We start from the raw sequence: 56,109 nt of genomic DNA on the forward strand, positions 1-56,109 counted from the left end.
AGCAGCACGTCCTTGCGGTCGCCCGAGAGCACCTGGCCTTGAATGGCGGCGCCGACAGCCACGGCCTCGTCGGGGTTCACGTCCTTGCGCGGTTCCTTGCCGAAGAAGGCCTTTACCTTTTCCTGCACCTTGGGCATGCGGGTCATGCCGCCGACCAGGATCACGTCGTTGATGTCGCTGACGCTGATGCCGGCATCCTTGATGGCCAGGCGGCAGGGCGCAATGGTGCGCTCGACCAGCTCGTCGACCAGGCTCTCCAGCTTGGCGCGGGTGAGCTTGATGTTCAGGTGCTTCGGACCCGAGGCATCGGCCGTGATGTAGGGCAGGTTGATGTCGGTCTGCGCGCTGTTCGACAGCTCGATCTTGGCCTTTTCAGCGGCTTCCTTCAGGCGCTGCAGTGCCAGCACGTCCTTGCTCAGGTCGACGCCCTGTTCCTTTTTGAACTCGGCAATGATGTAGTCGATGATGCGCTGGTCGAAGTCTTCGCCGCCGAGGAAGGTGTCGCCGTTGGTCGACAGCACTTCGAACTGCTTCTCGCCGTCGACGTCCGCGATTTCGATGATCGACACGTCGAAGGTGCCGCCGCCCAGGTCATACACGGCGATCTTGCGGTCGGCCTTGTCCTGCTTGTCGAGGCCGAAGGCCAAGGCCGCAGCGGTGGGCTCGTTGATGATGCGCTTGACGTCCAGGCCCGCGATGCGGCCGGCGTCCTTGGTGGCCTGGCGCTGGGCGTCGTTGAAGTAGGCCGGCACCGTGATCACGGCTTCGGTGATGGTTTCGCCGAGATAGTCTTCGGCGGTCTTCTTCATCTTGCGCAGGATGTCGGCGCTGACCTGCTGCGGCGCCATCTTCTTGCCGCGCACTTCGACCCATGCGTCGCCGTTGTCGGCCTTGGCGATGGTGTAGGGCATCAGGTCGATGTCCTTCTGCACTTCCTTTTCCTCGAACTTGCGGCCGATCAGACGCTTGATCGCGTACAGCGTGTTCTTGGGGTTGGTCACGGCCTGGCGCTTGGCCGAGGCACCGACCAGGACTTCACCGTCCTCCTGGTACGCAACGATCGACGGCGTGGTGCGCGCACCTTCCGAGTTCTCGATCACACGCGTGGTGTTGCCTTCCATGATCGACACGCACGAGTTGGTGGTGCCGAGGTCGATACCGATGATCTTTGCCATGTTCTTTACTCCTGAAGCCTGAAAAATATGTTGTTATGAACTTGTGGATAACCCAGCTCGATTCAAGGGACGGAGCGGGGATTTCCTGTGGGAATCTTGTGTGTCGACGGATTACTTCGGTGCGCTGACCGTGACCAGCGCCGGGCGCAGCACGCGCTCGTTGATGGTGTAGCCCTTCTGGAGCACGCTCACCACGGTGTTGGGTTCCTGCTCGGGCGCGGGCACCACCGAGATCGCCTGGTGCTGGTGCGGATCGAACTTGGTGCCGGCGGCCGGGGCCACTTCGATCACCTTGTTGCGCTCGAGCGCACTCTTCAACTGACGCAGCGTGGCTTCGGCGCCTTCGCGGATCTGCTCGGGGGTGGCGTCCTTGATGGCGAGGCCGGCTTCGAGGCTGTCGGTCACCGGCAGCAGGCTTTCGGCAAAGGCCTCGACCGCGAACTTGCGGGCCTTGGTGATTTCGTCGTCGGCGCGGCGGCGGGCGTTTTGAACGTCGGCCTGGGCGCGCAGGTATTGGTCGGCCAGTTCGGCGTTCTTGGCCTGCAGCGTGGCGAGCTCGCCTTGGGCGGCCACCAGCGCATCGGCTTCGTTGGCGGCCTGCGCGGCCTCCAGTTCTTCGGGACTGGGCTCGCCTTGCAGCATTTGCGAATTCTGTGCGGATTGTTGCGGGTCAGACATTTTTCAAAGAACGGCGTGCGCCGGAAAACAAACGATAGCCAGCCACTTGGGGCTGGCCCGGGGCATTTCAAGCGAAAAAATGAGGAAAAAGGGGCCGTCGAGGCATGAAAAAGGCCCGAAATCGGGCCTGTGTGCCAAGTCTTGGCCAGCGAGCGATCAGTGCGCGTCGAGCAGTTCGACGTCGAACTTGAGGGTCGCGTTGGGGGGAATCACGCCACCGGCGCCGCGGGCGCCATAGCCCAGCGATGCGGGGATGATCAGCGTGCGCTTGCCGCCGATCTTCATGCCGGCCACGCCTTCGTCCCAGCCCTTGATGACCTGGCCGGCGCCCAGCGAGAACGCGAAAGCGTCGTTGCGGTCGCGGCTCGAATCGAACTTGGCGCCTTGCACGCCGTCGTTGTAGAGCCAGCCGGTGTAGTGCACATGCACGTGCTGGCCAGCCTTGGCTTCGGCGCCGGTGCCGACTTCGGTGTCTTCGTATTGGAGGCCGGAGGGGGTGGTAGGCATGGGAAAACGCTCCTTGCGTCGATGAGTGGTAAATCGGATCGAAGGCGCGAAGTTTACCGATGCCGGACGGGCCGCCGGTTCAGCCGGTCGTATCGGCGGGCGGCGCAGGGGGTGTGGCAGGCGGCGAGGAGGGGGCTGGAGGCGCGACGGGCGCCGCTGGCGCAGTGGCCGCGGGTGCCGCCGGGGCTGCGGCTTTCTTCAACTGGCCCAGCTGCCATTTGCCGGCAAAGGCCTGCAGGTCCGACAGGCGCTTGAGCAGGTCCTGCCCGCTGAGCGTGAGGCAATAACCGTCGCTGCCGTGGCTCACGATGCCGGCCTCGCGCAGTTCCTTGATGCGGGTGTTCAGGGTGTTGGGAGTGATGCCGCCCACGCTGTCCTGCAGCAGGCGGAAGGTCTGGGCATGGCCGTCGCGCAGGGCCCAGAGCACACGCAGCGCATAGCGGGCTTCGAGCAATGCGAGCAACTGGCTGACGGCTGCGTTTTCCTTGGTACTCATCGACATCATCTCCTCGAAGCTGGGCGGGCTGCGGGCCTGTGGCTGGCCGATGCCGCGCGCTCTTGTTTGTGATTGGTTATGGACCGTCCTGCGGGACGGCGACTATAGCGCAAACGATGACGATGCTACTAGTTTTATAGCTGTAAGGGTAAGCTGCATGCGGGTTGTGAGACAAAGCCTCACAAATTGGTGTAGTCGGCCATGGCTTCGCCCAGGCGGATCGCGCGGGTGGGCGACCAGTCGGGGTTGAACGCCAATGCAGGCGCCGGGAACAGCATGACGACGGTGGAGCCGAGCAAGAAACGGCCCATCTCGTCGCCCTTCTTGATGTCGATCTGCTGGTCGTTGTAGTGCCACTCGCGCAGCTCGCCGACGCGCGGCGGATTCACCACGCCATGCCACACGGTCGCCATGCTGCCGACGATGGTGGCGCCCACGAGCACCAGCACGAAGGGGCCGCGCGCCGACTCGAAGACGCAGACCACGCGTTCGTTGCGCGCAAAGAGGCCCGGCACGCCGCGCGCGGTGGTCGGGTTGACCGAGAACAGGTCGCCCGGCACATGGATCATGCGCACCAGGCGGCCGTCGCAGGGCATGTGGATGCGGTGGTAGTCCTTGGGGCTCAGGTACAGCGTGGCGAAGCTGCCGTGCGCGAACTTCGCGGCCAGCGCCGCGTCGCCGCCGACCAGCGCGGTGGTCGTGTAGTTGTGGCCCTTGGCCTGGAAGATCTGGTCGCCCTCGATCGCGCCGAACTGGCTGATGGCACCGTCCACGGGGCTGACCAGGTCGGCCTGCGCGAGCGGGCGCATGCCCGGCTTGAGGGCGCGCGTGAAGAACTGGTTAAAGCTTTTGTAGTGCTCGATGTCCGACTCGAGCGCCTCGCCCATGTCGACGCCGTACTTGGCGACGAAGCGGCGAATGATCCACGTCGTGACCGCACCGCGTTCCTTTCCCGCGACCCAGCCGGCGAAATTGGTCAGGGCCTGCTTGGGGAACAGGTATTGGGGCAGAACTGCTGAGCGGTCGGACACGTGTGGAGAGCTTCGGATGCGGATCGGAAAGGCATTCTATAAAGCGCTTTCGCCCGAAGGTGTAGGAAGCTTCCCTTGGGACGACGCCGGATCAATCCGCCTTGATGCCCGCAGCCTTGATCACGCCCGCCCACTTCTCGACTTCCGCCTTCTGGAACGCCGCGATCTGTGCGGTCGACAGGTCGGCCGGCTCCATGCCGAAGCCCTTGAGCTTGTCCTGCATCTCCGGCGTCGAGAGGATCTTGCGGATCTCGGTGTGCAGCCGGTCGACGACAGGCGCCGGCGTGCCCGCGGGCACGAAGATCGCCTGCCACGACACCACCTCGAAATCCTTCAGCCCCTGCACGCCCGATTCGGCCACCGTCGGCACGTCGGGCATCGAGGCCAGGCGCTTGGACGAGGTGACGGCGATGGCGCGCAGCTTGCCGCTCTGGATGTGCGGACCCGCGACCACGGTCGTGTCGAACATCATGTCGACCTGGCCGCCGATCACGTCCTGGATCGCCGGGCCGCTGCCCTTGTACGGAATGTGCGTGAACTTCACGCCCGACTTGAAGGCCAGCAGCTCCAGCGCCAGGTGCTGCGAAGTGCCTGTGCCGGCCGAGGCCGACGAGAGCCCGCCCGACTTCGACTTGCTCGCCTCCAGCACGTCCTTGAGCGTCTTGTAGGGGCTTGCCTGGTTCACCACCAGCACCACCGGGTTGGTGCCGATCAGCGTGACCGGCGCGAACGACTTCTGCGGGTCGTAGCCGATCTTGGGGTACAGGCTCACATTGATCGCGTGCGAGCTGATCGTGCCGCCCACCAGCGTGAAGCCGTCGGGCGCCGCGCGCGCGCCCACTTCCGAGCCCACGCTGCCGCCCGCGCCGCCCTTGTTGTCGATGATCACGCTCGTGCCCAGCACGGTGCCCAGCTTCTGCCCGATCAGCCGGGCCAGCACGTCGGTGGTGCCGCCTGCCGGAAAGGGCACGAGGTAGGTGATGGCCTTGCCCGTCGGCCAGTTGTTGCTGCTCTGCGCGAACGCGGGCAGGGCCGTGGCCAGCGAAGAGGCGAGGGCGGTTCGAATCAGTGTGCGGCGTTGCATGTCGTTGTCTCCAGTGTGTTGATGGGCGATGGGCGGACTTCAGCCGTTCAGGGCAGGTCCACGATCTCGATCCAGTTCGGGTTCTTGCCCACGGCCAGGCGCTCGGGCTTGCCGAGTGCGCCGGTCGCGGCGTCGATGGCGTAGAGCGAAATGCTGTGCGACTCCTGGCCCGCCGCGATCAGGTAGCGGCCGCTCGGATCGATCGCGAAGCCGCGCGGCGTTTTCTCGGTTGGCGTCTGGCCCAGCGGCTGCAGCTGGCCGGTGGTCGCATCGACCTTGAACGCCGACAGCGTGCTCGACGTGCGCTCCGACGCATACAGGTAGCGCCCGTCCGGCGTCAGGTGCAGGTCGGCGGCCCAGGGCTTGCCGCTGAAGCCTGCGGGCAGCGTGGTCGTGCTCTGTTCCAGCTTCAGCGTGCCGCGCGTGGCATCCCATGCGAACACGTGCAATGCGGCATCGAGTTCGTCGAGCAGGTAGACGTGGCGCTGTGCCTTGTCCCAGACGAAGTGGCGAGGCCCGGCTTTGGCGGCGGTGGTCGTCAGCGCCGGATCGTTCGGCGTCAGCTGGCCCTTCTCGGCATCGAAGCGCCAGCTCGAGACGTTGTCGCCGCCCAGGCTGGTCGCGAGCACAAAGCGATTGCTTGCGTCCGCATGGATCGCATGCGCGTTGGGACCGGTCTGCACCAGTTGCTGGATGGCACCCACCGTGCCGTCCTTGCCGATGGCATTCACCGAGATCTTTCCGCCCTGGTAGGAGGCCGCGAAGAGCCACTTGCCGCTCGCGTCGATGTCGATGTTGGCCATGCTGTCGGCCAGCGGCGCCTCGCCGAGTTTCTGCAGCTTGCCGGTGGCGGCGTCGATCGACATCGTCGCCACGCGGAAGGGCTGCGAGCGCAGCGCGGCGTACAGCAGGCGCTTGTCGTGGCTCATCACCATCGGCATCACGGTGCCGCCGACGGCGAGCGTCTGCACCGGCGTGAGCGTGCCCTTGTCGCGGTCCAGCGAGAGCACCGAGATTTCCTGGCTGTCCGCGTTCGACACATACACCCAGGTGGCGGCAGAGGCGTGGCCGGCAACGGCCAGCCACAGCAGCGATGAGATGGTTTTTTTCATGGGCCGGGCTCAGGGCTTGATGTTGAGCTTGGTGATCAGCTGCTTGAAGTAGACGTTGTCCTTGGCCAGCGTCTCCTTGAACACAGCGCCGTCGGTGTAGACATAGCCCAGGTTCTGCTTGTCCATCACCTCGTGCATCAGCGGCTCGGCCGCCGTCTTGGCGGTGATCTCGCGCAGCTTCGCCATCACTTCCGGCGGCGTGTTCTTCGGCGCGCCGATGCCGCGCCAGGTGCCGATCGACAGGTCGATGCCGCGCTCCTTGGCGGTCGGGACTTTCTCGAAGCCCTTCACGCGCTTGTCGGCCATCACCATCAGCACCTTGAGCTTGCCGCCCTGCACATGCGTCGTCACTTCGGCCGGGCTCACCGCCACCGCTTCGATGTGGCCGCCCAGGAGCGCGAGCACCGCGGGTGCCGCGCCCTGGAACGGGATGTGGCCGAACTTCGTGCCGGTCTTGTCTTCGAGCGCCGCGGCCGCCAGGTGCCAGATCGAGCCGTTGCCCGAGTTGCCCACGCGGATGCCTTCGGGCGATTTCTTCGCGGCGGCCAGGAACTCCTCGATGGTGTTCCACGGCGCATCGGCCTTCACGGTGATCGCGGCCGGGTCGGCGTTGAGCTGCGCAATCGGCTGGAAGTCGTCGTAGTTGAACTTGGCCAGGCCCAGGTGCGGCAGCGTGAGCAGCTCGACTGTGAGCACCGCGAGCTTGTAGCCGTCGGGCTTGGCGTTGATCACCTCGGTCCAGCCGATGGCGCCGCCCGCACCGGGGCGGTTGACGATCACGATGCTCTGCGAGATGTGCTTGCGGCTCGCTTCGGAGAACGCACGCGCCAGGCCGTCGGTGCCGCCGCCCGGCTGGTAGGGCACCAGCAGTTCGATCGAGCGGTTCGGGAAGTCGTTGGCCGCCTGCGCCGAGGCCGTCGAGGCCAGTCCGAGCGAGAGGGTGGCCGTGGCCGAGAGGGCTGCCAGGGCGCGCAGGAAGTTGCTTCTTCTCATGATGTTTCTTGTCTCCGTTGTTGATCTGATCCACTAACGCCCGCGAGGGCGTTTCCTCTGAGTGAACGCCCCGCGAGGGCGCTTCTCCAAAAAACTCAGGGCATGTACTGCCCGCCGTTCACCTCGATGACCTGTCCGGTGACGTAGCCCGAGAGCTGTTCCGAGGCGAGGTAAAGGAAAGCACCGACGCACTCCTCGGGCTCGCCGATGCGCCCCATCGGAATGCTCGCGCGGAAGTTCTCCAGCATCGCGGGCGTCGAGAAGCGGTCTTGAAAAGGCGTCTGGATCACGCCTGGCGCGACCGCGTTCACGCGGATCTTGTCGCCCACCAGTTCCTTGGCGAGGCCGTGCGTCGCCGTGCTCACGAAGCCCTTGGAGCCCGCGTACAGGTACGCGGCCGGCCCGCCGCCGGTGCGCGCCGCAACCGAGGTCACGTTGATGATGTTGCCGCCGCCCTGCGTGCGCATCAGCGGAACCACCTCGCGGCAGAACGCGAGCACCGAGCGCGCGTTGATGTGCATCACCTCGTCGAAGAGCGCGTCGTCGAACTCGGCGATGGGCACGCGCTTGACCAGGCTGCCGGCGTTGTTCACCAGCACGTCGATGCGGCCGAACTCTGCCTGGGTCTGCTTGACGCAGTCGCGGATCGCGCCGGTGTCGCGCACGTCGGCCTTCACCGCGAATGCGGTGCCGCCCGCGGTGCGGATCGTTTCGACGACCCGGTTGGCCGCATCGGCCGAGCTGTTGTAGTGCACCGCCACGCGCATGCCGCGCGCGGCGAAGGCAATGGCCACCGCGGCGCCGATGCCGGTGCTGGCGCCGGTGACGAGCGCGGTCTTGTCCTTGAGGTCTTCCATGGATGTTTCCTTTCGATGTCAGGTCACGGGTGCGGGGTTGAAGAGCACGAGCGCGTTGTGCAGCTTCCAGTGTTCCGCCCAGGTCTTCTTCTTGCCGCTGGCCACGTCGAGCATCAGCCGGAACAGCTCCCAGCCCACGTCTTCGATGGTGGCATCGCCGTCGGCGATGCGGCCCGCGTTCACGTCCATCAGGTCGTGCCAGCGGCGTGCGAGATCGCTGCGCGTGGCGACCTTGATGACCGGCACTTCGGCCAGCCCGTAGGGCGTGCCGCGGCCGGTCGTGAAGATGTGCAGGTTGATGCCCGCGGCCAGCTGCAGCGTGCCGCAGATGAAATCGCTCGCGGGCGTCGCCGCGTAGATCAGGCCCTTCTGCTTCACCTTCTCGCCCGGCGAGAGCACGCCCGAGATCGGCGCGGAGCCCGACTTCACGATCGAGCCCATGGCCTTCTCGACGATGTTGGAGAGCCCGCCCTTCTTGTTGCCGGGCGTGGTGTTGGCGCTGCGGTCGACGCGGCCCTTCTGCAGGTAGGCGTCGTACCAGGCCATCTCGCGGATCATGGCCTCGGCCACTTCGGGCGATGAGGCGCGCGAGGTGAGCTGGTCGATGCCGTCGCGCACCTCGGTGGTCTCCGAGAACATCACGGTGGCGCCCGCGCGCACCAGCAGGTCGGTGGCAAAGCCCACGGCCGGATTCGCAGTGACGCCCGAGAAGGCATCGCTGCCTCCGCACTGCACGCCCACCACGAGTTCGCTCGCAGGCACGGTCTCGCGCCGACGCGCGTTCAGGCGTTCGAGATGCACTTCGGCCTGGCGCATGACCGAGTCGATCATCGACATGAAGCCGACGTGCGCGTTGTCCTGCAGGCACACCACATCGAGCGCCACATCGGCAGCGTTTTCGCCGCGTTGGTCGGAGATGGGAATGGTGCCCGGCGGCAGCAGGCGCTCGGGCTGCAGCTTTTCGCAGCCCAGGCTCACCACCATCACTTCGCCGCCGAAGTTGGGGTTGAGGCTGATGTTGCGCAGCGTGCGGATCGGAATGATCGCGTCGGGCGCGTCGATGGCCACGCCGCAGCCGTAGCTGTGCTCCAGCGCCACCACGTCGTCGACGTTCGGAAATTTCGGCAGCAGCTCGGCCTTGATGCGCTGCACCGCGAATTCGGTGACGCCGGCCACGCACTGCACGGTCTGCGTGATGGCCAGGATGTTGCGCGAGCCCACCGAGCCGTCGGCATTGCGGTAGCCCTCGAAGGTGTAGCCCTCCAGCGGCGGCAGGGCAGGTGGCTTGACCGTCGCGATGGGCAGCCCTTCGAGCTCGGGTGCCGTGGGCATGCGCATCACGCGCTCGTGCACCCAGCTGCCGCGCGGCAGCGCCTTCTGCGCGTAGCCGATCACCACGTTGTAGCGGACGATGGCATCGCCTTCGGCCAAGTCGGCCAGTGCGACCTTGTGGCCTTGCGGCACGTTGTCCACCAGCACGAGGCCATCGGCGAACGTCGCGCCTGTCTTGAGGCCGCCGTCGTTCGCGACGATGGCGACGTTGTCGGCCGCGTGGATGCGGATGTAGAGCGGGGGGCGGGTGTTCGTCTCGGCCATCGTGGGGCCCTTTCTTTTCTTACTTCACCACCATGAAGAGGCTGGGCAGCCAGGTGGAGAACGCGGGGACAAAAGTGACCACGCCGAGCGCGAAGATCAGTGCGCCGTAGAACGGCCAGATGGTCTTCATCACCGTGCCCACCGAGACGCCGCCGATCGCGCAGCCCACGAATTGCGTGGTGCCCACGGGTGGCGTGTTCAGGCCGAGCGCGCAGTTGATCAGCATCACGACGCCGAACTGCACCGAGGTCATGCCGTAGTGCTGGGCGATCGGCAGGAAGATCGGCGTGCACAGCAGGATCGTCGCGGCCATGTCCAGGAAGGTGCCCAGCACGAACAGGATGATGTTGATGAGCAGGAAGATCATCCACGGCGTGGTGGTCACCTGCGACAGCATCTGGCCCGTGAGTTCGGCCACGCCGTACAGGCTGATGAGGTAGCCGAAGGTGCTGGAGATGCCGATCAGCAGCAGGATCACGCCGGTGGTGCGCACCGCCTTCGAGGCGGCCTTGATGAAGTGCTCCCACTTCAGCGTGCGGTACACGAAGATCGTGAGGCCGAGCGCATAGAGCACCGCCACCGCGGCCGACTCGGTCGCCGTGAAGATGCCCGACAGGATGCCGCCGAGGATCAGCACCACGATGAACAGGCCCGGCAGCGCGGCTGCGAACGAACGCGCCACGATGGCCCAGCCCGGGAAGCTGCCAGCCGGGTAGCCGCGCTTGACCGCCACCAGGTAGGCGGCCGCGAGGTTGCTGAGGGTGAGCACGGCTGCCGGCAGCAGCGCCGCCAGGATCAGCGCCGCGATCGACACCTTGCCGCCCGCCGCGAGCGAATAGATGATCAGGTTGTGGCTGGTCGGCATCAGCGCGCCGACCAGAGCCGCATGGGTCGTCACGTTGACTGCGTAGTCGGCGTGATAGCCCTCCTTCTTCATCATCGGGATCATCACGGCGCCCATGGCCGAGACGTCCGCCACGGGCGATCCCGAGACGCCGCCGAAGAGGGTACAGGCCACCACGTTCGACATGCCCAGGCCGCCGCGCACATGGCCGACCAGATTGCGCGCGAAGTTGACGATGCGGTCCGCGATGCCGCCGTAGAGCATCAGCTCGCCGGCGAAGATGAAGAACGGAATCGCAAGGAACGAGAAGATGCCCATGCCCGAGGTCATCTGCTGGAAGCCCACCGCGAGCGGCAGGCCTTCATACAGCAGCGTGGCCAGGGCCGACAGCCCGATCGAGAAAGCGACCGGCACGCCCAGCAGCAGGAACACCGTGAACGAGAGGCAAAGAATGAGAAGAGGGATCGTCATGATGCGGTTCAGCCCCAGGCGGGTTCGACTTCGCGGCCTTGGGCAAGCGCGATGATGTGTTCGATCGAGAACATCACGATGAGGACGCCGGCGATCGACGCGGGCACGTATTTCCAGCCTTCGGAGATCCAGAGGGTGGGCAGGCGGTAGTCCCAGACCGACTCGGCGAGCGAGGCGCAGTTCCAGGCCATGGCCAGACCGAAGGTCAGGATCAGCGCGTGAATGAGGTATTCCATCTTCAGGCGCAGCCAATCGGGCGCCAGCACCAGGAACGATTCGAGGCCGATGTGGCCTGCGTCGCGCACGCCGACGGCCACGCCGAACATGGTGACGTAGATCACCAGCAGCAGCGCAAGGCTTTCAGCCCAGGTGGGTGTGTTGTTTAGCACATAGCGGCCGAACACCTGCCAGCTCACGGCGCAGATCACCGCGACGAGACCGAGGATGCCCAACCACATGCAGGCACGGGCGAGGGTGCGGCAAAGTTTGGTGTACATAGATTTCTTTGCCCTTCCCCCCGGAGGGAGAAGGAAGGGGAGGAGCCAGGTCGGAGGGCGGACTTACTTCGTGTCCTGCACGCGCTTCACGAGATCCTTGAGCTTTGCGTCGGTGATGAACTTGTCGTACACCGGCTTCATCGCGGCCTGGAACGGGGCCTTGTCGACTTCGATGATCTCGGCGCCGCCGGCCTTCACCGTGGCCAGCGACTTGATCTCGCGCTCTTCCCACTGCTTGCGCATGTAGGGCACCGACTCCTTGGCGGCCTGGCGGATCCAGCCCTGCTCTTCAGCGGAGAGCTTGTCCCACACGCGCTTGGAGAACAGCAGCATCTCGGGGGCCATCGAGTGCTCGGTCTTGCTGTAGTACTTGGCCACTTCGAAGGCGCGGGCGCTTTCATAGGTGGGGTAGTTGTTTTCGGCGGCGTCGATCAGGCCGGTCTTCAGGCCCGTGTAGACCTCGCCCATGGGCATCGGCGTGGCGTTGGCGCCCATGGCTTCGAGCATCGACACCCACAGGTCCGACTGCTGCACGCGGACCTTCAGGCCCTTCATGTCGGCGAAGGTGCGCACCGGCTTCTTGGCGGTGAACATCGAGCGCGCGCCGCTGTCGTAGTAGGCCAGGCCGATGAAGCCCTGCTTCTCGCACGACTTCAGGATCTCTTCGCCGATCGGGCCGTCCAGCACCTTGTGCAGGTGGTCGACCGAGCGGAACAGGAAGGGCATGGTCGGCACCTGCGTCTCGGCGCAGATGTTGTTCATGGGGGCGATGTTCACGCGCACCATCTGCAGCGCACCGATCTTGGTCTGCTCGATGGTGTCTTTCTCGCTGCCGAGCGAGCTGTTGTTGAACACCTTGATGGTGTGCTTGCCACCCGACAAGGCCTTGAGCCGTTCGCTCATGAACTTGACTGCGGTCACGGTCGGGTAGTCGTCGGGGTGGATGTCGGCCGAGCGGAACTCGGTGGCACTGGCAGCCATGGTGGACAGCGCGGCTGCGGCGCCGACGGCAAGTGCGATCAGGGTCTTGTGTAGTTTCATTTGTCTCTTCCTCTGCGGGGTGGTTGTCGAAAAACGTTAAAAGAAAACGGGTCAGCCGAAGGCCGGTTCCGGCACGCCCGCCACGCCGGGGCGCAATGCGAACACGCCGCCGGCCAGCGGCTGGTCGTACAGGTCGATGCCTCCGGGGCGGATCGAGGTGACGAAGAGCGTGTCGAGCGCTGGGCCGCCGAAGGCGCACATCGCGGGCTTCTTCACCGGCACTTCGAGCGAGCGGTCCAGGCGGCCGTCGGGCGTGAAGCGGTGCACCAGGCCCGCGTCGTTGCCGCAGATCCAGTAGCAGCCGTCCACGTCCATCGCTGCGCCATCGGGGCGGCCGGGCAGGGGGTTCATGTCGACGAAGAGGCGGCGGTTGCTGGGCGTGCCGGAGTCGGTGTCGTAGTCGAAGGCCCAGATGGCCTGGACGGTCGGATGCGAATCCGAGAGGTACATCGTGCGGCCGTCGGGGCTGAAGGCCAAGCCGTTGGGCACGATGAGATCGTCCAGCTGCAGCGCGGCGCTGTCGCTGCCTTTGCCGTAGCTGTAGAGGCGGCCGACGCGGGCGCCTGCCGCCATGTCGAGCAGCATCGTGCCGGCCCAGAAGCGGCCCTGGCGGTCGCAGCGGCCGTCGTTGAAGCGCATGGCGGGTGCGGCGTGTTCAACGGGCGCGAGCGAGGTTGCCGCAAGCGTCCCGTCGGGCTGCGGCTGCAGTGAGAAAAGGCCGCTCTCCATGCCGGCGATCCATGCGCCGGGCACATCGGCGCGCGGCGCGATGCAGGCAATCATTTCGTCCGCCTGCCATTGCGCGTGGCCTTCGCTCGCATGCCAGCGGTTCAGCGCACGCGCGGGAATGTCGACCCAATAGAGCGCCTGCTCCGCGGCATGCCACACCGGGCTTTCGCCGGTGCCGTTGCGGGCGTCGAGGACGAGCTCAGCTTGCATCGCCGAACGGTCCTTGTGCGGTGAAGGCGCCGCCCTGGTAGATGGCATTGGGGTCAGTGGGCGCGACCGGCGGCTGCGCCTCGACCTTGTCGCGGAACACCTCGGAGCCGTCCTGCGGCACGAAGCCCAGGTGCGCCGCGGCGCTGTTGTCCCACCACACGTCGCGGTTGTTCGACATGCCGTAGACGATGGTGTGCTTCACGTCGGGCGTGAAGAGCGACTTCTCGATCAGCGTCGTCAGGTCGCGGTAGCTGAGCCAGGTGCTCATCATCCGGCGGTTGAGCGGTTCGGGGAACGAGGAGCCGATGCGGATGCTGACCGTCTCGATGCCCCAGCGGTCGAAGTAGAACTGCGCCATGTCTTCGCCGAACGACTTCGACAGGCCGTAGTAGCCGTCGGGCCGGCGTGCCGCATGGGCGTCGATGTGTTCGGTCTGCTTGTAGAAGCCGATCACGTGGTTGGAGCTCGCGAACACCACGCGCTTGACGCCGTGGCGGCGCGCGGCTTCGTAGACGTTGAAGATGCCCTTGATGTTGGCTTCGAGGATTTCCTCGAACGGCCGCTCGACCGATACGCCGCCCAGGTGCACGATGGCGTCGCAGCCTTCGAGCAGGGCGTGTACCGCGGCCTTGTCCGACAGGTCGCAGGGCACGACTTCTTCGCTCGCATCGGCGGCGGGCGCCAGCGATGCGATGTCCGAGAGGCGCAGCACCTTCGCATAGGGCTTGAGCCGCTCGCGCAGCACCTTGCCCAGGCCACCGGCCGCGCCGGTCAGCAGGAGGCGGTCGAGCTTGTTGTGGGAGGCTTGTTGGGACATCGACATGTGTTTCCGGGGTCTGGTGACTGGGGGTGACTGGGACGGCGCGTCAGGCACTGGCCGCAAGCCATCGGTACGATGCCGATCAGGCGGGTCGTGAATGCCTTGCAGGACAGCCCTTGAATCGATTTGAGTGGTGAGTTATCTGTTGTCGTACAACTATTAGGGGATTATCATCGTGGCCATGGTTCAGACGACTGCGGGTAATCCCTTGGTTTCAGATGCGTCGGCAGAAGCCGGCCCGGCAGGAGGCCCCGCGGCCTTCGTGGGGCGGCCGCGCCAGCGTGCCCGCGGCCTGGCGCACGGGCTGGTGGAAGACCTGGGCGAGAAGATCCGCAGCCAGTCGCTGCGCCCGGGCGACAAGCTGCCCACCGAGTCGGCCATCATGCAGGCCTACGGCGTGAGCCGCACTGTGGTGCGCGAGGCGCTGTCGAAGCTGCAGGCCGGCGGGCTGGTCGAAACGCTGCACGGCGTGGGCACCTTCGTCCTGCAGCCGCGGCCGGGTGGGGTGTTCCGCCTCGATCCGGGCGAGATCGCCGCCTCGGTCGATGTGCTCGCAGTGCTGGAGCTGCGCATCAGCCTGGAGACTGAATCCGCCGGGCTCGCCGCGAGCCGGCGCACCGAGGAGCAACTGGTCGCCATGCGCCAGGCGCTCGACGACTTCGAGCACAACGTGACGATCGCCGGCGACACCGTCGCGCCCGACTTCCGCTTTCACCTGCAGATCGCGCAGTCGACCGGCAACCCGTATTTCGCCGACATCATGCGGCATCTGGGCACGACCATCATTCCGCGCACACGCATCAGCGCCATCCGCATCCAGGATGGGGGCGCGTACCTGAGCCGCGTCAACCGCGAGCATGAAGAGATCTATGCGGCCATCGCGCGCCGCGATCCCGAGTCGGCGCGCGCCGCCATGCGCATCCACCTGACGAACAGCCGCGAGCGCCTGCGGATGGCGCAGGAGGCGGCGCAGCAGCAGAAGACGACGAGCGCCGATGGTGCGGGCGCAGGCAAGGGCAGCGGCGCGGGCGCCGCTTCATCCGACAACTGATCCTTTCGCCGAATTTTTTGGGTCCAAATCTGGACAAGTTGTTTTTGTGGTTGTACGATGACTGATCTCTCGTTCGAACATCCGGGCGAAGCCATGGCAATCATCGAATAACTGGAGGCATCCGCATGACCATCAACCGACGCGGCGCACTCGGCGCCGCCCTTGCCACGACCCTGGCCGCCAGCCTGCCGGTGCGCGCATTTGCGCAGGGCGGCGGCGGCAACTGGCCGTCCAAGCCGATCCGGCTCATCGTTCCGTACCCGCCGGGCGGCTCGTCCGACATCATTGCGCGCTCCATCAGCCAGCCGCTGTCCGATGCGCTGGGCCAGCCCGTGGTGATCGAGAACCGCGCGGGCGCCAACGGCAACCTGGGCGCCGACATGCTCGCCAAGGCTCCGGCCGACGGCCACACGCTCATGCTGTGCGACCTCGGCGCGCTGGCCATCAGCCCGTCGCTGTACCCCAAGCTGCCTTTCGATCCGACCAAGGACCTGCGCAGCGTGGCCATGCTGGCCTATTCGCCGCACTTGCTGGTGGTGCACCCGTCGGTGCAGGCCAATACGCTGAAGGAACTGGTCGAGCTGTCGAAGAAGAGCGACTTCAACTTCGCCGTCACCGCCAGCGGCAGCACCGCGCACCTGGCGGGCGTCGAGCTGCAGCGCAAGAGCGGCGCCAAGTGGGAATACGTGCCTTACAAGGGCGGCGTGCAGGCCGTGCTCGATACCGTGGCCGGCCAGACGCAGGTGCTGATGAACGGCATGCTCGCCACCTACCCGCACGTGCAGAGCGGCAAGCTCAAGCTGATCGCGGTGTCCAAGCCCACGCGCATGCCGCTGATCGGCAACGTGCCGACCATCTCGGAGCAGGGCGTTCCCGGCTACGAGTCGGGCACCTGGCAGGGCGTGGTCACGGCGCGCGGCACGCCCGACGCCGTGGTTGCGCGGCTCAACAAGGAACTGGTCCGCATCATCCGCACGCCGGACATCCGCGCCCGCCTCGCAGGCCAGGGCGCCGAAGTCGTGACCATGGCCGCGCCCGAGCAGGACCAGTTCTTCGCCAAGGAGCGTGCGCGCTGGGCGCAGGTGATCAAAGAGGCCAACGTCAAGCTCGACTGACCGGCCACCAACTCTTTCTCTTTTTCCTCATCCCCATCTTCACTGGACTTTTCCCCATGAACCCGCAAGAACTCAAGACCATCATGGGCTCCGGCCTGCTCTCGTTCCCGTTGACCGACTTCGACAGCAACGGCGACTTCAACAAGAAGGGCTACGTCGAGCGGCTCGAATGGCTGGCGCCCTATGGTGCGAGCGCGCTGTTCGCAGCGGGCGGCACGGGCGAATTCTTCTCGCTGACCGGCGACGAGTACCCCGGCATCATCCAGACGGCAGTGGACACCTGCCGCGGCGTGGTGCCGATCATTGCTGGCGCCGGCGGCCCGACGCGCTTTGCCATCCAGTGCGCGCAAGCCGCCGAGAAGGCCGGCGCGCACGGCATCCTGCTGCTGCCGCATTACCTCACCGAAGCCGGCCAGGAAGGCCTGGCCGCGCACGTCGAAGCCGTGTGCAAGAGCGTGAAGTTCGGCGTGATCGTCTACAACCGCGCCTCCAGCCGCCTGAAGCCCGACACGCTGGCCGGCCTGGCCGAGCGCAACCCGAACCTCGTCGGCTTCAAGGACGGCGTGGGCGACATCGAGGCGATGGTCGCGATCTACCAGAAGATGGGCGATCGCTTCGCCTACCTGGGCGGCCTGCCGACCGCCGAGGTCTATGCCGCGGCCTACAAGGCCATGGGCACGCCGGTGTATTCGTCGGCCGTCTTCAACTTCATCCCCAAGACGGCGATGGACTTCTATCACGCGGTCGCCAACGACGACATGGCCACGCAGCATCGCCTGCTGAAGAACTTCTTCATGCCCTACCTGGACCTTCGCAACCGCACGCCGGGCTACGCCGTGAGCATCGTGAAGGCCGGCGCCAAGATCGTCGGCCACGACGCAGGCCCGGTGCGCGCACCGCTCACCGACCTCAAGCCCGGCGAGATGGAAGAGCTCAAGGCGTTGATCGCCACGCTCGGCCCGCAGTAAGAAGTCTCGTTTTTTCGCAGTCGACAAACATCAACACAACAACGGAGTCAACGACATGCTCATCAAGAAACTATTCCTCATCGCCGCTTCTGCCGTCGTGTTCTCGGGTTGCGCAATGGCACCCGCCGGCGGCGGCGCATCGGAGCAGCCCGCGGTGGCCGCGGCCGCCGAGCGCCTGCGCATTGCGATGGTCGACCCGACCGCCGCCGCGCTCGGCGCGCTGGTGGCCGACGACCTGAGCTACGGCCACTCGGGCGGCAAGGTCGACACCAAGGCCAGCTTCATCAGCGACCTGCTCGACGGCAAGTCGGATTTCGTGACCATCACGATCACCGAACAGACCATCAAGGTGGTCGATGCCAACACTGCCATCGTGCGCCACACGCTCGCGGCCGACACCAACGATTCGGGCAAGCCCGGCAAGGTGGCGCTGAAGATCCTGGGTGTCTGGCAGAAGCAGGGCGGCAACTGGAAGCTGCTCGCGCGCCAGGCTGTTCGCGTCAACCCCTGACCAGGAGCACGGATGCAGAGACGAGAGCTTCTTGCGACGGGCCTCGCGCTCGCCGCCACCGCGATGTTGCCGCTCCACGCCTCGGCCCAGGCCGATGCCTGGCCGCAGCAGAAACCCGTGACCATCATCGTGCCGTTCCCCGCCGGCGGCTCCACCGACATGGTGGCGCGCGCGCTTGCGCTGCAACTGCAGACCCGACTCGGCGGCAGCTTCGTCGTCGACAACCGTCCCGGGGCCACGGGCACCATCGGCACCGGCTTCGTCAGGCGCGCACTGCCTGACGGCTACACGCTGCTGGTGTCCTCGCTCGGCGCCTTCGTCGTCACGCCGCACCTGCAGAAGAGCGTGCCGTACGACGCAACCAAGGACTTCGACTACATCAGCGTGCCGGTGCAGGCGCCCAACGTGCTGGTCGCCAACGTCGCGCGGCCCGAGCACACGGTGGCCGACGTGCTTGCGCTGCTGCGCAAGACGCCGGGCAAGGTCTCGTTCGCGAGTTCGGGCAACGGCTCGTCCGACCACCTGTCGGCCGAGCTCTTCTGGCAGCAGACCAAGACCGAAGGCGTGCACGTGCCCTACAAGGGCGGCGCACCTGCGGTGAACGACCTGCTGGGCAACCAGGTCGATTTCTCGTTCCAGAACGTGAATGCGGTGCTGCCGCACATCCGCGCGGGCAAGCTGCGCGCGATTGCCGTCACCGGCGACAAGCGCTCGCCCGTGCTGCCCGACGTGCCCACGCTGGCCGAAGCCGGCGTGAAAGGTGCGGAGGTCTACTCGTGGCAGGGCGTGGCTGCGCCGAAGGGCCTGCCGCCCGCACTGAAGAAGAAGCTGGGCGATGCAGTCATCGCCGCGATGCAGGACCCAGAGACGAAGAAGCGCATGCTCGACCAGGGGCTCGAAATCGTCGCCAGCACCCCTGAAGATTTCACCGCCTTCCAACTGCGCGAGTGGACGCGCTGGAAGACATTGATCGAAACCCGCCACATCACCGCAGACTGAGGCACCGAGCCCGAAGATGACAAGTCCTGAATCCCTTCCCAACGCCGTGCCCAACGTCGTGTCGGGCGCGCCCGTCGTCACCGGCATGCGCGTGGTCCCGGTCGCGGGCCACGACAGCATGCTCATGAATCTGAGCGGCGCGCATGGCCCGTTCTTCACGCGCAACCTGCTGATCCTGACCGACAGCGCCGGCCACACCGGTGTGGGCGAAGTGCCGGGCGGCGAGAAGATCCGCCAGACGCTCGAGGACGCACGCGACCTCATCGTGGGCCAGCCCATCGGCCGCCACAACGCGGTGCTCAACAGCCTGCGCAGCGCCTTCGCCGGCCGCGACAGCGGCGGCCGCGGCCAGCAGACCTTCGACCTGCGCGTGACCATTCATGCAGTGACGGCCGTCGAGGCTGCGCTGCTCGACCTGCTCGGCCAGTTCCTCGAAGTGCCCGTCGCGGCCCTGCTCGGTGAAGGCCAGCAGCGCGATGCGGTGCAGATGCTCGGCTACCTCTTCTACGTGGGCGACCGCAGGAAGACCGACCTGGCCTACGAGACCGACCCCGGCGCCGACAACGACTGGTTCCGCCTGCGCCACGAAGAAGCGATGACGCCTGAATCCATCGTGCGCCTGGCCGAGGCCACGCACGCACGCTACGGCTTCACCGACTTCAAGCTCAAGGGCGGCGTGCTGCGCGGCGAGGAAGAAGTCGAAGCGATCCGCGCGCTGCACGAGCGCTTTCCGAAGGCGCGCGTCACGCTCGACCCCAACGGCGGCTGGCTGCTGCAGGACGCGATCCGCCTGTGCCGCGACCTGCACGGCGTGATGGCCTATGCCGAAGACCCGTGCGGCGCCGAAGGCGTGTTCTCGGGCCGCGAGGTGATGGCCGAATTCCGCCGCGCCACTGGCCTGCCCACCGCCACCAACATGGTCGCCACCGACTGGCGCGAGATGGTGCACAGCCTCTCGCTGCAGTCGGTCGACATTCCGCTGGCCGATCCGCACTTCTGGACGATGCAAGGGTCGGTGCGCGTGGCGCAGCTGTGCCAGGCCTGGGGCCTGACCTGGGGATCGCATTCGAACAACCATTTCGACGTGTCGCTCGCGATGTTCACGCACGTGGCCGCCGCCGCACCCGGCAAGGTGACGGCCATCGACACGCACTGGATCTGGCAGGACGGCCAGCGCCTGACGAAGGCACCGCTGCAGATCGAAGGCGGCTTCGTGAAGGTGCCGACGCGCGGTGGCCTGGGCATCGAGCTCGACATGGACGAGGTCGAGAAGGCGCACCAGCTGTACCTGAAGCACGGCCTCGGCGCGCGCAACGATGCGCAGGCGATGCAATACCTGATTCCCGGTTGGACCTTCGATAACAAGCGGCCCTGCATGGTCCGCTGATCGGCAACAACCGTTCGGGCCGAGCTTGTCGAAGCCCCGCGCGGCGCTTCGACAAGTTCAGCGTGAACGGAATGGGCGCCGCAAGCACAGACATCGTCAAGGAGACTGCATGAACAACAACATGGATCGCCGCCGCCTGCTCCAGGCGGCTGCCGGCTCGGCACTCGGCGCAGTGGCCGCAGCCGCGGGCGCCCAATCGTTCCCCTACAAGCCGCAGCAGCGCTACCCCGACCCGGCCGTGCTGATCCTCGACCCGAGCTTCGCCAAGTACCGCCTCTACAGCAGCACGCTCGAGCAGGTCGGCACGGGCATGCGCTGGGCCGAAGGGCCGGTGTACCTGCCGCGCGAGGGCTACCTCGTGTGCAGCGACATCCCGAACAACCGGCTGATGCGCTACGAGGAAAAGACCGGCGAGTTCAAGGTCCACAAGTCGAACGTGAACCACTGCAACGGCAACACGCGCGACCGCCAGGGGCGCCTGGTGAGCTGCGAGCACTCGCTGACGCGGCGCGTGGTGCGCACCGAGCACGACGGGCGCATGACCGTGCTGGCCGACCGTTTCCAGGGCAAGCGGCTGAATTCACCGAACGACGTGGTGGTGAAGTCGGACGACACCGTCTGGTTCACCGATCCGCTTTTCGGCATCTCGGGCACCTGGGAAGGCGACAGGGCCACGCCCGAACAGCCGACGACCAACGTGTACCGCCTCACGCCCGACGGCCAGCTCTCGGCGGTGATCACCGACCTGGTGAACCCGAACGGCCTGGCCTTCTCGCCGGACGAGAAGAAGCTCTACGTCATCGAATGGAAGGGCACGCCCAACCGCAGCCTCTGGAGCTACGACGTGGCGGCCGACGGCAGCGTGTCGAACAAGGCCAAGCTGATCGACGGCGCGGGCGCGGCCGCGCTCGACGGCTTTCGTGTCGACCGGGACGGTAATATCTGGATGGGCTGGGGCTGGAACGGCGCGCTGGCTTCAGAGCCCACCGATGCCGGCAACGGCATGAAGGTCTATCAGCCGCTGGCGAAGTCAGAAGACCTCGATGGCGTCAAGATCTTCAATTCGCAGGGCAAGCCCATCGGTTTCATCCGCCTGCCCGAACGCTGCGCTAACCTCACGTTCGGCGGACCCAAGAACAATCGCCTCTACATGGCGGCCAGCCATTCGCTGTACGCCCTCTACGTGGAGTCCGAAGGCGCCACCTAGCCTTGATTCTCCAAACCTCATCACCGCAACAGGCAAACGAAGGACATCGACGATGACTGAATTCAACAACCTCATCAATGGCGAATGGCTGGCCGGCAAGAGCTACAGCCCCAACGTCAACCCCAGCAACCTGGCCGACGTGCTGGGCCAGTACACCCAGGGCGACGCGGCGCATGTCGATGCCGCCGTGGCTGCAGCCACTGCCGCCTTTCCCGCATGGGCCACGGGCAGCATCCAGGCGCGCTCCGACGCGCTCGACAAGATCGGCACCGAGATCCTCGCGCGCAAGGAAGAGCTCGGCACGCTGCTCGCACGCGAAGAGGGCAAGACCAAGGCCGAAGGCATCGGCGAGGCCACGCGCGCGGGCCAGATCTTCAAGTTCTTCGCGGGCGAATGCCTGCGCCTCTCGGGCGAGTTGCTGCCTTCGGTGCGCCCGAACATCGGGGTGGAGATCACGCGCGAGCCGGTCGGTGTCGTCGGCCTCATCACGCCGTGGAACTTCCCTATTGCCATTCCCGCGTGGAAGATCGCGCCCGCGCTCGCCTTCGGCAACTGCGTGGTCTTGAAGCCCGCGGACCTCGTGCCGGGCAGCGCCTGGGCGCTTTCTGAAATCATCAGCCGCTCGGGCATTCCGGCCGGCGTGTTCAACCTCGTGATGGGCCGCGGCAGCGTGATCGGCGAGGCGCTGGTCAACCACCCCGGCATCCATGCGATCAGCTTCACCGGCTCGGTGGGCGTGGGCCGCAACATCGCGATCCAGTGCGTCACCAACCACAAGAAGGTGCAGCTCGAAATGGGCGGCAAGAACCCGCAGGTCATCCTCGATGACGCCGACCTCGCGCAAGCCGTGGAACTCAGCGTGCAGAGCGCGTTCTACTCGACCGGCCAGCGCTGCACCGCCTCGAGCCGCCTCATCGTGACCGAAGGCATCTACCCGAAGTTCATCGAGGCGATGAAAACGCGCATGGCCAAGATCAAGGTCGGCGATGCGCTCGCGCAGGGCACCGACGTGGGCCCCGTCTCGTCCAAGTCGCAGCTCAACCAGGACATGGAATACATCGCCATCGGCAAGGGCGAAGGCGCCACGCTGGCCGCGGGCGGCGAACTGCTGAAGCTGGAGACGGACGGCTACTACATGTCGCCTGCGCTCTTCAGCGAATCGGCCGCGACGATGCGCATCAACAAGGAAGAAATCTTCGGCCCGGTGGCGAGCGTGATCCGCGTGAAGAACTACGAAGAAGCGCTGGCCACGGCCAACGACACCGAGTTCGGCCTCTCGGCCGGCATCGCCACCACCTCGCTGAAGTACGCGACGCACTTCAAGCGCCACAGCCAGGCCGGCATGGTGATGGTCAACCTGCCGACGGCCGGTGTCGACTATCACGTGCCGTTCGGCGGCCGCAAGGGCTCGAGCTACGGCCCGCGCGAGCAGGGCAAGTACGCGCAGGAGTTCTTCACCACGGTGAAGACGGCCTACACGCTGGCCTGATCTTCAGGCAGGCGCCTGCGAACTGGGCGGTGCGCGTCGGCGGCGGCGCATCGCCCACTCGATCAGCTCGAAGATCCCTTCGCTGACCAGCGCCATCGCCGCGGCCGGCAGCGCGCCGGCCAGCAGCAGTTCGCGGTCGTTCAAGGCCAGGCCTGTCACGATGCGCTCCCCGAATCCGCCCGCACCGATGAAGGCCGCAATCGTCGCCGTACCGATGGCGATCGCGGTGGCCGTGCGCACGCCCGCCAGCAGCGTGGGCAGCGCCAGCGGAAGCAACACCAACTGAAGGCTTTGCGGCGGCGTCATGCCGAGCGCGGTGCCGGCGAGCCGAAGCCCGTTCGGCACTTCGGCCAGGCCCGTCACCGTGTTGCGCATGATCGGCAGCAGCGAATAGAGCGTGAGCGCAATCAGCGCGGGCAGCGCACCGATCGCGCCGAGCATCGAGATCAGCACCGCCAGCAGCGCGAGCGACGGCACGGTCTGCATCAGGCTCGCGATGCCGAGCACCACGGCACGAAGCCGCACATGCGAGAACACGAGGATCGCGATCGGCACGCCGATCAGGATCGCGATGCCCACCGACACCGCCACCAGCAGCAGATGCTGGCGCGCGAGCTTCCAAAGGTCGGGGCCGAAGAGCTTGGCGGTGAAGCCGCGCCGGGCTTCCTGCGAGGGCGCTGCGCCCGTCTTGCCGGTGCTGGCGATGAAGTCGCGCGCGATCACGTCGAAGGGCACGCTCTGCAGCTCGGCGCGCGCATTCATCGCGATCATCGCGTGCTCGTCGATCCTTCCCTCGAGCGTCTGTAGCGCGGCCCAGGCCTTGGGCAGGCGCGTCGGCAGGTCGAGCTTGTAGAGCACCACCGCGTCGTAGCGCGGGAAGAACTTCCTGTCGTCCTCGAGCACGCGCAGGCCCAGGTGATCGATCTTCGCGTCGGTGGTGTAGATGTCGATCGCATCGATCTGCTTGGCGGCCAGTGCGTCGTAGGCCAGGCCGTGGTCGAGGCCGGTCGGCGTCTGCGTGAAGCCGTAGCGCGCGGCCAGGCCCCTCCAGCCATCGGCGCGGCCGAGGAATTCGTTCGAGAGGCCCAGCTTGAGCTCGGGGTGCCTGGCCAGGTCGCTCAAGGTGCGCAGCCCGAGCCGCTCTGCATCGGCCGCGCGCACCGCCAGTGCATAGCCGTCGTTGAAGCCCAGCGGTATGGCCACACCCAGGCCCATCGGCGCGAGCGCCGCGTTCATCGCCTCGCGCGTGTCGGCGGGCGAGCCCTTGAGGATTTCCAGCGCGATGGTGCCGGTGTACTCGGCATAGAGATCGATGGCGCCCGAGCGCAGCGCTTCGTAGACGATGGCCGTGTTGCCCAGGCCCTGTCGCACGACGGGTGGCGACGCGGTGTGCGGTGCGGCCGTCTGTGCGAGCAACTCGGCGAGGATGTACGACTCGGTGAAGCGCTTGGAGCCGACGCGCAGTGCGTCGTCCGCAGCCTGCGCGGGGCCGGAGACCGCGGCAAGCCAGGCCATCGAGAACAACAGGGCGGCGCGCCAGAGGGTGCGGAGCAGGTGCATCGCGGCCAGTGTATAGACAACGCTTCATTTGGCGTACCCGCCAATCTCCTACATGGCGTGGCGCGTGGAGCCGATGCAGGCGGGCGTCGGCGAGGCCCATAGTCGATCGCCATGAAGCCCAAGCTCTCGAAGAAGAAATCCACGCCTGCCCCCCAGAATGGCCTGCCAGGCCCCGAAGTTCACGGCCTGCGAGAACTCCCCGGCCTGCAGGTCGACGGCTACAGCCTGCAGCTGCGCGACAAGGACGGATTCGTCGGCGACCAGGCCAGCCAGACGGCGTTCAGGGAACTGCTCGAGCGCTGGCGCAAGCGCCGTCGCAAGGAAGGCCGGGACCCGCTGGGCCTGTCGCATTCGCGCAATCTCAGCAAGAAGGAACTCGACCACGCGTTGCAGGCGAAGCGAACGGCCGAAGCCGCCGACCTGGTGCATGGCGCCATCGAGGAATTCGCCGAGGAGCTGGCCTACGTGATCCAGCGCTTCACGCGCCAGCCCTCCTGGGCAAAGGTGCAGCGCATCGTGATCGGCGGCGGCTTTCCCGAGAGTGACGTCGGCGAGCGCGCGATCCTGCAGACGGGTGCCATCCTCGAGGAGATGGGCGTGCACGTGCAGCTCGGCCGGCTTTCGCACAACGTGGACGACGGCGGCCTGATCGGCTGGGTGCACCTCGCGCCGCCGGCCATGCTCAAGGGGCACGACGCCATTCTTGCGGTGGACATAGGCGGCACGAACATCCGTTGCGGCATCGTCAAGACCCGCCACCGCAAGGCGCCGGACTTCTCGCTCGCGAAGGTGGTGCGGCGTGTGAAGTGGCGCCATGCCGACGACGGCCCGAACCGCGGCAGCATCGTCGAGAACATCGCCCTGATGCTGGAGGAGATGGTGCTCTACAGCGAGCGCAAGAAGATCCGGCTCGCGCCCTTCATCGGCATCGGCTGCCCGGGGCTGATCCGCAAGGACGGCTCCATCTCGCGCGGCGCGCAGAACCTGCCGGGCGACTGGGAGAGCCATGCCTTCCACCTGCCGAGCGAAGTGTGGCGCCGCATGCCGATGATGGGCTCGGGCCCGACGCTGGTGCTGATGCACAACGACGCGGTGGTGCAGGGCCTGAGCGAACTGCCCTTCATGCGCGAAGTGAAGCACTGGGGTGTGCTGACCATCGGCACGGGGCTGGGCAACGCGAGCTTCACGAACCTGCGCTGAGTTCCTTTGGGGGCACGCCGCCCGCAAGGGCCTTGTAGACACCGACCAGGCTCACCGACAGCCTGCTCGCACTCTGCGCGTGATCGCGGCGGGCCTGCAGCAGCGCACGCCGCGCGTCGAGTTCGACGCCGAAATCGGTGAGCCCGTTCGCATAGCGCGCATGTGCCAGCGTGAGCGCATCGCGGCTCTGGCGCTCGCGCTCGATGAGTTCGGTGTGGCGCTGGCGCTCGGCGCTGTAGGCGTTGAGCGCGGTGTCGATCTCGTGCCAGACCTTGAGCACCGTTTGCTGGAAGGCCACGGCCGCCTCCTGCTGCTGAAGTTCGCGCAGGTCCACCGTGCTGCGGCGGCGGCCGTTGTCGAAGATCGGCAGGCTGAGCGACGGGCCGACATGCCATTGGCGGCTGCCCCAGTCGCCGAAGCGCTCACTGCCCACCGACTCGTAGCCGAAGCCTGCGCCCAGCGTGATGCGCGGATAGAGATCGGCCACGGCCACGCCGACGCGTGCGGTGGCGGCGTGCAGTTGTGCCTCGGCGGCGGCGATGTCGGGGCGGCGACGCGCGAGGTCTGAAGGAAGGCCGAGCGTGAGGTCGGGCAGCGGTGGTGCGTCGCCCGTGTGGTCGGTCGCATCCGCAAGTTCGGTGTTCAGCGCGCCGGGTGGCGCACCGATCAGCAGCGTGATGCGGTTCATCGCCTCGGCCTCCTGCTGCAGCAGCGAGGGAATGCGCGCGCGCAGCTCGGCCAGCAGCGTGCGCTGGCGCACCGGGTCGAGGTCGGTGACGAGGCCGCCATCGGCGCGCGCCTGCACGAGTTCGAGCGATTCGGTGGCAGCCGCGATGTCGGCGCGCGCAATGCGCAGTTCGCGCTGCGTGCCGCGCAGTTCGAAGTAGTTGCGTGCGAGTTCGGCCTGCACGCTGAGCTCGGCCTGCTGCAGCATCGCGGACGAAGCGGCCGCATCGGCATCGGCCGCTTCCACCGCACGCCGCACCCGGCTCCAGAGATCGATTTCCCACGAGGCATCGAAGCCGGCCTGGTAGAGGTTGTAGGGCTCGCTGAGCGTGCGGATCAACTGATCCTTGTTGGTGGCGGAGGAACCGAGCGCATCGATCATCCGCGTGGCTGCGCCGCTCTCGCTCTGGCGTTGTCGTGTGACGCCCGCGCTGGCGTTGACCTGCGGGCCGCGCTGGGCGGCTGCCGTGGCGCGCTGCACGCGGCTCTGTGCGAAGCGCAATGCGGCGGTCTGCAGGTCGGGGTTGGCGGCGAGCACCATCGCTTGCAGCCGGTCGAGCATCGGGTCGTTGAAAGCCTTCCAGTCGCCGGGCGCGATGGATGCTGTGGGTGCGGCACGACGTTCCGCGCCGAGCAATGAGGACGAGCCACCGTGCCAGGCCGACCAGTCGGCGGGCGCGCGCGGTTCCGAGGGCTTGTGGTCGGGGCCAACAGCGCACCCACCGACGAGCAGTGCCAGTGCGGCAGCGGCCACTGCGTTGCATGTGAAATGGAAAGTGAGAGGCATGAGGTGCTCCCGTGTTCAGACAAGACGATTGCGAAAGAGCCACGCCGCCAGCGGCAGCGTGACGACCGCGATGATCGAGAGCGGAATCAGGTTGTGCCAGACCGTGCCCAGCCCCACGCCCTCGAGATACACGCGCTGCACCAGGTCGATGGCGAAGCGCAGCGGATTGGCCAGGGTGATCACCTGCAGCACGTGCGGCATGTTGCGCACCGGCGTGGTCAGGCCCGACAGCAGCATCATCGGCATCAGCAGCACGAAGGTGTAGAGCATCGCCTGCTGCATGTTGGCCGACACGGCGGAAATCGACAGGCCGATGCCCACGCTCGCGACCGTGAAGAAGATGAGTCCGGTGTAGAGCGTGACGAGCGAGCCCGCCATCGGAATGCCGAACCAGAAGAGCGCCACCAGCAGGATCAGCGACGACTGCGCCAGGCCCACCAGCACCGGCGGCAGCGCCTTGCCGATCATGATTTCGAGCGGCGACATCGGCGTCACCAGCAACTGGTCGAAGGTGCCTTGCTCGCGTTCGCGCGCCACCGAGAGCGCGGTGAGCAGCAGCGTCTGCAGCATGCTGAGCGCGGCGATCATGCCGGGCAAGAGATTCCAGCGCGTCTCCAGGTTCGGATTGAACCAGGCGCGCGATTCGATGACCAGCGGCGCCGGCGGTGCGCCCGCGCGCGTGCGCAGCTCGGCGTTGTAGCGCTCGACCACCGCACTCACATAGCCGGCCGCCGAGCCCGCGGTGTTGGAGTTGCGCGCATCGAGGATCAGCTGGATGGCCGCGGGCTGTCCCGCACTGAGCTGCCGCTCGAAGTCGGGCGCGATCTGTATGACGAGCAGCGCCTTCTCGGTGTCGATCACCTCGCGGATGTCCGCCTGCGTGCGCAGCGTGGCCACGCGGTGGAAGACGCCCGTGCTGTCCAGGTGCGCGATGAGTTCCGTCGCCGCGCCAGTGCGGCTCTGGTCGAGCAGCGCATACGGCACGTTCGCCAGGTCGTAGGTGGCGCCGTAGCCGAAGATGAGGCTCTGCAGCAGCGCGGGCGCGAAGAGGATGGTGCGCGTGGCCGGGTCCTTCAGGATCGCGAGCAACTCCTTCTTGCAGAGGTTGGCGATGCGCAGCAGGAAGTCAATCATGTTCCGTTTCCTTCGCGTCTCAATCGAGGCTCTTGCGGGTGACGGCGCGTGCGACCAGCAGCAGGCCGACGGCGTAGCACAGCAGGATGGCGCAGTTGCGCCAGATCAGCGGCCAGACGTCGCCCGCGAGGAATAGCGTCTTGATCAGGTCCATGAAGTAGGTGGCCGGCAGCACGTGGCCGATGACGCGCACGGCCGTGGGCACGTTGCGCAGGTCGAACAGGAAGCCCGACAGCATCATGGAAGGCATGAAGGTCGCGATCAGCGCGATCTGGCTCGCAAGGAACTGGTTGCGCGTGACCGAGGAAATGACGAGGCCCAGGCTCACCGCCACGATCAGGTAGAGCATCGAACTGAGCACCACCACGAACAGCGAGCCGTACATCGGCACGGCGAACAGGAAGCGCGCGGCCAGGAGACACAGCGCCAGGCCCAGCATGCCGACGCCGAAGTACGGAATGATCTTGGCCAGCAATATCTCGACCGGCCGCACCGGCGTGACGAACAGCGCCTCCAGCGTGCCGCGTTCCCACTCGCGCGCCATCACCAGCGCGGTGAGGAAGGCGCCGACCAGCGTCATGATCAGCACGATCAGCCCCGGCACGAGGTACCAGGTGCTGGTGTTCGCAGCGTTGAACCACATGCGCTGCTCGACGGTGACCCTGCCCACGGGTGGCGCATCGGCGCCCGACGTGCTGCCCAGGCGGTCGGCCTGCCGCACGGCCGTCTGGGCGAGGGCGCCGCTCACGTAGGCCAGGATGATGGTCGCGCGGCCCGCGTCGGCACCGTGCACGATCAGTTGCACGCGCGCGTTGCCCGCGGCCAGCGCGCGCGAGAAATCGCCGGGAATGCGCACGATGCCGTCGACCTTGCGCTCGCGCATCAGCTCCTCGGCTTCGTGCATGGAGCCGAGCAGCACCGGTTCGATGGTGGGCGAGAGCTGCAGGCCCGCAATGGCTTCTTGCGCGGTCGGCGAGGCGTCTTCCATCACCACCGCCACCGGCGCGTTCTTCACGTCGAGCGACATGCCGTAGCCGAAGATCAGGATCAGCACCATCGGCAGCAGGATGCCGATCGCGAGGTTGCTGCGGTCGCGCAGCAGCTGGCGGAATTCCTTGCGCGTGAGGGAAATCAGGCGTGACCAGAAGCCGCTCATGCCAAAGCTCCTTCCGGTTGCTTCGCCGCGGCTTCTTTCCCCTTGCGCCGCGCCTTCTCGACGATGTCGATGAAGGCCTGCTCCATGTCGATGCGCTTGCCACTGACTTCGCCATCGAGCGCTTGCATGCGCACTTCCTGCGGCGTGCCGATGGCCAGCACCTTGCCCGCGTCCTGGATCACGATCCGATCGCAGTACTCGGCCTCTTCCATGAAGTGCGTGGTGATGACGATGGTGGTGCCGCCCTCGGCCAGCGCGGTGATGCGGCGCCAGAACTCGCGGCGCGCGAGCGGATCGGCACCGCTCGTGGGTTCGTCGAGGAACAGGATCTCGGGCTCGTGCAAGAGGCCGGTCGCCATGGCCAGGCGCTGCCGGTAGCCGCCGGGCAACTGGCCGCTGGGCGTGTCGATCTCGCGTTCCAGGTCGAACTGGCGCAGCACCGTGTCCATGCGGTCGCGCAGCCGCTGCCCGCGCAGGCCGTAGGCACCGCCGAAGAATGAGAGGTTCTCGCGCACCGAGAGGTTGCCATAGAGCGCGAACTTCTGCGAGACGTAGCCGATGCGCTGTCGCGCCTGCGCGCGCGCATGGCGCAGGTCCACGCCGGCCACGCGCAACTGGCCGCCGCTCGCGGGCAGGAGGCCGCAGAGCATGCGGAAGGTGGTGGTCTTGCCCGCGCCGTTGGGGCCGAGGAGGCCGAAGATCTCGCCGCGCCGCACCGAGAAGCTGGTGCTGGCGACGGCGACGAAATCGCCGAAGCGGCGCACAAGATCTTTCACTTCGATGACGACTTCGTCGGGGTCGCCCTTAGCGGCGATGGTCGTCGCGGCTGCGGGGTTGTTCGGCGCCGATGCTTGTTGCGTGCGCAGCAGCGTCATGAAGCCGTCTTCGAGCCGCGGCGGCACCGGCTCCGCGTGTGCGTCGGCCAGCAGCGTGGCGAGCGCTGCGTCGTCCGTGTCCGGGCGCCGGATGAAGTGCACTTCGCCGCCTTGCGGCACGGCATCGATGATGTCCTGCCGCGCATCGAGCAGGCGGGCCTGCATAAGGCGCGGCGGCTCGCCTTGCGGCGGCGCGGCGATGAAGCACAGGCCCTGCGCGTGGTCGCGAATCTCGGCGGGCGCGCCTTCCGCGAGCAGCTTGCCCTCGCGCAGAACGAACACATGGCTGCAGCGCTCGGCCTCGTCGAGGTAGGCGGTGCTCACGATCACCGAGAGCTTTTCATCGTTCACCAGCTGCTGCACGATCTGCCAGAGCTCGCGCCGCGAGAGCGGATCGACGCCCACGGTCGGCTCGTCGAGCAGCAGCAGGTCGGGCGAGCGCACCAGCGTGCATGCCAGGCCCAGCTTCTGCTTCATGCCACCCGAGAGCTTGCCCGCGGGGCGGTCGGTGAAGCGGCCGAGGTCGGTCATCTCCATCAGCCGGGCGTAGCGCTCGCGGCGCTTGTCCTTCGATACGCCATGCAGGTCGGCATAGAGATCGAGGTTCTCCTGCACGCTCAGGTCGTCGTAGAGGCCGAAGCGCTGCGGCATGTAGCTGATGCGGTCCTGCACCGCCTGTGGATCGGCCGAGACGTCGATGCCGAGCACGCGCAGTTCGCCTTCGTCGGCGCGCATGAGGCCCGCCATCAGGCGAAGGAGCGTGGTCTTGCCGGCGCCGTCCGGCCCCACGAGTGCCGTGAGCGTTCCCGCAGGGATGTCGAGCGACACGCCGGCCAGCGCATGCACGGGCTGCTTCGACGACTTGAGCGTGAAGCGCTTGTGCAGGGAGCGTCCGGCCACGGCCGGCCCGGTGCTGGACATCAGGGCTTGCCGTTGGTGTCGGAGAGCTGCAAGCGCACGGTGGCCGGCATGCCGAGCCGCAGTCGGTCCTGCTTGTCCTCGACCATCACGCGAATCTCGTAGACGAGGCTGCTGCGCAGCTCCTCGGTCTGCACGGTCTTGGGCGTGAACTCGGCCACCGAGGCGATGTAGCCGACCTTGCCGGCAATGGCCTCGGCGGGCTGGCTGTCGGTGGTGACGCGCGCGGCCTGGCCCGGCTTCACGCGGCCAAGGTCGGCCTCGGCCACATAGGCGCGCACCCACTTGGGATCGGTGATCGCGAGCGTGAAGGCCGGGCGTTGCGGCGAGGCCATGTCGCCGGGTTCGAGCAGGCGGGCGCGCACTACGGCATCGATGGGCGCCTTCAGTTCGGCCTCTGCAAGCTGGTGGTTCATGAGCGCGAGGTCGGCGCGCGCGGATTCGAGCTGGGCCTGCGCCTGCGCGATGTCTTCCTTGCGCGGGCCGGTGACGACGAGTTGCTGCGCCTTGCGGGCGCTGTCGAGTTGCGCGAGGGCCACCTTGCGCCTGGCCTGCGCGCTGTCGAGGTCCTGCTGGCTCACCGCGCGGCCGGCGGTGGTCTGGCTGATGCCTTGCAGGCGCGCGAGCTGCTGCTGTGCAAGGTCGGCGTCGGCCTGCGCGGCGGCCACCTGCGCGCCGGCCTGCGCCACTTCTTCGGGGCGGCTGCCGGTCTTCAGGCGCAGCAGGGCCTGCTCCTGCACACCGATGCGCGCCTGCGACTGCGCCACGCGCAGCACCAGCGTGCGGGTGTCGAGCTTGCCGAGCAACTGGCCGGCGCGCACGCGGTCGCCTTCGCGCACCGCAAGTTCGGCCACGCGGTCGTTCGCGTTGAAGGCGAGAGAGACCTGCCGCACGTCGACATTGCCGTAGAGCACGAGCTGGTCGGTGGGCGTGGCCGAGCGGTTGAAGTACCACCCGCCGCCCGCCACGGCGACCAATGCAACGACGGCCACGGCGATAAGGGGTTTCTTGTTCATGGTCGGGGTTCCTGCCAGTTTCCAGAACCGGATGCGGCCGGATGTTATCAAATTGAAATTTGAATTTGAAGTATTTTTTCAATTCGATTAACCTTGGCCCATGGCCACCAGCTCTTCCACTTCCACCGCGCGCACTCAGCGCACCGACGGCAACACCACGCGCCTGCACATCCTCGAGACAGCGGGGCAGCTGTTCGCCGAGCGCGGTTTTGCCGAGGCGACGAGCAAGGAAATCTGCACCCGCGCCGGCACCAACATGGCCGCGATCAACTACCACTTCAACGGCCGCGACGGACTCTACGAAGCCGTGTTGATCGAGGCGCACCGCCAGCTCGTGAGCATCGACGAGCTGGTCAGCCTGGCCAGCGTGCAGACCGATCCGCGCCTGAAGCTGCGCGCCTTTCTCACGCACCTGGTCGAGCTGGGCAGCCAGCCCAAAGCGCCCTGGGGATTTCGCGTGGTGCTGCGCGAAGCCCTGTCGCCGTCGCCGGCGATGCCGGTGATGATCAAGCGGGCGGTGCTGCCCAAGGCCAAGCTGCTGCGCGGGCTGATCGGCGAGATCATGGGGTTGCCCGACGACCATCCCTCGGTGCAGCGCGCGCTGCTGTTCACGGTGCTGCCGTGCATCGTGATGATGGTGGCGCCCAAGGACCTGGGCAACAAGGTGCTGCCGGCACTCAAGGACACTGCGGCGCTCGCGGACGACCTGATGCGCTACGTGTTCGCCGGCATCGACGCCCTGATGAAAGACGCGAAGGAGGCTAAGGCTCCCGCGCCGGCCGCTTCTAAAGCTGGAAAGCGACGGTGAGCAGCAGCCCCTCGGCCACGTCGCGCACGAGGCCCGGACGCCGCGCGCGGTAGGGCTCGCCGGCCGAGGCGGTGGTCTCGATCCACTCGGCGAGCCAGTCGATCTCGTGCGGGCCGTAGAACACCACGGCGGCCTCGTGGTTCAGCAGCAGGCTGCGCAGGTCGAGGTTGATCGAGCCGCACATCGCCAGTTCGTGGTCGACCACCACCGCCTTGGCGTGCGCCATGAAGGGCAGCATGCGAAAGCTCACGCCCGCGCGCGCCAGGTCGCGCATGGCGCGGGCGCGCACGAAGTCGGCCAGGCGGTGGTTCGACTGCGCGGGCATCGCGATCGTCACCTGCACGCCGCGCCGCGCTGCGAGCCGCAGCGCATCGCGCAGGCCGTCGCCGGGCACGAAGTAGGGTGTGATCGCGAGCACGCGGTGCTCGGCGCGGAAGCACGCGTCGATGAGCAGCGCGTGCGCCGTGTCCTCGGTCTGATCGGGGCCGCTCGGCAGGAACTGCGCCATCGCGGTGCCGGGGCCCTGAGGCACATCGTCGCAGGTGATGGCGCGCGCCTTGCGCGCGCGCACCGAACTCCAGTCGTGGTCGAACTGGCGGGCCGCGGCGGCAGCCACGTTGCCGCGCAGGTCGAACGACAGATCGCGCCACGCCTCGGGGTGCTTGGCGTTGCCGGTGAAGTACTCGCCCGCCAGGTTGCGCCCGCCCGACCAGAGCCAGCCGTCGTCGGCGATGGTGAACTTGCGGTGGTTGCGCAGGTTGCGCGGCCCGGTGCGGCGCAGGCTGAAGAAAGGGCGGAATACCGCCACCTCGCCGCCCGCCGCGCGCAGCAGGTCGAAGTGATGGCGCGGCAGCGACAGCGCGCCGAAGCCGTCGAGCAGCACGCGCACCTTGATGCCTTCGCGCGCGCGCTGCGCAAGCCGCGCGAGCACTGCGTGGCCGAGCGGGTCGTCACCAATGATGAAGGTGCACACGTCGATGCGTTCGCGTGCGCCGTCGATCACCTCGAACAGCGCGAGCCGTGCGTGTTCGCCGTCGGCATGCAGGCGCACCGCGCAGCGCCCCGGCGGCGCGAGGCCGAAGCTCTCGATCAGGTCGGCGGCCCAGTGCCCTGGCGGCACCGAGCGCGGCGGGCGCGGCGAGCCCGCCGGGCGCAGCTTGCGCTGGCCGAACAGCAGGTACATCGGCAGGATCAGGTAGGGCATGAGCACCAGCCCCATCACCCACGCGATGGCCGTGGTCGGGGCGCGCTGCTCGCGGCGCGCGCGCGTGCTCAGTACGTAGACAAGCAGCGCAAAAGTGACGACGAGGAAATGCTGCGAGGGAGAAGGCAGCCAGTCGAACCCTGTATTCGGCATGGGGGCCATGATGCCTCAGCCCGCCCGCGCCCGATCAGCGCTGCAGGAAGGCCGGCACGCCGCGCCCCTCGGAGGCAAGAAACCGCATCATCGGATCGACCACCGCGCGCACCGCGGGCCGCTCGCCCACGCGGCCGCGCCAGGCAATGAGGCGGGGCGTGGCATCGGTCATGCCGGCGCCCTTGCGGTCGGCGAAGACGTGGGCCATGTAGAAGGCGATGTCCGCGAAGGAGTAGGGGCCCGCGAGGTAGTCGCGTGTGGCGAGCAGGCCTTCCATCTCGTCGTAGAAGCGCGCGCAGGCGGCACAGGCCGCAACCGCCGGGGCGCTCTGCATGTCGTGCTGCAGGCCGAAGAGCTTGATCACATTCGGAAAGAACACCTCGTCGGCCTTCTGCTCCAGCTGCCGCGCCCGCGCCCGGTCGGCAATGCCTTCGGGCCACAGGGGCGGAGCGGGGTATCGGTCTTCGAGGTACTCGAAGATCTGCGTCGAGTCGAAGAGTTCGACATCGCCATCCATCAGCACCGGCACCTGCTGCTTGACCGGGTTGATGCGCAGCACGTCCGGGTGCTTGGGCTCGTAGGCGTCGTCCTTGGTGAACGGCACCATCGTCAGTTCGAACGGAATGCCTTTTTCGAGCGCGGCGATCTGCACCTTCGCGCCGAACATGCTGAGGGGGCCTGAGAGGATCTTTGTAGCGGTCGTCGTCATGCCCCGACTTCACCAGAAACGGCGCCTCAGGTCGAGCCCCAGACCTCCTGCGCCGTCTCGACCACCAGCCGCAGCTTGTTGCGCTGCGCTTCCACCGCGATGTTGTTGCCGTGCACGGTGCTCGAGAAGCCGCATTGCGGTGAGAGCGCGAGCTGCTCGAGCGGCGCGTACTTGGCGGCGTCCTCGATGCGGCGCTTGAGCTCGTCCTTGTCTTCCATCTGGCCGAACTTGGTGGTCACGAGGCCCAGCACCACCGTCTTGCCCTTGGGCAGGTAGCGCAGCGGCTTGAAGTCGCCCGAGCGGGCGTCGTCGTACTCCATGAAGTAGGCGTCCAGGTCCATCTCTTTGAGCAGGGCCTCGGCCACCGGCTCGTAGTTGCCGGCGGCGGCGTGCGTGCTCTTGAAGTTGCCGCGGCACAGGTGCATGGCCAACAGCATGCCCGGCGGCTTCTGCGCGACCACCTTGTTGATGAATGCCGCATAGCGATGGGGCAGTTCGTTCGGATCGTCGCCGCGCTTGCGGGCGGCTTCGCGCATGTGTTCGTCGCAGAGGTAGGCCAGGTTGGTGTCGTCCATCTGCACGTAGGTGCAGCCGGCTGCGGCCAGCGAGCGCAATTCGTCGCCATAGGCCTTGGCCACGTCGTCGTAGAACACCGGGTCGAGCTCGGGATACGCATCCTTGCTGATGCCGGCGCGGCCGCCGCGAAAGTGCAGCATGGTCGGCGAGGGGATCGTCACCTTGGGCGTGCGGCCCGCGGAAACCTGGCTCTTCAGGTACTGGAAGTCGGCAAGCTGGATGTCCTTGATGTGGCGCACCTTGTCGATCACGCGCATCGCGGGCGGCGCCAGTTCCTCGGTGCCGTCGGGCTTGCGGATGGTGACCGGAATGTCGGTCTTCACGCCACCGAGCTGGTCCAGAAAATCGATGTGGAAGTACGTGCGGCGGAACTCGCCGTCGGTGATGCTTTTCAGGCCGATGTCTTCCTGGAAGCGGACGATCTCGGTGATGGCCTTGTCTTCGACCGTGCGCAGTTGCTCGGGCGTGATCTCGCCCTTGGCTTTCTGCTCGCGCGCTTCGAGCAGGTATTTGGGGCGCAGGAAACTGCCGACGTGGTCGTAGCGGGCGGGCAGGGCGGCGTGCTGGGACATGGGATGAACTCCGTCGTGGCTGATAATGAACGGGCATCCTATCGCCTTCGAACTCGGCTTGTTTGTATACGTGGGAGTCGGTATTTACCCTTGAATTAGGCGATTCGAGGTAGATATTTCCTGATTTCTGTATACATTGGGTATTCATGAAAACGCCCACGACCGCCTTCCCGCTGAACGCCTGGTACGCCGCCGCCTACGACGTCGAAGTGCGCCACGCCCTGTTGCCCCGCACCATCTGCAACCAGAAGGTGGTGATGTTCCGCCGCACCGACGGGCAGGTCGCCGTGCTCGAAGACTCCTGCTGGCACCGCCTCATGCCGCTGTCGCTCGGCCGCCTCGAAGGCGACGAGCTGGTCTGCGGCTACCACGGCCTGGTCTACAACAGCCAGGGCCGCTGCACCCACATGCCGAGCCAGGAGACGCTCAATCCCTCGGCCTGTGTGCGCAACTTTCCGGTGGTCGAGAAGCACCGCTTCGTCTGGATCTGGCCCGGCGACCCGGCCAAGGCCGACCCCGCGCTCGTGCCCGACATGCACTGGAACGACGACCCCGCCTGGGCCGGCGACGGCAAGATGATCCGCGTCAACTGCGACTACCGGCTCGTGGTCGACAACCTCATGGACTTGACGCACGAGACCTTCGTGCACGGCTCCTCGATCGGCAACCGCGAAGTGGCCGAGGCGCCATTCGTCGCCACGCACGGCGACCGCTCGGCCACCGTCACGCGCTGGATGGAGAACATCGACGCGCCGCCGTTCTGGGGCGGCCAGATCCGCCATGCGCGCGGCTACACGGGCAAGGTCGACCGCTGGCAGATCATCCGTTTCGAAGGCCCGTGCACCGTGAACATCGACGTCGGCGTGGCCGAGGCGGGCAGCGGCGCGGTGCCGAAGGGCGACAACCCCGGCGACCGCGGCAAGGGCGTCAACGGCTACGTGCTCAACACCATCACGCCCGAGACCGACAAGACCTGTCTCTACTTCTGGGCCTTCGCACGCAACTACTGCATCGGCGAGCAGCGCCTCACGCACGAGCTGCGAGAAGGCGTGGCCGGCATCTTCCGCGAGGACGAGCTGGTGCTCGAAGCGCAGCAGAAGGCGATGGACGACCACCCCGACCACCAGTTCTACAACCTCAACATCGACGCTGGCTCGATGTGGGCGCGCCGACTGATCGACCGCATGGTCGAGAAGGAAAAGCCCGCGCGCGCCGCGATCCCGATCCGACCCGCCGAAGAGAAGCAGGCGGCATGAAGGGCGCTGTGGTTTCCCCCATCGAGCCCGGCGATACGGGCAGTTCGCAAGCCGTGAAGGCGCAGCTGCGGCTGCGCGAAATGATCCTTGCGGGCGAACTGCCAGGCGGCGCGCGCATCGCCGAGGTCGCCATCTCCGAACAGCTCGGCGTCTCGCGCACCCCGGTGCGCAGCGCGCTGATGCGGCTCGAACAGGAAGGCCTGCTCGAGGCACTCCCCAACGGCGGCTATGCGGTGCGCACCTTTTCCGAACGCGACGTGGCCGATGCCATCGAGCTGCGCGGCACGCTCGAAGGGCTGGTCGCACGCCTCGCGGCCGAGCGCGGCGCCGCGCCGGTGGTGCTGCGCGAGGCACGCGCCTGCCTCACGCGCATCGACGAGCTGCTGCGCGAGCCCGCGCTCGACGACGCGGCGTTCTCCCGCTACGTCACGCACAACGAAAAATTCCACGCGCTGCTGTGCGAGATGGCGGGCAGCCCGGTCATCGCGCAGCAGCTGGAACGCGTGGTCAACCTGCCGTTCGCCTCGCCCTCGGGCTTCGTCATCGTGCAGGCCAATTCGCCGGCTGCGCGCGACATGCTCGTGATCGCGCAGGACCAGCACCTGCAGGTGCTCGACGCCATCGAGTCCGGCGAAGGCTCGCGTGCCGAGGCGCTGATGCGCGAGCACAGCCGCATTGCGCGCCGCAACCTGCGCGAGGCGCTGCATGGCACGCCGACAGCCGAGCAGCGCCCGCTGCCCGGCGTGCAATTGATCCGCCGCCGCGGCTGAGCGGCTGCCACTATTTCCCCAGTTGGTGTTCCCCGATGAAAAGCGATCTTCAATGGATGCAGGCGCAGGTCGCCGCGTTGCGCGACGTCACCCCCACGGTGCGCGAATTCGAACTCCGGCCCGAGTCGGGCTTTGCTGCATCGTATGAGCCCGGCGCCCATCTGCAGGTGCAGGTGATGACGGCGCAAGGCAGGCTGCAGACGCGCTCCTATTCGCTGGTCGGCGAAGGCGACGGCCAGTGCTGGCGCATCGCGGTCAAGCGGCTGGACGATGGCCGTGGCGGCTCGCTCGCCATGTGGCAGCTCGCGCCCGGCGACAGGCTGCAGGTGAGCGCGCCGCAGAACCACTTTGCGCTCGACCTCTCCGCGCCCGGCTACCTGTTGGTGGCGGGCGGCATCGGCATCACGCCATTGGTGCTGATGGCGCAACGCCTTGGCGCGCATGCGAAGCGAAGCGGCGTGCCCGTGAAGATGCTCTACGGCGCCCGCCATGCCGGCGAGTTCGGCTACCTCTCGCACCTGCAGGAAGCGCTGGGCGAGGGCCTTGTCGCGCACGAAGGCTCGGCCCTCATCGACTTCGCCGCCGCCATCGCCGAGCTGCCGCCGGGTGGTCAGCTCTACACCTGCGGCCCGGTGCCGATGCTCGAAGCCGTCAAGCGCGCCTGGGAAGCGGCCGGCCGTGCCCCCGCTGACCTGCGCTTCGAGACCTTCGGCAGCAGCGGCCGGCTGGCCACGCAGGCCTTCACCGTGCGCATTCCGCGGCACGACCTCGCGATCACCGTGCCGGCCGATTGCACGCTGCTCGAAGCGCTCGATGCCGCCGGCGTGCAGACCCTCTGGGACTGCAAGCGCGGCGAATGTGGCCTCTGCGCCATGGACGTGCTCTCGGTCGACGGCGAGATCGACCACCGCGACGTGTTCCTGAGCGCCCACGAGAAAGCCGCCACCACCCGCATCTGCGCCTGCGTTTCACGCGCCGTGGGTACGCTCACGCTCGACTCCGCGTACCGCGCCGACAGCTGAAGCGCCTTGCGCGATCATCGCGCAGTTCATTTGTTGATCGCGCAACAAAGGTCCACAGGGGTCGCCGGCTAGGTGATTGCCTGCTCCGCCGAATGTTGCAAAGTGTTCACAATTGGCCCCGGTTTCGCATTCCGTCTCTCAAGGAAAACCTCATGCAAAGACGCCATCTCATCCAGACCGCAGGCCTCTCGGCGATTGCGCTCGCCACCGCGCTCGCCCTGCCGCTGGCCAGCGCCCAGAACAGCAACACCTTCAAGATCGGGCTCATCCTGCCGATGACCGGGCAGCAGGCCTCCACCGGCCGGCAGATCGAAGCCGCCGCGCGCCTGTACATGGCGCAAAACGGCGACACCGTGGCGGGCAAGAAGATCGAGCTGATCGTCAAGGACGACGTGGCCACGCCCGACGTCACCAAGCGTCTCGCGCAGGAACTCATCGTCAACGACAAGGTGAACGTGATCGCGGGCTTCGGCGTCACGCCGGCCGCCCTGGCCGCCGCGCCGCTGGCCACGCAATCGAAGACGCCGCAGGTCGTGATGGCCGCTGCCACCTCCAGCATCACCGAGGCCTCGCCCTACATCGTGCGCACCAGCTTCACGCTGCCGCAGGTGTCGGTGGTCATGGGCGACTGGGCGCCGAAGAATGGCGTGAAGACGGTGGTCACGCTGGTGGCCGACTACGGCCCCGGCAACGACGCCGAGAAGTTCTTCAGCGAGCGCTTCCAGCTCAACGGCGGCAAGGTGATCGAAAAACTTCGCGTGCCGCTGCGCAACCCCGACTTCGCACCGTTCCTGCAGAAGGTGCGCGACGCCAAGCCCGACGCGCTGTTCGTCTTCGTGCCCTCGGGCGCGGGCGCGGCGGTGATGAAGCAGTTTCTGGAACGCGGCATGGACAAGGCCGGCATCAAGCTGATCGCCACCGGCGACGTGACCGACGACGATCAACTCAACGACATGGGCGACGGTGCGCTGGGCGTGGTCACTTCGCACCACTACTCGACCGCTCACCCCTCGGCGCTGAACAAGAAGTTCGTCGAGGCCTTCCAGAAAGCCAACCCCAAGATGCGTCCCAACTTCATGGCCGTGGGCGGCTATGACGGCATGCGCGTGATCTACGAAGCGCTCAAGGCCACCAAGGGCCAGGGTGGCGGCGAAGCGCTGCTGGCGGCCATGAAGGGCCAGGTCTTCGAGAGCCCGCGCGGTCAGGTGCTCATCGATGCGCAGACGCGCGACATCGTTCAGGACGTATACCTGCGCAAGGTCGAGAAGAAGGACGGGCAGCTCTACAACGTGGAGTTCGATGTGATCAAGGGTGTGAAGGACCCGGGCAAGGCGAAGTAACTTTTGTGCTTTTGGGGTGAGGTGCGCTGCTGTTCAGGGCGGCAATCACGCCGACGGGGTGCCTTGCTCCGCGAATGTCCCCCGGCCTTCGGCCTCCTCCTTGATTTCGCTGCGCAAGGCACCCCATCGGCGTGATCGCCTCAGAGCCGTGGTCGATCAGCTGCACCCGCCCTGAACAACAGCATCCAGAACGAACGCACCAGACGCAGACAACAGACATGCTGACCATTCTTTTCGACGGCATCGCCTACGGCATGCTGCTTTTCGTTCTCGCCGTCGGCCTGGCCGTCACGCTCGGGCTGATGAACTTCATCAACCTTGCGCACGGCGCCTTCGCCATGGCGGGCGGCTACCTCACCGTGTTCGCGATGCAGAAGCTTGGCCTGCCGTTCCTGGCCTGCCTGCCGCTCGCGTTCATCGTCGTTGCGCTCGCTGGAGCCTTGCTCGAACGCACGCTCTACCGGCCGATGTACGGCAAGCCGCATCTGGACCAGGTGCTCTTTTCGATCGGCCTTGCGTTCATGGCCGTGGCGGCGGTCGACTACTTCGTCGGCTCGTCGCAGCAGAACCTGCAGTTGCCCGAGTGGCTGCGCGGCCGCAGCGAGTTTGGCGACGGCGCATTCCTGCTCGGCATGGGCCACTACCGCATCTTCATCATTGCTGTATGTGCGGTACTCACCGTGGTGCTGCAGCTCATCCTCTCGAAGACGCGCTTCGGCAGCCGGCTGCGAGCCGCCGTCGACGACCCGCGCGTGGCGGCGGGCTTGGGCATCAACGTGAACATCGTGTTCCTGATGACCTTTGCCGTGGGCTCGGGTCTGGCGGGGCTGGGCGGTGCGCTGGGTGCTGAAATTCTCGGACTCGATCCGACCTTTCCGCTCAAGTACATGATCTATTTCCTGATCGTGGTGTCGGTCGGCGGAACCTCGTCGATCACCGGGCCGCTCGCGGCGGCGCTGCTCCTGGGCATTGCCGACGTGGCGGGCAAGTACTTCATTCCGAAGATGGGCGCGTTCACGGTCTATCTGCTGATGATCCTGATCCTGATGTGGCGGCCGCAGGGCCTGTTCACTCGCAAGGGAGGCCGTTGAATGAACACGCCTTCTTCTCCAATGGCTTATGAATCGGCCCTGCTGCGCACCGCGCGCTGGCGGCCCTGGGAGTTCGTGGTCTGGGCAGTGGCCTTCGCGCTGCCGCTGGTCGTGCCCTCGCACTCGCTGCTGGTCAACGAGATCGCCATCGTCGCGCTGTTCGCGATGTCGCTCGACCTGATCCTCGGCTACACCGGCATCGTGTCGCTCGGCCATGCCGCATTCTTCGGCTTCGGCGCGTATGCGGCGGCGCTGTTCGCCAAGCTGGTGATGCCGGACCCCACCGTGGGGCTGGTGGTCGCGACCGTGCTCTCGGCGCTGCTCGGCCTCGTGGCCAGCGTGACGATCCTGCGCGGCACCGACCTCACGCGGCTGATGGTCACGCTCGGCACCGCGCTGCTGCTGCTGGAACTGGCCAACAAGCTCGACTGGCTCACCGGCGGCGCCGACGGCCTGCAGGGCGTGGTGATGGGGCCGGTGCTCGGCCTCTTCGAGTTCGACCTGTACGGCCGCACGGCCGCCTGGTATTCGCTGGCGGTGATGCTGGTGCTGTTCCTGGTGATGCGCCGGCTGGTGCATTCGCCGTTCGGCGCGACGCTCAAGGCGATCCGCGACAACCGGCTGCGTGCGATGGCCATCGGAATTCCGGTGGTGTCGCGGCTTGCGGTCATCTACACCGTGGCGGCAGGCATCGCCGGCGCGGCGGGTGCCCTGCTCGCGCAGACCACCGGCTTCGCCTCGCTCGACGTGCTGGCCTTCGACCGCTCGGCCGACGTGTTGCTGATGCTGGTGATCGGCGGCGTGGGCTGGCTCTATGGCGGCGTGGCGGGCGCCATCGTCTTCAAGCTGCTGCAGACCTGGCTCTCTGCCGTGACGCCGCAGTATTGGATGTTCTGGATCGGCCTCATCCTCGTGCTGCTGGTGCTCGTGGGGCGCGACCGGCTGCTCAAGCCATGGACGTGGTTCGGCGCGACGAAGAAGAAGGGCGGTGCCGCATGACCACCACCACTGACACCGTGCTTTCGACGCAAGGCCTGGTGATGCGCTTCGGCGGCATCACGGCCACCAACAACGTCACGATGGAACTCAAGCGCGGCGCACGCCATGCGCTGATCGGCCCGAACGGCGCCGGCAAGACCACGCTGATCAACCTGCTGACGGGCGTGCTCACGCCGACCGAAGGCCGCATCACGCTGCTCGGCGAAGACATCACCACGCTCGCGCCGCACAAGCGGGTGGCGCGCGGGCTGGTGCGCACCTTCCAGATCAACCAGCTGTTCGATTCGATGACGCCGCTGGAGACGTTGGCGCTCGTGGTGTCGCAACAGAAGGGCATTGCCGCGCAATGGTGGCGGCCGCTCGGCGGCACCAAGGGCATCGCGGAACGTGCGGGGCAACTGCTGGAGCAGTTCCACCTGGCGGACGTCGCCAAACAGCAGACCAAGTTCATGGCCTACGGCAAGCGCCGCCTGCTGGAGATCGCCATTGCGCTCGCCTGCGAGCCGCGCGTGCTGCTGCTCGACGAGCCCGTGGCGGGCGTGCCCGCCGGCGAGCGCGAGGAGCTGCTGGAGACCGTGGCCGCGCTGCCGGCCGATGTGTCGGTGCTGCTGATCGAGCACGACATGGACCTGGTGTTCAGCTTTGCCACGCGGATGACCGTGCTGGTCAACGGCACGCTGCTGACCGAAGGCGACCCCGAGACCATTGCCAACGATCCGAAGGTCAAAGAGGTCTACCTGGGTCACGGGGAGAACGCCCATGTCTGAGTTGCTGCGCATCGAGAACCTGAGCGCGGGCTACGGCGAGGCCGTGGTGCTGCATGACGTGGCGTTCGCGCTTGGTGAAGGGCAGACGCTCGCGCTGCTGGGCCGCAACGGCACGGGCAAGACGACGCTGATCAACACGCTGGCCGGCGCCACGCGCCAGCACGGCGGCACCATCGCGCTCGGCGGGCAAGCCCTGCACAAGCTCGCGCCACACCAGCGTGCCGCGGCGGGCATCGGGTGGGTGCCGCAGGAGCGCAACATCTTCAAGTCGCTCACCGTGCACGAGAACCTCACTGCCGTGGAGCGCCCGGGCAAGTGGAACCCGCAGCGCGTCTACGAGATGTTCCCGCGCCTGGCCGAGCGCAAGACCAACCTCGGCACGCAGCTCTCGGGCGGCGAGCAGCAGATGCTGGCCGTGGGCCGGGCGCTGGTGCTCAACCCCAAGCTGCTGCTGCTGGACGAGCCACTCGAAGGCCTCGCGCCGATCATCGTGGAAGAGCTGCTGCGCGCCATCCGCCGCATCACGCAGGACGAAGGGCTGGCCGCGATCATCGTGGAGCAGCACCCGCAGGCGATCCTCGCGATTTCCGACCACGCGGTGGTGTTGGACCACGGCACCATCGTCCACACCGACAGCGCGGCTGCATTGCGCAGCCAGCCGCAAGCGCTGGAGCGGCTGCTGGGCGTGGCGCGGTAGCGCTTCAGATCGCGCAGCCGTCGGGGCCGCACGTCGGTGCCGTCGATGCAGCCGCGGCCGCCCCGGCAAGCTGCGAGGGAGCGACGAACCCCTTGAGGTGCGCCTTCCAGTCCTCGGCCCGGCCGAGCCAGGGGCCGATGTCGATCCGGCTTGCAGTGCCGTCGGCCTGCGCCAGCACGAAAGTCGGAAAACCCTGTCCGCCCGAACGTTGCAGCAACTGGCGGCTCGCGGCGAAATGCTGCGAAGTCGCTTCGCCGGACAGGCGTGCGAAAGCCGATGCGAAAGCTTCGGCATCGAAGCCGAGTTCGATGGCCAGGGCCATGAGCACGTCGACGTCGGCCACGCGCCGGCCTTCGACGTAATGCGCGCGCTGCAGGCGATGGGCCATGTCGAGGCCCCCGCCCGCGCGCAGCGACTCGGCCGCAAGGATCGCGGTGGTCGGCGGTTCGGAGTCCATCACCGCGCCGGTGTCGCGCAGCAGTCCCTCGAAGTACGCCTCGCCGAACGGCTGGCCGGAGAGTTCGGCGATGCGCCGGTCGTGCGGCAGCACGTATTCGCGCCACTGCGGCGAGATCGCGCGGCGGTTCGCGCCGGTCATCATGCCGCCGCCGTGGAACTCGACCGCAAGGCCCGGCACGCTGCGCGCCGCATCGACCAGCGGCGCCGCGGCGTAGCACCAGCCGCACATCGGATCGAAGATGTAGTGCAGCGTGGCCGCGTTCGGGGTGTCGTTCACTGCGGCCATTTCATTTCTCCCTTGATGACCTTGGCGCCCAGTTCGAGCGATGAGGTGCCTTCCAGCTTCGGGTAGCGCTTCTTCATCGCGGCGATGAGCGCGGCGGAGTCCTTGGCCTTCTTCGCTTCGGTCTCGAAGGCCTGCAGGTAGCCGCGGGTGAACTTCACCGAGGCGACGGTGTAGGGCGCGCTGCCGTTCGCGTTCGGCAGGTAGTGGCCGGGCACCACGGTCTTGGGATGCAGGGCTTCGATGTGGCCCAGCGTCTTGAGCCAGTCGCTGCGGGAAGCGGGCGTCTGCGTGTCGGCGATCCACACGTGGATGTTGGCCGACACCGGAATGCCGCCGACCACGGCCTTCAGCGAGGGAATCCACGCGAAGGTGCGCTCGGGCGTGGGGCTGTCGAGCCCGACGATCTGGATCTTGCGGCCTTCGAGCTCCAGGCTGTCGCCCGAGAGCGGCTGCGGCACGACCACCGCCTTGGGTGCGTTGTCCTTCAAGATCGGGCCCCAGTGCGCGAGCTTGCCGTCCTTCGATGCCTGGATCGCGGCCACCGTCTGCGGCGTGGCGAGGATCTTCGCGTCGGGAAAGGCGGCCTGGATCACGTCGAGGCCGAAGTAGTAGTCGGGGTCGCTGTGGCTGATGTAGACAGTGGTCAGCTTCTTGCCGCTGGCCTTGATCTTCTGCACCAGCGCCTCGGCGTCGTTGCGCTGGAATTGCGCGTCGATCAGCACGGCATCGGTCTGGCCGGTGATGAGCTCGGACGACACCGGGAACATCGACTTGGCGCCGGGGTTGTACACGTCGAGCTTGAGCGGCTCGGCGGCCTGGGCGGCCAGGGGTGCGAGCGCCAAGGTGGCGGAAAGGGTAGCGGCGGAAATCAGGGCTCTGCGGAACATGGCGGGTCTTTCGGTCGGTTGGATGAAGGTGACAGCGAACAGACCGGATGTTAGGTTGCACGAAACGAAACAAAAACCATCGCCATCGCAATGGATCGTTTCCGTTATCGGACGAATCAGCCGTCCGACCGCCGGTCGGTGGCGCAGCGCTCGAGGTGCGCAACCAGCAATTGCGCCGAGGGCGACAGCGCCGCCTCGCTCCGGAAGCAGATCGCGAACCGGCGGCGGGCCCAGTCGTCTGTGAGCGGCATCAGGCGCAGCCCGAAGGCGTCTGCGAACGGCCGGGCGACTTCCGCCGGCACCACGCTGATGGCCAGGCCGGCGCGCACCACGCGCAGCGCCGCGTCGAAGTTGGATACCAGCACCCGGTAGACGAGCGGCTTGCCGGCCACGGCCGCCTCGCGCGCGAGCATCAGCTGCACGGCGCTCAGCGCGGGCATGCCGACGAATTCGTGGTCGAGCACCTGCTCGAAGCGCACCGCCTCGTGGCGGGCCACGGGGTGCGAGGGGTGCGCGACGATCGCGAGATGGTCCGAGCGGTAGTCGCGCCGCTCCAGCCCTTCGAGATCGGCGGCGTCCCAGCACAGTCCGATGGAGGCGATGCCCTCGCGGATGCCCCGGACGATCTCGGGGCTCACGCGCTCTTCCATGTCGACCCGGATGTTGCGGTGCGCCGGGTCCTTCAGGAAGCCGGCCACGTCCTCGGCCAGCGATTCGGCCATGACGGACGCCGAGGCCAGGATGCGCACATGCCCGCGCGCGCCGCCCGCGTAGGCCGCCATGTCGCGCTCGATGCGGTTGGCGCTGCCGAGCATCGCGCGGGCGTGCTCCAGCAAGGTCTCGCCGGCGGGCGTGGGCACCACACCGCGGCGCTTGCGCAGCAGCAGCGGCGTGCCGACGGTGTCTTCCAGCTGCGCGAGGCGCTTGCTGATCGCCGAGCCGACGATGCTGGCCTGCTCGCCGGCGCGCGCGATGCTGCGGGTTTCGCAGACGGCGACGAACAGGCGCAGGGTGATCAGGTCGAGGTCTCTCATGATGTTCCGTTCTGGAAGCAAATGGCTTCCAAAATATACCTTCTGGACCGAATCGGAACTTCTAACATCGACGCCGTACCCCACACGACGGAGACAAAGAATTGATTCACGCTTTCCTGCCGCCCCGCGCGGTCGTTCGCGAAGTGGGGCTGCGCGACGGGCTCCAGAGCATCGCCCGCGTGCTGCCCACCGCACACAAGCTCGAATGGATTCGCGACGCGCACGCGGCCGGCCAGCGCGAGATCGAAGTCGGCTCCTTCGTGCCGGCTCACCTGCTGCCGCAGCTGGCCGACACGGCAGAGCTGCTGGCCTATGCGAAGACGCTGCCGGGGCTCTTCGCCTCGGTGCTGGTGCCCAACCTCAAGGGCGCGGAGCGCGCCATCGCGGGCGAGGCCGACCTGATGATGGTGCCGCTCTCGGCGAGCCACGCGCACAGCCTGGCCAACCTGCGCAAGACGCCCGACGAGGTGGTGGCCGAGGTCGGCCGCATGCGTGCCGCGCGCGATGCGGCGGGTTCGAAGACGCTGATCGACGGAGGTGTAGGTACGGCGTTCGGCTGCACGATCCAGGGCCATGTCGAACCCGATGAAGTGCTGCGCCTCATGCAGGCGCTGCTCGACGCGGGCGCCGACCGCGTGAGCCTGGCGGACACCGTGGGCTACGCCGATCCCGCGATGGTCCGCAGCCTGTTCGAACGCGCGCTGCGCATCGCGGGCGACCGCCTCTGGTGCGGCCATTTCCACGACACGCGCGGCCTCGGGCTCGCGAACGTCTACGCGGCACTGGAGGTCGGCGTCACGCGCTTCGATGCCTGCCTGGCCGGTATCGGTGGCTGCCCGCACGCGCCCGGCGCGAGCGGCAACGTCGATACCGAAGACCTGGTCTTCATGCTGGAGAGCATGGGTGTCGCAACCGGCGTCGACCTGCAGCAACTGCTCGACCTGCGCAAGCGCGTGGCCGGCTGGCTCGACGGCGAGACGCTGCAGGGCACGGTGTGGCGCGCGGGCTTCCCGAAGACCTTCGTGCCGACGGCCGCAGCCCGAGAGGTGGCCGCATGAACGCCGCGACAACCGAGAAAAAGCGCCTGCCGCTCGCCGGCATCCGCGTGGTCGAGTTCACCCACATGGTGATGGGCCCGACCTGCGGCATGGTGCTGGCGGACCTGGGCGCGGAGGTCATCAAGGTGGAGCCGATCGACGGCGACCGCACGCGGCACCTGCTGGGCGCGGGTGCGGGCTTCTTCCCGATGTTCAACCGCAACAAGAAAAGCATCGCGCTGGACCTGCGCAACCCGCAGGGGCTCGAGGCGGCGCTGCGCCTGTGCGCCACCGCCGACGTGGTGGCGCAGAACTTCAGGCCCGGCACCATGGACAAGTACGGCCTGGGCTACGCCGCGCTGGGCAAGCTCAATCCGCGGCTGGTGTATGTGAACCACACGGGCTTCCTGCCCGGTCCGTACGAGCATCGAACGGCGCTCGACGAGGTGGTGCAGATGATGGGCGGGCTCGCCTACATGACGGGCCGCCCGGGCGATCCGCTGCGCGCGGGCACGAGCGTGAACGACATCATGGGCGGCATGTTCGGCGCCATCGGCGCCATCGCCGCGCTGATGCAGCGCGCGGAAACCGGCAAGGGGCAGGAGGTGCAGTCGGCACTGTTCGAGAACAACGTGTTCCTGGTCGGGCAGCACATGCTGCAGTACGCGATCACCGGGCAGGCCGCGGCGCCGATGCCCGAGCGCATCTCGGCCTGGGCGCTGTACGACGTGTTCACCGTGAAAGACGGCGAGCAGATCTTCCTGGCCGCGGTGAGCGATGCGCAGTGGACGGTGTTCTGCGACGCGCTCGGCTTCGACGACCTGAAGGCCGACCCGGCGCTGCGCACCAACAACGACCGCGTGCGCCTGCGTCCCACGCTGCTGGCCGACCTGCGCGTCCGGCTCGCCGCCCGTTCGGCGGCGGAGCTGTCGGCGATCTTCGAAGCGCGCGGCCTGCCGTTCGCGCCGATCACGCGGCCCGAAGACCTGTATGCCGATCCGCACCTGAAGGCCACCGGCGGCCTCGCGGACATTCGCCTTCCCGACGGCGAGCGCGCAGGGCAGATGGCGCAGACGACGCTGTTCCCCATCACGCTCGACGGCGAGCGCCTGGGCGTGCGGCTGCATCCGCCGACGCTGGGCGAGCACACGCGCGAGCTGCTGGCCGAACTGGGCTACGGCGATGCACAGGTCGAGGCGATGCATGCCGACGCGGCCGTGAGCTGAAGCCGGCGATTCTTCAAAACCATAAAGAGAGACAAGACCATGACCACCACGAACTTTTTCCCGATGAACCGCCGCACGCTGCTGGGCTTCGGCGCCAGCACCGCGGCGCTGGCCGCGTTCCCCGCGTTCGCGCAGGGCTCCGACAAACCGATCCGCTTCATCCTGCCGATCAGCGCCGGCTCGGGCGTGGACAACATCGTGCGCGCCGCGTCGGTCGCACTCGGCAAGGCCTTCGGCCAGCCGGTGGTGATCGAGAACATGCCGGGCGCGGGCGGCATTACCGGCACCGCGGCCATCGTGAAGGCGGCGCCCGACGGGCTCACGCTGGGCATGGTGTCGAACAACCATGTGATCAACCCGAGCGTGTTCAAGAAGATGCCCTTCGATGCCATCACCGACATCACGCCGATCAGCGTGGTGGGCGCGACGCCGCTGGTGCTGATGGTCAACCCCAAGCTGCCCGCGAAGAACGTGAAGGAACTGGTCGCGCTGCTGCGTGCCAAGCCGGAGGGCTACAACTACGCCTCGTCGGGCAACGGCACCATCATTCACCTGGCCGGCGAGATGTTCATGGACGAGGCGGGCGTGAAGGCGCGGCACATTCCCTACAAGGGCACCGGCCCGATGGTGACCGACATGATGGCCGGGCAGGTCGAGATCGGCGTGGTCGCGCTGCCCGCGGTGCAGCAGCACATCAAGAGCGGCGCGCTGCGCGCCATTGGCGTCTGCGGACCGGTCCGCTCGCCAGCCGCACCGGACATTCCGACGATCGCGGAGCAGGGCCTGCCCAACTACGTCGTCGAAGGCTGGTTCGCGGTGATCGGGCCGCCGAAGATGCAGGCGGCCGACATCAAGCGCGTGCATGCCGCCGTGGTGGCGGCCTACACCAGCGCCGAGGTGCGCGAGGCGATGGACAAGCAGGGCAACGTCATCAAGCCCACCTCGCCCGAAGAGGCCGCGAGCTACTTCCGCAGCGAGGCCGCGCGCTATGCGGCGCTCGTGAAGAAGGCGAACGTCGTGCTGGAGTAGGGCGCCGGATTCAGGCCGGGCTCGTGAGCTTGAGCCCGAGGATGCCCGCCACGATCAGCCCCACGCAGGCGAGGCGCGCCGCGTTGGCCGGCTCGTGGAACAGCACGATGCCCAGGATCACCGTGCCCACGGCGCCGATGCCGGTCCACACCGCGTAGGCCGTGCCCACGGGCAGCGAGCGCATCGCCCAGCCCAGCAGCACGATGCTGAGAATCATCGAGGCCGCGGTGCCGACCGAGGGCCAGAACTTCGTGAATCCTTCGGTGTACTTGAGGCCGATGGCCCAGCCCATTTCAAGCAGACCCGCCACCAGCAATACGACCCAGGCCATGCGCGCTCCTTGGTGAAATCAAAAGGGTTCAGTTCTCCGGCCGGACGGCACGGTAGAGGGCGCGCACGAAATCCGACTGCGTGATCATGCCGGTGAGGCGCTTTTCACCATCGATGATGGGGATATGGTGGTGGCCGCCTTCGGAGAAGAGCGGCACGAGATCGACCACGGGCCGGTCGGCGCTGGACACGCGCACCTGCCGCGTCATGATCTGTCCGACCACCTCGGGCTTGTTCGATACCACCGTGCGCGTGGCGCGGATCAGGTCGCGCAGCCGGCCCGCGATGCCTTCGTGGTGCTGCAGGTCGAGCTGGCGGAAGAAGTCGGCCTGCGTGACGATGCCCACCACGCGGCGCGTGCGGTCGGTCACCGGCAGCGCCTTGATGCGCTTCTCGTGCATCAGGGCCCAGGCCTCCTGCAGCGGCGTGCCGAACTCCACCGAAATCGGATTGGGCGACATGATGTCGCCGCAATCGAGCGTGCCAAGGCGCCGCTTGTACGACTCGAGCTCGGTCTGCTGGATCAGCGATTCGAGGTCGTCGCGGCTGATGTCCAGCACCTGGTTGTAGCGGGCCAGTACCGCGTCGATGTCGGCCTGGCTGAAGCGGGCGTCCGCGCGCGGCGGCTGCGCCACCTGCACATGCGGATAGCGCCGGCCGGTGAGCGAGTTGTAGGCCACGCCGGCCAGCACCAGCAGCAGCGAATTGGTGAAGAACGGAAAGAGCGCCGACGAGAAATGCGTGGTGTGCGTGAGCACCGCGAGCAGCGCCGCCGCGCCGCCCGGCGGATGCAGGCACCGCGCGAAGAACATCACGCCGATGGCACCGGCCACCGCGATGGCCGCGGCGAGGGCAGGGTCGGGAATGAAGCTCACACTCGCGATGCCGACCACGGCCGACAGCGTGTTGCCGCCGATCACCGACCAGGGCTGCGCGAGCGGGCTCGCGGGCACCGCGAACACCAGCACGGCACTGGCGCCCAGCGGCGCGATCAGCCAGACGGCGCTGCCCAGCGGGCCGGCCAGCCACCGGCACAGCACCGCGGTGACGAAGAGGCCGATGGCGGCGCCGCATACGGCGCGCAGGCGCTCCCGCATGTCGACGGCGGTGCGGCCCGGCAACCAGGCGCGCGCGTAGGTCAGGACTGCGGAGAGCCGCATCGCTGCGTTCCTTTCAGAAGGTGTGAATGAATTCGGCGTGCCCGAGCAGCCCGCTCAGGCTCGCCCGATCAAGGCGCAAAGCGCAGCCATAGCTCGGGCTATGGCGAGCATTTGCAACGCCGAGCGGGTGTGTCTGGGCGGGATGAGCGGGCATGGCGGATTCGTTCACACCTTCTCAGCTTTCGTTGGCGAGGCTGCGGCCGATCTCGGGCCAGCGGCCATGCAGCCAGACCCAGGCGACCAGCCCGATGCCGAGCATCAGCGTGGAGGTGGCGGCGAGCGCGAATGTGGAGTGCATCACCAGCGGTGCGATGGCACCGGCCACGACGCCGTTGGCGGTCGAGCCGATCACCGCCTGCAGCGACGATGCCATGCCGCGGCGCTCGGGGTGCAGGTCGAGCACCAGCAGCGTGACCACCGGCACCATCAGCGCCCAGCCGAAGGCGAACACCGCGAGCGGCCACAGCGCCCAGGCCACGTGCGCGTCGAAGAAGAAGTTGGCCACCACGTTGACCACCGAGGTCACCAGCATGATGAGGAAGCCGTCGCGGATCTGGCGCTTGGGCGTCACCTTGCCGGCCATGCGGCCGCTGGCGCGCGCGCCGAGCATGATGCCGCCGATGGTCAGCAGGAAGAACCAGAAGAACTGCTGCGGCTGCAGCGCGAGGTGGTCGCCCAGGAATGCGGGCGCGGCCAGCACGTAGAGGAACATGCCGTTGAAGGGCACGCCGCTCGCGAGCGCGAGCAGCAGGAAGCGCGGGTCGGAGCACAGGTCCCAGTAGCCGCGCATCAGGTGCCGCACGTGGAACGACTGGCGGTGCGAGGGATGCAGCGTCTCGGGCAGCAGCTTGTAGTTGGCCACGAACAGCACCACGCCCACGGCCACGAGGAACCAGAACACCGCGTGCCAGCCCGCATGCACGAACAGGAAGCCGCCGATGATCGGCGCGATGGCCGGCGCCACGCCGAAATAGATCGTGACCTGGCTCATCACCCGCTGCGCCTCGGCGGGCGGGAACATGTCGCGGATCACCGCACGCGAAACCACGATGCCCGCACCGGTCGACAGGCCCTGCAGTCCGCGGAACAGCACCAGCTGCGTGATGGTCTGCGACAGCGCGCAGCCCAGCGAGGCGATGGTGAATACGGCAAGGCCCCACAGCACCACGGGCCGGCGGCCGAAGCTGTCCGACAGCGCGCCGTGGAACAGGTTCATGAACGCGAAGCCGAAGAGGTACGCCGAAAGCGTCTGCTGCATCTCGGCGGGCGTGGCGCCGATGGAATGCGCGATGCCCGAGAAGGCCGGGATGTAGGTGTCGATGGAAAACGGCCCGAGCATGCCGAGCACCGCCAGCAGGACGGCCAGCGCCCAACGCGGGGCCTGCCAGAGTTTGTCGGCGTCGGGATTCATGGCTTGGGATGGGAGAAGAAAAGGGCGCGCGAGGTGCGCACCGAAAGCGTGCAAGCGTAGCAGACGCGCCGAAATGCTGCCGCCGTCCCCGGCCACTAAACTGCGCGCCTGCATGCGTTGAAGAAAGAAGAAGGAGGGAAAGAATGATTTCGGAATTCCTGTCGATCTCCCGGGGCGAGTTGTGGCTGCGCAGCGGCGACGCCGCGCCGGTGCAGATCGAATCGCCGTTCGCCCGCGAGCTGCTCCAGCGCGAGGCAGACAGCCGCCGCACCACCTCCTGGAAACACGCCGAGCGCGAGGAGTCTACGGGCATGCTCTCGGGCGCATCGCTCTGGGGCCGCGGCGGCCCGGGCGGCGCGATGGCGCCGGCGCGCTTCCTGCACGTCTGCCGCGGCGGGCCGCGCACCATCTATTACGTGCTGACCGTGGGGCGCAGCATCGGCCTGTTCCGCTACGAGCTCGACGACAAGCGCGAGATCCGTCTCTTTCACCGGCAGCAGGCGCCGGTGCTCGGCCTGACCTGGGTGCCCGAGACCCGCCACCTGGTGCTGGCCGTCGGCCTGCCCGACGGCACCGCGCAGCTGGAAGTGTTCGACGAGGAGGGCAACGCCAAGGGCGCGATCACCGGTGGCGACAGCCTGGACGCCGCGCCGGCCGTGATGCCGGGTTCGGCCTCGACGCTGGTCTACCAGTCGTGCGGCGTGGCGCGGCATCCGACCAACGGTGTCGTGGTCGCGATGGCGCATTCGACGGTGAACTGGCTGGACTACAAGAGCGCCCAGATGGACAGCCTGCTCGACGACCCCAAATGGGACTTCATCGCCCCGCGCATCGCGGCCGACGGCACGCTCTACGCCATTCGCCGGCCGGTGGAAAAGCCCGCGCACGAGCGCGCGGGCGGCGCGGTGAAAGACACGCTGATGATGCCGCTGCGCCTGGGCAAGGCGATCTTCGGGTATCTCAATTTCTTCTCGATGATCTACGGCAAGGAGCCGCTGCGTTCGGCCGGCGGACCGCGCACGCCCGAGCTCGACCAGGACCTGGGCCAGCTGTGGCTGCACGGCCGGATGATCGAGCTGTCGAAGGTGCGCAACGACCCGCAGTACGCAGGCAACCTGGTGCCGGGCTCGTGGCAGCTGATCGCGCAGGAAGGGCGGCGCGCCAGTCCGCGCGTGGTTGCATCGCATGTGGCGCATTTCGATCTCGCACCCGACGGCACGGTGCTCTACAGCAACGGCTACGACATCTTTTCGTGGTCGCGCGGCGAACAGCGCAAGCTGAACCGCGAAGCGCTGGTGGAGGGACTCGCGGCGCTCTGAGCCCATCGGCAAAAGAAAAGGCCCGGAACCGCTTGCGTGCGGTTCCGGGCCTTTTTTTCGGGCGATGCCGGCACCATCGCAGGTGCCGGGAAAGCCGTGTCGCTTAAAGCGTGTCGATGAAGCTGCGCAGCTTGTCCGAACGCGACGGATGCTTGAGCTTGCGCAGCGCCTTGGCTTCGATCTGGCGGATGCGCTCGCGGGTCACGTCGAACTGCTTGCCGACTTCTTCCAGCGTGTGGTCCGTGCTCATCTCGATGCCGAAGCGCATGCGCAGCACCTTGGCTTCGCGCGGCGTGAGCGAGTCGAGGATGTCCTTGACCACGTCGCGCAGACCGGCTTGCATCGCGGCCTCGATGGGCGCCGTGTTGCTGCTGTCCTCGATGAAGTCGCCCAGGTGCGAATCGTCGTCGTCGCCGATGGGGGTTTCCATCGAGATCGGCTCCTTCGCGATCTTCATGATCTTGCGGATCTTGTCTTCCGGGATCTCCATCTTGGCGGCCAGGATGCCGGCGTCGGGCTCGAAGCCGAACTCCTGCAGATGCTGGCGCGAGATGCGGTTCATCTTGTTGATCGTCTCGATCATGTGCACCGGGATGCGGATGGTGCGCGCCTGGTCGGCGATGGAGCGGGTGATGGCCTGGCGGATCCACCAGGTGGCGTACGTCGAGAATTTGTAGCCGCGACGGTATTCGAACTTGTCCACCGCCTTCATCAGGCCGATGTTGCCTTCCTGGATCAGGTCGAGGAACTGCAGGCCGCGGTTGGTGTACTTCTTGGCGATGGAGATCACGAGGCGCAGGTTGGCCTCGATCATTTCCTTCTTGGCATCGCGCGAAGACGATTCGCCTTCGTTCATGCGCTTGTTGATGTCCTTGAGCTGCGTGAGCGGCACCACCACGCGCGACTGGATGTCGGTCAGGCGCTGTTGCAGTTCCTGCACCGGCGGAATGTTGCGCGCGAGCACGGCGCTCCAGGGCTTGCCGGCGGCGGCCTGCTTCTCGACCCACTTGAGGTTCAAGAGGTTCGACGCAATGCGGTTGCCGTTCTTGTCGTAGCCGCTGAAGTCGCGGATGAACTCGTCCTGCGGGAAGCCGCACTTGTCCACGATGATGCGACGCAGTTCGCGTTCCTTCTTGCGAACGTCGTCCACCTGCGTGCGCACCAGGTCGCACAGCTTCTCGATGGTCTTGGCCGTGAAGCGGATGGTCATCAGCTCTTCGGACAGGGCCTCCTGGGCCTTGACGTACGCAGGCGTGCCGTAGCCTTCCTTGTCGTAGATCTTGTGGACCTTCTCGAACAGGCCGGCGATGCGGTCGAAGCGATCGAGCGCTTCGCGCTTGAGTTCTTCGAGCTTCTTGGTGAGGGCCTTGGAGCCGCCCTTGCCGTCGTCGTCGTCTTCTTCGTCGAATTCGTCGAAGTCTTCCTCGGCCACGTAGTCGTCGGCCTCGTTGGGGTTCGAGAAGCCGTCCACGATGGTCGAAATGACGACCTTGCCTTCGCGGATTTCAGCGGCCAGGCGCAGGATTTCGGCGATGGTGGCGGGGGAGGCCGAGATGGCCTCCATCATGGCCATCAGGCCGCCTTCGATGCGCTTGGCGATCTCGATTTCGCCTTCGCGGGTCAGCAGCTCGACCGTGCCCATTTCGCGCATGTACATGCGGACCGGGTCGGTGGTGCGGCCGAATTCGCTGTCCACCGTGGACAGGGCCGCTTCGGCTTCTTCCTCG

52 protein-coding genes and 1 pseudogene (2 of these 53 cut by a window edge) are annotated in these 56,109 nt (G+C 67.1%); 22 read left to right on the plus strand and 31 right to left on the minus strand.

The features are described from left to right. From dnaK to M2282_RS15810, 15 genes are all read right to left on the minus strand, one after another. Positions 1–1,175, minus strand: the 5' portion of a protein-coding gene (gene dnaK, locus M2282_RS15740; RefSeq protein WP_280809726.1) for a molecular chaperone DnaK. Its footprint begins 766 nt before the window's first position; 1,175 of the gene's 1,941 nt are visible here — the first part of the coding sequence; its start codon is at positions 1,173–1,175; its stop codon lies off the left edge, out of view. 111 nt (positions 1,176–1,286) lie between these two features. After that, positions 1,287–1,853 (minus strand): nucleotide exchange factor GrpE, encoded by a 567-nt coding sequence (gene grpE, locus M2282_RS15745; protein WP_280809727.1) that lies wholly within the window; start codon positions 1,851–1,853, stop codon positions 1,287–1,289. Positions 1,854–2,009: 156 nt separating this feature from the next. Continuing rightward, complete coding sequence (locus tag M2282_RS15750) at positions 2,010–2,360, minus strand: FKBP-type peptidyl-prolyl cis-trans isomerase (RefSeq protein WP_280809728.1); 351 nt, start codon at positions 2,358–2,360, stop codon at positions 2,010–2,012. A gap of 79 nt (positions 2,361–2,439) precedes the next feature. After that, a complete protein-coding gene (locus M2282_RS15755) occupies positions 2,440–2,856 on the minus strand; it encodes a winged helix-turn-helix transcriptional regulator (RefSeq protein WP_280809729.1) in 417 nt (138 codons plus the stop codon). Between the two features lie 179 nt (positions 2,857–3,035). Next, a complete protein-coding gene (gene asd / locus M2282_RS15760; RefSeq protein ID WP_041942837.1) occupies positions 3,036–3,887 on the minus strand; it encodes an archaetidylserine decarboxylase in 852 nt (283 codons plus the stop codon). A 91-nt stretch (positions 3,888–3,978) separates the two neighbouring features. Next, the gene (locus M2282_RS15765; protein ID WP_280809730.1) at positions 3,979–4,971 is read right to left on the minus strand and encodes a Bug family tripartite tricarboxylate transporter substrate binding protein; all 993 of its coding nucleotides are present in this window, start codon (positions 4,969–4,971) and stop codon (positions 3,979–3,981) included. A gap of 47 nt (positions 4,972–5,018) precedes the next feature. Beyond that, positions 5,019–6,083: a lactonase family protein gene (locus tag M2282_RS15770; protein WP_280809731.1), complete on the minus strand. Its 1,065-nt coding sequence runs from the start codon at positions 6,081–6,083 to the stop codon at positions 5,019–5,021. Positions 6,084–6,092: 9 nt separating this feature from the next. Continuing rightward, the gene (locus M2282_RS15775; protein ID WP_280809732.1) at positions 6,093–7,076 is read right to left on the minus strand and encodes a Bug family tripartite tricarboxylate transporter substrate binding protein; all 984 of its coding nucleotides are present in this window, start codon (positions 7,074–7,076) and stop codon (positions 6,093–6,095) included. 95 nt (positions 7,077–7,171) lie between these two features. Next, complete coding sequence (locus M2282_RS15780; protein ID WP_280809733.1) at positions 7,172–7,933, minus strand: SDR family NAD(P)-dependent oxidoreductase; 762 nt, start codon at positions 7,931–7,933, stop codon at positions 7,172–7,174. An 18-nt stretch (positions 7,934–7,951) separates the two neighbouring features. After that, complete coding sequence (gene garD, locus M2282_RS15785) at positions 7,952–9,529, minus strand: galactarate dehydratase (RefSeq protein ID WP_280809734.1); 1,578 nt, start codon at positions 9,527–9,529, stop codon at positions 7,952–7,954. Between the two features lie 19 nt (positions 9,530–9,548). Further along, positions 9,549–10,844, minus strand: coding sequence for a TRAP transporter large permease (locus M2282_RS15790; protein WP_280809735.1), 1,296 nt, complete (start codon positions 10,842–10,844; stop codon positions 9,549–9,551). 8 nt (positions 10,845–10,852) lie between these two features. After that, on the minus strand, positions 10,853–11,341 hold the full coding sequence (locus M2282_RS15795; RefSeq protein ID WP_124458468.1) for a TRAP transporter small permease: 489 nt from the start codon (positions 11,339–11,341) through the stop codon (positions 10,853–10,855). Between the two features lie 63 nt (positions 11,342–11,404). Then, positions 11,405–12,382 (minus strand): TRAP transporter substrate-binding protein, encoded by a 978-nt coding sequence (locus tag M2282_RS15800; RefSeq protein WP_280809736.1) that lies wholly within the window; start codon positions 12,380–12,382, stop codon positions 11,405–11,407. 51 nt (positions 12,383–12,433) lie between these two features. Further along, a complete protein-coding gene (locus M2282_RS15805; RefSeq protein WP_280809737.1) occupies positions 12,434–13,321 on the minus strand; it encodes an SMP-30/gluconolactonase/LRE family protein in 888 nt (295 codons plus the stop codon). Then, positions 13,311–14,144, minus strand: a complete 834-nt coding sequence (locus tag M2282_RS15810; protein WP_432422905.1) for an NAD-dependent epimerase/dehydratase family protein — start codon at positions 14,142–14,144, stop codon at positions 13,311–13,313. Before M2282_RS15810 ends, M2282_RS15805 begins: the two co-directional genes overlap by 11 nt. Before the next feature lie 178 nt (positions 14,145–14,322). On the opposite strand from M2282_RS15810, the gene M2282_RS15815 reads away from it, so the two are divergent. The 8 genes from M2282_RS15815 (at position 14,323) to M2282_RS15850 (ending at position 22,868) form a co-directional block, all read left to right on the plus strand. After that, positions 14,323–15,192 carry a FadR/GntR family transcriptional regulator gene (locus tag M2282_RS15815; protein WP_280809739.1) on the plus strand — a complete coding sequence of 290 codons (870 nt, stop codon included), beginning with the start codon at positions 14,323–14,325 and terminating at the stop codon, positions 15,190–15,192. A 125-nt stretch (positions 15,193–15,317) separates the two neighbouring features. Further along, entirely contained in the window at positions 15,318–16,307 is a 990-nt protein-coding gene (locus M2282_RS15820) for a Bug family tripartite tricarboxylate transporter substrate binding protein (protein WP_280809740.1), read from the plus strand. Between the two features lie 56 nt (positions 16,308–16,363). Continuing rightward, positions 16,364–17,275: a 5-dehydro-4-deoxyglucarate dehydratase gene (gene kdgD / locus M2282_RS15825; protein WP_280809741.1), complete on the plus strand. Its 912-nt coding sequence runs from the start codon at positions 16,364–16,366 to the stop codon at positions 17,273–17,275. Positions 17,276–17,330: 55 nt separating this feature from the next. Then, positions 17,331–17,786 carry a nuclear transport factor 2 family protein gene (locus tag M2282_RS15830; protein ID WP_280809742.1) on the plus strand — a complete coding sequence of 152 codons (456 nt, stop codon included), beginning with the start codon at positions 17,331–17,333 and terminating at the stop codon, positions 17,784–17,786. A gap of 12 nt (positions 17,787–17,798) precedes the next feature. Then, positions 17,799–18,785 carry a Bug family tripartite tricarboxylate transporter substrate binding protein gene (locus tag M2282_RS15835; RefSeq protein ID WP_280809743.1) on the plus strand — a complete coding sequence of 329 codons (987 nt, stop codon included), beginning with the start codon at positions 17,799–17,801 and terminating at the stop codon, positions 18,783–18,785. 16 nt (positions 18,786–18,801) lie between these two features. Continuing rightward, positions 18,802–20,172, plus strand: coding sequence for a glucarate dehydratase (gene gudD, locus M2282_RS15840; protein WP_280809744.1), 1,371 nt, complete (start codon positions 18,802–18,804; stop codon positions 20,170–20,172). A gap of 109 nt (positions 20,173–20,281) precedes the next feature. Continuing rightward, entirely contained in the window at positions 20,282–21,379 is a 1,098-nt protein-coding gene (locus tag M2282_RS15845) for an SMP-30/gluconolactonase/LRE family protein (protein ID WP_280809746.1), read from the plus strand. Positions 21,380–21,431: 52 nt separating this feature from the next. Further along, positions 21,432–22,868, plus strand: coding sequence for an aldehyde dehydrogenase family protein (locus tag M2282_RS15850; RefSeq protein WP_280809747.1), 1,437 nt, complete (start codon positions 21,432–21,434; stop codon positions 22,866–22,868). Between the two features lie 3 nt (positions 22,869–22,871). Here the strand turns inward: M2282_RS15850 and M2282_RS15855 are convergent, their stop codons facing one another. Then, entirely contained in the window at positions 22,872–24,428 is a 1,557-nt protein-coding gene (locus M2282_RS15855) for a glycine betaine ABC transporter substrate-binding protein (protein ID WP_280809748.1), read from the minus strand. A 111-nt stretch (positions 24,429–24,539) separates the two neighbouring features. On the opposite strand from M2282_RS15855, the gene M2282_RS15860 reads away from it, so the two are divergent. After that, positions 24,540–25,628 (plus strand): ROK family protein, encoded by a 1,089-nt coding sequence (locus tag M2282_RS15860; RefSeq protein ID WP_280809749.1) that lies wholly within the window; start codon positions 24,540–24,542, stop codon positions 25,626–25,628. On the opposite strand, the gene M2282_RS15865 is transcribed toward M2282_RS15860, so the two are convergent. Genes M2282_RS15865 through M2282_RS15885 form a run of 5 tightly spaced genes read right to left on the minus strand, consistent with a single transcriptional unit; the run spans position 25,612 to position 32,240 of the window. Further along, positions 25,612–27,141 carry an efflux transporter outer membrane subunit gene (locus M2282_RS15865; RefSeq protein ID WP_280809750.1) on the minus strand — a complete coding sequence of 510 codons (1,530 nt, stop codon included), beginning with the start codon at positions 27,139–27,141 and terminating at the stop codon, positions 25,612–25,614. The two genes, M2282_RS15860 and M2282_RS15865, sit on opposite strands and share 17 nt — an antisense overlap. 15 nt (positions 27,142–27,156) lie before the next feature. Then, the gene (locus M2282_RS15870; RefSeq protein WP_280809751.1) at positions 27,157–28,275 is read right to left on the minus strand and encodes an ABC transporter permease; all 1,119 of its coding nucleotides are present in this window, start codon (positions 28,273–28,275) and stop codon (positions 27,157–27,159) included. 19 nt (positions 28,276–28,294) lie between these two features. Then, on the minus strand, positions 28,295–29,431 hold the full coding sequence (locus M2282_RS15875; RefSeq protein WP_280809752.1) for an ABC transporter permease: 1,137 nt from the start codon (positions 29,429–29,431) through the stop codon (positions 28,295–28,297). Continuing rightward, a complete protein-coding gene (locus tag M2282_RS15880; RefSeq protein WP_280809753.1) occupies positions 29,428–31,227 on the minus strand; it encodes an ATP-binding cassette domain-containing protein in 1,800 nt (599 codons plus the stop codon). Before M2282_RS15880 ends, M2282_RS15875 begins: the two co-directional genes overlap by 4 nt. Then, positions 31,227–32,240 (minus strand): HlyD family efflux transporter periplasmic adaptor subunit, encoded by a 1,014-nt coding sequence (locus M2282_RS15885; protein ID WP_280809755.1) that lies wholly within the window; start codon positions 32,238–32,240, stop codon positions 31,227–31,229. The genes M2282_RS15880 and M2282_RS15885 overlap by 1 nt, the downstream gene beginning before the upstream one ends. Before the next feature lie 100 nt (positions 32,241–32,340). Between M2282_RS15885 and M2282_RS15890 the strand changes: the two genes are divergently transcribed. Next, positions 32,341–33,048, plus strand: coding sequence for a TetR/AcrR family transcriptional regulator (locus M2282_RS15890; RefSeq protein WP_280809756.1), 708 nt, complete (start codon positions 32,341–32,343; stop codon positions 33,046–33,048). Here the strand turns inward: M2282_RS15890 and M2282_RS15895 are convergent. From M2282_RS15895 to M2282_RS15905, 3 genes are read right to left on the minus strand one after another with little or no spacing between them, the layout of a single operon-like run. Next, entirely contained in the window at positions 33,026–34,405 is a 1,380-nt protein-coding gene (locus M2282_RS15895; protein WP_280809757.1) for a phospholipase D-like domain-containing protein, read from the minus strand. The genes M2282_RS15890 and M2282_RS15895 overlap by 23 nt on opposite strands. Before the next feature lie 34 nt (positions 34,406–34,439). Further along, positions 34,440–35,114: a glutathione S-transferase family protein gene (locus tag M2282_RS15900; RefSeq protein WP_280809758.1), complete on the minus strand. Its 675-nt coding sequence runs from the start codon at positions 35,112–35,114 to the stop codon at positions 34,440–34,442. 26 nt (positions 35,115–35,140) lie between these two features. Further along, positions 35,141–36,262, minus strand: a complete 1,122-nt coding sequence (locus M2282_RS15905; protein WP_280809759.1) for a 5-methyltetrahydropteroyltriglutamate--homocysteine S-methyltransferase — start codon at positions 36,260–36,262, stop codon at positions 35,141–35,143. A gap of 146 nt (positions 36,263–36,408) precedes the next feature. On the opposite strand from M2282_RS15905, the gene M2282_RS15910 reads away from it, so the two are divergent. The 8 genes from M2282_RS15910 (at position 36,409) to M2282_RS15945 (ending at position 44,204) form a co-directional block, all read left to right on the plus strand. Next, positions 36,409–37,518 carry an aromatic ring-hydroxylating dioxygenase subunit alpha gene (locus M2282_RS15910; RefSeq protein ID WP_280809760.1) on the plus strand — a complete coding sequence of 370 codons (1,110 nt, stop codon included), beginning with the start codon at positions 36,409–36,411 and terminating at the stop codon, positions 37,516–37,518. Beyond that, positions 37,515–38,288: a GntR family transcriptional regulator gene (locus tag M2282_RS15915; RefSeq protein WP_206178195.1), complete on the plus strand. Its 774-nt coding sequence runs from the start codon at positions 37,515–37,517 to the stop codon at positions 38,286–38,288. The genes M2282_RS15910 and M2282_RS15915 overlap by 4 nt, the downstream gene beginning before the upstream one ends. Before the next feature lie 35 nt (positions 38,289–38,323). Continuing rightward, complete coding sequence (locus tag M2282_RS15920; protein ID WP_280809761.1) at positions 38,324–39,310, plus strand: PDR/VanB family oxidoreductase; 987 nt, start codon at positions 38,324–38,326, stop codon at positions 39,308–39,310. 152 nt (positions 39,311–39,462) lie between these two features. Further along, complete coding sequence (locus M2282_RS15925) at positions 39,463–40,650, plus strand: ABC transporter substrate-binding protein (protein WP_280809762.1); 1,188 nt, start codon at positions 39,463–39,465, stop codon at positions 40,648–40,650. 218 nt (positions 40,651–40,868) lie between these two features. Next, on the plus strand, positions 40,869–41,741 hold the full coding sequence (locus M2282_RS15930; RefSeq protein WP_280809763.1) for a branched-chain amino acid ABC transporter permease: 873 nt from the start codon (positions 40,869–40,871) through the stop codon (positions 41,739–41,741). After that, positions 41,742–42,740 carry a branched-chain amino acid ABC transporter permease gene (locus M2282_RS15935; protein WP_280809764.1) on the plus strand — a complete coding sequence of 333 codons (999 nt, stop codon included), beginning with the start codon at positions 41,742–41,744 and terminating at the stop codon, positions 42,738–42,740. It abuts the gene before it with no gap. Further along, positions 42,737–43,507, plus strand: coding sequence for an ABC transporter ATP-binding protein (locus tag M2282_RS15940; protein WP_280809765.1), 771 nt, complete (start codon positions 42,737–42,739; stop codon positions 43,505–43,507). The genes M2282_RS15935 and M2282_RS15940 overlap by 4 nt, the downstream gene beginning before the upstream one ends. Continuing rightward, on the plus strand, positions 43,500–44,204 hold the full coding sequence (locus tag M2282_RS15945) for an ABC transporter ATP-binding protein (protein ID WP_280809766.1): 705 nt from the start codon (positions 43,500–43,502) through the stop codon (positions 44,202–44,204). The genes M2282_RS15940 and M2282_RS15945 overlap by 8 nt, the downstream gene beginning before the upstream one ends. Before the next feature lie 4 nt (positions 44,205–44,208). Here M2282_RS15945 and M2282_RS15950 read toward each other — a convergent pair whose 3' ends face one another. The 3 genes and pseudogenes from M2282_RS15950 to M2282_RS15960 form a co-directional block, all read right to left on the minus strand. Beyond that, positions 44,209–44,949, minus strand: a complete 741-nt coding sequence (locus M2282_RS15950; protein ID WP_280809767.1) for a DsbA family protein — start codon at positions 44,947–44,949, stop codon at positions 44,209–44,211. Continuing rightward, positions 44,943–45,836, minus strand: a pseudogene (locus M2282_RS15955) (MBL fold metallo-hydrolase); the annotation flags it as partial. The pseudogene M2282_RS15955 and the gene M2282_RS15950, both read right to left, overlap by 7 nt. Positions 45,837–45,952: 116 nt before the next feature. Further along, positions 45,953–46,870, minus strand: a complete 918-nt coding sequence (locus M2282_RS15960; protein ID WP_280809769.1) for a LysR family transcriptional regulator — start codon at positions 46,868–46,870, stop codon at positions 45,953–45,955. A gap of 101 nt (positions 46,871–46,971) precedes the next feature. Between M2282_RS15960 and M2282_RS15965 the strand changes: the two genes are divergently transcribed. Genes M2282_RS15965 through M2282_RS15975 form a run of 3 tightly spaced genes read left to right on the plus strand, consistent with a single transcriptional unit; the run spans position 46,972 to position 50,162 of the window. Further along, on the plus strand, positions 46,972–47,928 hold the full coding sequence (locus tag M2282_RS15965) for a hydroxymethylglutaryl-CoA lyase (protein ID WP_280809770.1): 957 nt from the start codon (positions 46,972–46,974) through the stop codon (positions 47,926–47,928). After that, complete coding sequence (locus M2282_RS15970) at positions 47,925–49,133, plus strand: CaiB/BaiF CoA transferase family protein (RefSeq protein ID WP_280809771.1); 1,209 nt, start codon at positions 47,925–47,927, stop codon at positions 49,131–49,133. The genes M2282_RS15965 and M2282_RS15970 overlap by 4 nt, the downstream gene beginning before the upstream one ends. A gap of 39 nt (positions 49,134–49,172) precedes the next feature. Continuing rightward, on the plus strand, positions 49,173–50,162 hold the full coding sequence (locus tag M2282_RS15975; RefSeq protein WP_432422906.1) for a Bug family tripartite tricarboxylate transporter substrate binding protein: 990 nt from the start codon (positions 49,173–49,175) through the stop codon (positions 50,160–50,162). A 10-nt stretch (positions 50,163–50,172) separates the two neighbouring features. Here the strand turns inward: M2282_RS15975 and sugE are convergent, their stop codons facing one another. The 3 genes from sugE to M2282_RS15990 all read right to left on the minus strand — a co-directional run bounded on the left by sugE (position 50,173) and on the right by M2282_RS15990 (position 53,063). Continuing rightward, a complete protein-coding gene (sugE, locus tag M2282_RS15980) occupies positions 50,173–50,493 on the minus strand; it encodes a quaternary ammonium compound efflux SMR transporter SugE (RefSeq protein ID WP_280809772.1) in 321 nt (106 codons plus the stop codon). 28 nt (positions 50,494–50,521) lie between these two features. Further along, entirely contained in the window at positions 50,522–51,652 is a 1,131-nt protein-coding gene (locus M2282_RS15985) for an HPP family protein (protein WP_280809773.1), read from the minus strand. A gap of 175 nt (positions 51,653–51,827) precedes the next feature. Next, positions 51,828–53,063 (minus strand): multidrug effflux MFS transporter, encoded by a 1,236-nt coding sequence (locus tag M2282_RS15990; protein WP_280809774.1) that lies wholly within the window; start codon positions 53,061–53,063, stop codon positions 51,828–51,830. Between the two features lie 143 nt (positions 53,064–53,206). Here M2282_RS15990 and M2282_RS15995 point away from each other — a divergent pair, with 143 nt between their 5' ends. Further along, entirely contained in the window at positions 53,207–54,382 is a 1,176-nt protein-coding gene (locus M2282_RS15995; RefSeq protein ID WP_280809775.1) for a hypothetical protein, read from the plus strand. Between the two features lie 103 nt (positions 54,383–54,485). Here M2282_RS15995 and rpoD read toward each other — a convergent pair whose 3' ends face one another. Then, positions 54,486–56,109, minus strand: partial view of an RNA polymerase sigma factor RpoD gene (gene rpoD / locus M2282_RS16000; protein WP_280809776.1) — the 3' portion only. 713 nt of this gene lie beyond the right edge of the window; only the last 1,624 of its 2,337 coding nucleotides appear in the window; its start codon lies off the right edge, out of view; its stop codon occupies positions 54,486–54,488.

Origin of the sequence: Variovorax boronicumulans (assembly GCF_029892485.1) — a bacterium.
GTDB classification, from domain to species: Bacteria; Pseudomonadota; Gammaproteobacteria; order Burkholderiales; family Burkholderiaceae_C; genus Variovorax; species Variovorax boronicumulans_B.

Coding starts and splice junctions, on each gene's coding strand:
- grpE (WP_280809727.1), bottom strand. CDS start 1,853: ATGTCTGACCCGCAACAATCCGCACAGAATTCGCAAATGCTGCAAGGC.
- M2282_RS15750 (WP_280809728.1), bottom strand. CDS start 2,360: ATGCCTACCACCCCCTCCGGCCTCCAATACGAAGACACCGAAGTCGGC.
- M2282_RS15755 (WP_280809729.1), bottom strand. CDS start 2,856: ATGAGTACCAAGGAAAACGCAGCCGTCAGCCAGTTGCTCGCATTGCTC.
- M2282_RS15765 (WP_280809730.1), bottom strand. CDS start 4,971: ATGCAACGCCGCACACTGATTCGAACCGCCCTCGCCTCTTCGCTGGCC.
- M2282_RS15770 (WP_280809731.1), bottom strand. CDS start 6,083: ATGAAAAAAACCATCTCATCGCTGCTGTGGCTGGCCGTTGCCGGCCAC.
- M2282_RS15775 (WP_280809732.1), bottom strand. CDS start 7,076: ATGAGAAGAAGCAACTTCCTGCGCGCCCTGGCAGCCCTCTCGGCCACG.
- M2282_RS15780 (WP_280809733.1), bottom strand. CDS start 7,933: ATGGAAGACCTCAAGGACAAGACCGCGCTCGTCACCGGCGCCAGCACC.
- garD (WP_280809734.1), bottom strand. CDS start 9,529: ATGGCCGAGACGAACACCCGCCCCCCGCTCTACATCCGCATCCACGCG.
- M2282_RS15790 (WP_280809735.1), bottom strand. CDS start 10,844: ATGACGATCCCTCTTCTCATTCTTTGCCTCTCGTTCACGGTGTTCCTG.
- M2282_RS15795 (WP_124458468.1), bottom strand. CDS start 11,341: ATGTACACCAAACTTTGCCGCACCCTCGCCCGTGCCTGCATGTGGTTG.
- M2282_RS15800 (WP_280809736.1), bottom strand. CDS start 12,382: ATGAAACTACACAAGACCCTGATCGCACTTGCCGTCGGCGCCGCAGCC.
- M2282_RS15805 (WP_280809737.1), bottom strand. CDS start 13,321: ATGCAAGCTGAGCTCGTCCTCGACGCCCGCAACGGCACCGGCGAAAGC.
- M2282_RS15810 (WP_432422905.1), bottom strand. CDS start 14,144: ATGTCGATGTCCCAACAAGCCTCCCACAACAAGCTCGACCGCCTCCTG.
- M2282_RS15815 (WP_280809739.1), top strand. CDS start 14,323: ATGGTTCAGACGACTGCGGGTAATCCCTTGGTTTCAGATGCGTCGGCA.
- M2282_RS15820 (WP_280809740.1), top strand. CDS start 15,318: ATGACCATCAACCGACGCGGCGCACTCGGCGCCGCCCTTGCCACGACC.
- kdgD (WP_280809741.1), top strand. CDS start 16,364: ATGAACCCGCAAGAACTCAAGACCATCATGGGCTCCGGCCTGCTCTCG.
- M2282_RS15830 (WP_280809742.1), top strand. CDS start 17,331: ATGCTCATCAAGAAACTATTCCTCATCGCCGCTTCTGCCGTCGTGTTC.
- M2282_RS15835 (WP_280809743.1), top strand. CDS start 17,799: ATGCAGAGACGAGAGCTTCTTGCGACGGGCCTCGCGCTCGCCGCCACC.
- gudD (WP_280809744.1), top strand. CDS start 18,802: ATGACAAGTCCTGAATCCCTTCCCAACGCCGTGCCCAACGTCGTGTCG.
- M2282_RS15845 (WP_280809746.1), top strand. CDS start 20,282: ATGAACAACAACATGGATCGCCGCCGCCTGCTCCAGGCGGCTGCCGGC.
- M2282_RS15850 (WP_280809747.1), top strand. CDS start 21,432: ATGACTGAATTCAACAACCTCATCAATGGCGAATGGCTGGCCGGCAAG.
- M2282_RS15855 (WP_280809748.1), bottom strand. CDS start 24,428: ATGCACCTGCTCCGCACCCTCTGGCGCGCCGCCCTGTTGTTCTCGATG.
- M2282_RS15860 (WP_280809749.1), top strand. CDS start 24,540: ATGAAGCCCAAGCTCTCGAAGAAGAAATCCACGCCTGCCCCCCAGAAT.
- M2282_RS15865 (WP_280809750.1), bottom strand. CDS start 27,141: ATGCCTCTCACTTTCCATTTCACATGCAACGCAGTGGCCGCTGCCGCA.
- M2282_RS15870 (WP_280809751.1), bottom strand. CDS start 28,275: ATGATTGACTTCCTGCTGCGCATCGCCAACCTCTGCAAGAAGGAGTTG.
- M2282_RS15875 (WP_280809752.1), bottom strand. CDS start 29,431: ATGAGCGGCTTCTGGTCACGCCTGATTTCCCTCACGCGCAAGGAATTC.
- M2282_RS15880 (WP_280809753.1), bottom strand. CDS start 31,227: ATGTCCAGCACCGGGCCGGCCGTGGCCGGACGCTCCCTGCACAAGCGC.
- M2282_RS15885 (WP_280809755.1), bottom strand. CDS start 32,240: ATGAACAAGAAACCCCTTATCGCCGTGGCCGTCGTTGCATTGGTCGCC.
- M2282_RS15890 (WP_280809756.1), top strand. CDS start 32,341: ATGGCCACCAGCTCTTCCACTTCCACCGCGCGCACTCAGCGCACCGAC.
- M2282_RS15895 (WP_280809757.1), bottom strand. CDS start 34,405: ATGCCGAATACAGGGTTCGACTGGCTGCCTTCTCCCTCGCAGCATTTC.
- M2282_RS15900 (WP_280809758.1), bottom strand. CDS start 35,114: ATGACGACGACCGCTACAAAGATCCTCTCAGGCCCCCTCAGCATGTTC.
- M2282_RS15905 (WP_280809759.1), bottom strand. CDS start 36,262: ATGTCCCAGCACGCCGCCCTGCCCGCCCGCTACGACCACGTCGGCAGT.
- M2282_RS15910 (WP_280809760.1), top strand. CDS start 36,409: ATGAAAACGCCCACGACCGCCTTCCCGCTGAACGCCTGGTACGCCGCC.
- M2282_RS15915 (WP_206178195.1), top strand. CDS start 37,515: ATGAAGGGCGCTGTGGTTTCCCCCATCGAGCCCGGCGATACGGGCAGT.
- M2282_RS15920 (WP_280809761.1), top strand. CDS start 38,324: ATGAAAAGCGATCTTCAATGGATGCAGGCGCAGGTCGCCGCGTTGCGC.
- M2282_RS15925 (WP_280809762.1), top strand. CDS start 39,463: ATGCAAAGACGCCATCTCATCCAGACCGCAGGCCTCTCGGCGATTGCG.
- M2282_RS15930 (WP_280809763.1), top strand. CDS start 40,869: ATGCTGACCATTCTTTTCGACGGCATCGCCTACGGCATGCTGCTTTTC.
- M2282_RS15935 (WP_280809764.1), top strand. CDS start 41,742: ATGAACACGCCTTCTTCTCCAATGGCTTATGAATCGGCCCTGCTGCGC.
- M2282_RS15940 (WP_280809765.1), top strand. CDS start 42,737: ATGACCACCACCACTGACACCGTGCTTTCGACGCAAGGCCTGGTGATG.
- M2282_RS15945 (WP_280809766.1), top strand. CDS start 43,500: ATGTCTGAGTTGCTGCGCATCGAGAACCTGAGCGCGGGCTACGGCGAG.
- M2282_RS15950 (WP_280809767.1), bottom strand. CDS start 44,949: ATGGCCGCAGTGAACGACACCCCGAACGCGGCCACGCTGCACTACATC.
- M2282_RS15960 (WP_280809769.1), bottom strand. CDS start 46,870: ATGAGAGACCTCGACCTGATCACCCTGCGCCTGTTCGTCGCCGTCTGC.
- M2282_RS15970 (WP_280809771.1), top strand. CDS start 47,925: ATGAACGCCGCGACAACCGAGAAAAAGCGCCTGCCGCTCGCCGGCATC.
- M2282_RS15975 (WP_432422906.1), top strand. CDS start 49,173: ATGACCACCACGAACTTTTTCCCGATGAACCGCCGCACGCTGCTGGGC.
- sugE (WP_280809772.1), bottom strand. CDS start 50,493: ATGGCCTGGGTCGTATTGCTGGTGGCGGGTCTGCTTGAAATGGGCTGG.
- M2282_RS15985 (WP_280809773.1), bottom strand. CDS start 51,652: ATGCGGCTCTCCGCAGTCCTGACCTACGCGCGCGCCTGGTTGCCGGGC.
- M2282_RS15990 (WP_280809774.1), bottom strand. CDS start 53,063: ATGAATCCCGACGCCGACAAACTCTGGCAGGCCCCGCGTTGGGCGCTG.
- M2282_RS15995 (WP_280809775.1), top strand. CDS start 53,207: ATGATTTCGGAATTCCTGTCGATCTCCCGGGGCGAGTTGTGGCTGCGC.